This window comes from Bacillus sp. L75 (assembly GCF_003676355.1).
GTDB classification, from domain to species: Bacteria; Bacillota; Bacilli; order Bacillales; family Bacillaceae; genus Bacillus; species Bacillus velezensis.
In genome coordinates, this window is sequence record NZ_ML064918.1 from 1 (window position 1) to 49,936 (window position 49,936).

The window sequence follows — 49,936 nt, forward strand, 5'->3', positions numbered from 1 at the left end:
CTTGCCCCATCATTTGCCGCCAAAAGCGTTCAGATCGCTCCTGCGTGTTTTTATTGGGCTTTTTCTTTTTCTGCTTCATGTCATCCCTCCGCTCAAATAAAAAACGGACACCAATCAGAGCACAGTGATTCTGTGCAATGATCAGTGTCCGCAGGCTTTCCGTCTTGGACATTTATTTTGTTTTCATCTTCTTTTGTTATGCCTGGCTGCTAATCTCCTTCTACAAATTGAATTTCGTAACAATCTGTATCAGCGCCATTTTTGAAATAGTCATTCATGTTTTCGAGAAGACATTTATAACTGCAAAAATCTAAATATCTATAACTGTCTATACTGTCGTTTCCCCACCTGCTATGATATGTCGTGACTTCATAGTAATGTTTTGACCGATCATTTGTAACGATAGTCCTCCCACAAGTATCGCATGTCACTTTTTTCAAGACTTTTTGCGTTTTTGTGACTTCTTTTTCCTCGCACTTCTTCATTTCCTCACCTCTTCCGTCTTGGACTTATTTAGTTGAATAATTCGCCTTCATCCCACTTAACGCGGGTTACTTTCCCTTTACTCGTAAAAATTTTTGTTTCTCCATGCTCAGGAAGCGGCGTCATTTTTGCTTCTCCATTAGAAATAATTACAGCAAAATTTTCATACTGTTTTGTATCTATGACAAGTTTATCTTTCTCTATTATAGAATCTAATTTTATTAGCCTCAAATGGTTGCCCTCCTTTTGAATCATTTATATTCTCGGCAGCGGAGCTGCTCAATTTCTTATGTGACAATATCCGCTCTTTGCTTTTGTTCCTGTAAAAGCTGCTATCACAAAACCCGAATATATAAATCTCATGGGATCCTGAAACGTTCGTTTCTATCGTTTTTTATATTTAATTTTGAAATACCGGTTTCCCATATTGTCTTTCCTGCTCGAAAGCAAGCAAATGAGCGTTCATCCTGTCTTTAAATTTCTCTTGCAAATAAAAATTCAGCGCCTCTTCCGAATCCTGCAGCCGCACCGTTTTTTTCTCATACACCAAAAATTCGATCAGCAGGATAAGTGAGTAATAATTGTGTCGAAGCGCTGCCTCATACCAATCTCTAATCGTCAAAACGCCGCTCCAGGTTGACAAAAAGCCCGTACTCTTTGATGAACGCCAATGAAACAGTTCCGACCGGACCGTTTCGCTGCTTGCCTATAATGATCTCAATAATATTTTTGCTTTCGCTTTCTTTGTCGTAATAATCATCCCGATAAAGAAACCCAATGACATCTGCGTCCTGTTCAATTTGTCCCGATTCTCTTATGTCTGACATCATCGGTCGTTTATCCTGCCGCTGTTCAACACCCCGTGAAAGCTGACTGAGAGCAATAACGCAAATATCCAACTCACGGGCCATGTGTTTTAACATGCGGCTGATCTCGCTTATTTCTTGCGTTCTGTTGCCCCTGTGTTTTGCTGATCCTGAAATAAGCTGCAGATAATCAATAATGATCAAGATATCTTTTCCAGCAAATTCACGTTTCATTTTTCTGACCTTTGACCATATTTCATTAACCGTAACGCCTGGGCGGTCAAAAATCCTAAGATCGGCGGAGCCAAGAACCCCGTTTGCTTGTGAAAGTTTGTTCCAGTCATTCGCCGTTAAATTGCCGGTTCGCATTGCATGAGCGTTAATATTTCCAAGGCTTGACGCCATTCTTTTTAAAAGTTGCTTTCGTGACATTTCAAGGGAGAAAATCCCCACTGCCCCGCCTTTATATTGATTAAGCGGGCTTGACATAAAGTTTTGAGCCACGTTGAGACAAAAAGCGGTTTTCCCTACAGACGGCCGAGCGGCAATAATCACTAATTCTTGTTTTTGAAAACCTGACGTCATGCGATCTAACTCCGTGAAGCCGCTCCGCATGCCCGTAATTTCCCCTTTAGGCTCCGCCAGTTCCTCGTAAATCTCTAACAGGTCACTTTGTATTACCCCGTCTTCTTCGTCGCCTGTGGCGTCTTCTAAGTGCATTAAATCGGATATAGTAGATTGAATGATAGCGGAAGGATCGTCATTTGATGAATTCTGCTTAATTTCTTCCGCTATTTTTCCCATTTCTCGCCTTTGCCAGTGCTCAAAAATGATTTTTTCATAGAATCCGATATTTGCAGTAGTCGGAACAGAGGAAGCCAAGGCCGCCAAATACTGATGACCCCCGACGCTCCCCAGGTTGTCCCGGCCGATATACTCCGTAATTGAAACCAAGTCTATTGGAATCCCTTTTGTGTCCAGCTCTAACATCGCAGATAAAAGGTTTTTATGTTTCCCTTGGGATAAGTGGAGCGGCTTTGTTCTGCAGTCTTTTAATAAATCAGGGTTAAGAAGGAGCGCCCCTAAAAAGGTTTGCTCCGCGTCTGTGTTGTATAGAAAAGCAGTTGCGTTCATGTCAATCACCGATTCCTAAGATTTTTCTAATTTCTGCTTTTGACTTTTCAATTAACGCCCGTTCCTCTTCCGTTTGCTCAACGGGAGCGGAAAGACTTGCAAGATAGTTTTTTGTCTCTTCTATGGACGGGATCGCATTGATCCGATCAACGATGACGTTTTTTTCATTCAGCAAGTCAGCAACTTTGGGCGGAAACTTGCTCCGTTTACAAAAACGAATGAGATTATCACGCACTTGTTCAAAATCAGCATCGTGTAACAACTCATGCCACGAATCAACTTTATCCTGTGTTATCTCGAAATGCTCAAAGTATTGTTTTATGAGCGCCATGATTTCAAAGGTTTGTTTTTTAATCATCTAAATCAAACTCCTCTACGTTTAACTGCGGAGCCTTATTTGCCTTTTTCTGCTCTTTATCACTTTTAATTTTGGTGACAAGTCTATCAAACTGTTTTCTAAGACTGGCCGGGCTAAGTATATTGGTTTTCCAAAAGCTATCTTGTTGTGACCAATTGATTAAATATTTGATCTGCTGATCTGTGCGCTTGTCCCGTTCTCGGATCAACCTAAATTCATTGGCCCATTTTTCAAGATTCGGCTTTTTAGCATCCGGGTTATTGTTTTGGATTTCTTTAAAAAGATATTCCGCGTTCTCCATGTCGCAAATTTCATATTTGAGACGAGAAGGTTTTATATTCTTTTCATTCTTTCCCTTCTTTACATTCTTGTTTGTGGTCATTTGATGGTCTTTTGATGGTCTTTTGATGGTCAGACTGTTGTCGTCGGAAGATTCAACTTCTTGATAAAGCGCCCAATTATCAATACTTACAATGCTGAATTTGTTGGTCTTTTTTATAGTCAAATATCCCATATCTCCAAGCTGTTCTAACCAACGAAAAATTGTCTTTTCCCCTTTAATTCTGTCTTTAGATTTAAGCCCTGCATTATACATATCCATCAAAGCAAAACGACCGGTCACAAATTCGCCGGGCATTAATTTTATTTTTTGCCTGCCTACAATTTGATCATGTTCCGTGTGTGAAGCCTCTGTCAGACAGATAAGCCATAATCTTAATAGCTGGGGATCATTGAAAATTGGGTTACTCCTAATCTTCCTATGTAGCTTTATCCAACCATTCATCTATATCACCTTTACTTGTAAAAATTCATATCGTTGCTGTAAGCCGCTTCCCCCATTAAGTACCGGAAGCCGCCCACAAAACCCGCGCTGAATGCATCTTCTGTATCAAATGAAGCTTTGCAAGAATACGCTTCATCAAACGCTTTGAATAGCTCCAGTTGCTCTCCTGACAGCTTATTTACTAAGGCTTCGAAAAGCTTGTTTACCTGTTCATTAGCAGCCTTTGCTTTTTCCGAAACTTCAATTTTCACCTCGTTTGAATCATGCAACTCCGTGCGTGCGACAAGCTTTAAAATTGAAACCATTCCCGCGTCATAGAAATGTGAACCCAGCTCGACCGCTCCATGCTTAATCCCACATTTATTTCCAACCTCGATCATTTTAGATGGCGTACCCATTAATTTCATAACTTCTTCCCCTTTTCATGGTATATATTTGATATATCGAATTGATTTTTTAAAAGAAGCGTGGTATTTTCTATTCAAGCCAGTCAAGAAAAGTGTTGCAGCACTCTTTCTCGACCAAATGGCATACCTTCTTCTACAGTAATTTTAGGTTGGGCCGCTCCCGCTCAATTGATACAACTCGGCCGTATTCATCTTTTACGGCTTTATACACCGGGATCGGCTCTTTTATAACCTCTTGAAACATTCTTAACGTATCAATCTCCCCGCTTTTAACACGTTCCATAACACCAGCAAAGAAAATATCAAAGTAAACATCATCTTCGGGGGCCTCTATATTTTTATTGACAACCTCAACTAAAAGTTTGTCAGAATCAATTTCGTCCGGCAGATCATCAATTATCTTTCTCATTTCAGCCGCTCTTTCTTTACTGTGATCAACAGATAGAAGAGACAAAAAATCGTTCTTTTTCATTTTCCAGTAGCCTACTGACATGGATAGATATTTTTCTAGTTTCTCTTGGCACGAGATTCTGTAATTTAATGCTGTTTTAATTTCTTGCTTTATTTCGTTGATCTCAGTCCGCCATTTATGCCCTATGGCTTGATAGGTTTCTAATCTCTCAACCTCGTTCAATATGGCCCAAAGACGCTTTTGATACTTTAATGTGAGTTTGTTCCAATCGTTTACTTTGCGTTGCAGCCGCTTAACCCAAACCATAGTGTTATATGGGCTATATTTTGAAACGGCCATAATTTTATCTACGTTAAAAAATTCACTCAGTGATTGAAGAACCTCCTCAGGAATATCCCCCTCTGATGCACCAGCAAACAGATGCGTTAAATTTGATTCTGCTATACGGTCAAGACCATCTTGAAGGGCTTTATTTGCATTCAGGATAAAGGCTTGAAACTCTGTAGAAACATGATTCACTTCCACTTTTAACGCTTTGACTTGACTATAAAACTCAAATGTATTCATTTTCCATTCCTCCTAAAATAGCGGCCGCCATGATTTAATCCAGGCTTTAGCGTCCTCAAAATCAAGTTTTCGTAAATCCCTGTACGACGGGACGGCAAACGCGTCTCTAAAATTACGGTGAATGCCTGCAAACAAACGACGTGTGCCTGTCTCGCTGTTATCGTAATTGTCACGGATTTCATAAACACGTTTACGTATCTGCTTTTGAATTACATTTTGCTGAAAAGAATCAATTTGCCAATTGTTTTCTAGTTGGTTCAATCGCTTATCGTGTTCACTTTGCTTTTGTTCAAGACGTATCATCTGTTGAAGTTGCGGGCTTAACTGTGAGTAATCGTTTTGCAAGTGTCGCTCCATTTGATTGAATTGATCCACGTAAGCAGCGGTAAACAAGATTCCTTTTTCTCCTGTCATTTTGTTGGCGACCATTTCACAGCCTTTTTTAGTGAGTAAAAAGCGAGGGCGGATTTCTCCTTTGCTGTCCTCATATGTAGAAGCAATGAAAAAATCTGACGAACGTAATTTTGCGTCGGTTAAAATTGTGTCGATGTATCCTTTAATAGCTCTGATTAAGTCTGAATGACGTTTGCCCGTCATTTCCGCAACATCCCGGCTATCAGCAAGATATTGTCCGTTTGATTCGACTAAATTTAATTGCATGCTGCTTCCTCCATTCTCTTTAATTCGCGTTGCCTAACTTTTATAATTTCCTGCTCGGAAGCCCGGCACCACTGGATACAATAATCAGTTCCGTCTTGGGTAAATTCCATGAGGACTTTACCGGAAATTGATTTTGCCCTTTCGATGATCTCCACCTTTTCCCCTCTGTTGTCTGTAACATCCTTGGGAAAAATGAAGAGCGGGCCATTTTCATTTAAAAGTGATATGAAATCTCTCGACTTTTCATCCTCCGGCCATATATTTGTGATTTGCGGGGAAACTGAATTAGACATGTTCACTTGTCTGCCCCCTTTGCACAACCGAAACATCTATCCCTTTTAAAGAAAAACGGGACGCGATTTCATGTAGTTGTGTGACTGATGCCGGTTGATGCATCCGATTGATTTCCTTGAACATTTCAGCAGCCGATAGACAAAGATCAATGCATTCCTCAAAATTACAATCCTCGATTTCAGCCGGAAGTAATTCGCTTAATAAAAATTGAGCAGTTGAAAGCTTTCGTAAAACAGATATGCTGTCTGATTTTAAGAAGTGATCTAATTTCATGCCTTTTCCCCTTTCAGGTACTCTTTCCAATGGCGGCCGCGCTGCTCTTCATCGCGGGTTACTGTTTTTCGTTTACACTGAGCTGTCAGGCTCATTTCAAAACCAAATAGGAAAAGCGAAATCCCTAAGATTTTTCGTTTTTTCAAATTAGTAAGCCTCCAATTTTATAAGTGCGTCTGTCCACGCTTTTGTTTTTTTACCATTCGTCCATAATGTCTTTCATTACCTGTTTGGATTCTTCATAGAACCAAAACCGCTTGCCTTTCTCCTTTCGGCGCTCAATCAATTTCATTCTCGGATCACGCAAAAACTCATTTTCTAAAAAGCTTTTGCTCATGCAGGTTCTTTTTGACATGGTTTCAATATCCCACACAAAAAGTGACTCCCTTATGGCTTGGTCTAACTGTTGATTGATATAGTCACGGATTTCGGTTTCATTGACAGCAACGTCAAATTTAACAGTCGGCAAGCCATGACGCCCCTCTTTCATTTACAATTTTTATTATTTTTTCACGAACTTTTTTTCCTTGCCGCTTGCCTAACAAAATATCCGACAAGTAGGCATTTGAGATATTAAGCATTTGTGCTAAATCCTTCTGCTGCATGTCATTAAGAATTAGCCAAGTTTTAACTTGCTTTCCGAAATTCATTTCCATTAAAAGCACCTCTTTGCATTATCTTTTTTGCGAACTATTTAGCTTTTTGTTGACATATTTTATCCATTCGGATAAAATTGAGTCATAGCTGAATAAGCCTACAGCAATAGCCTTGTACGTTGGGGAACGTGGTCACTGGCTTTTAATTTGTAGTGCTCAAAAAGCTTAAATAATAGCTTATGGACTTAGTTTATTATCCAAACAGATAAATGTCAATGGTTTTCTATCCATTTGGATAAAAAAGTCCCTGAGCTTTATTAAGGATGGTTAAATTGACTACATTCGATAGGGTTAAAAAACTTGCTGACGACCGTAAGATATCACTAACTGAATTAGCTAAACGGATAGATATGGGGGTTAATTCATTATATAAATGGAAAACCCAAAAGCCCGCAGTAGATAAACTACAAAAGGTAGCTGATTACTTTAATGTATCCGTGGATTATTTACTTGGCAGAACTGATTTTCCTGTTGAAACAATAGCAGCTCACCATGATGGTGAAGACTGGACGGAAGAAGAACTTGAAGAAATAGAACGATTTAAAGAATTCGTACGCTTAAAAAGAGAGAAAAAATAAGAGGTGTATTTGTATTGCTTTATGATCATCTATTGTTAGAGGCTTCTCGCCACAGAATAGAAGTTATTGAACGATTTATGCCATCAAGATTAAAGGGCCTTTATAATAGCGGCATAGTTTGGATTAACAAAAAACAATCAAGAATTGAAAAAGGTTGCACTCTTGCTGAAGAATTAGGACACCATTTCACCTCTTATGGAGATATTTTGGATCAGAGTAAGATGGGAAACCGAAAACAAGAAAAAAGGGCAAGAAATTGGGCATATAAAAAATTAGTCCCTTTGTCTAAAATTATTGAAGCCCAAAAAGCGGGAATAAAAAGCCGTTATGAATTGGCCGAGTTTTTAAATGTAACTGAGACTTTTTTAGAAGAGGCCTTGAAAAGATATGAAGAAGAATATGGACTTTTTAAACAGGTGAACGGATTGACTATCAGTTTTCAACCTCTCGGCGTTATTGAAATGTTAGAAGAATTTTAAGGAGGTGATCTCAAAATAATCATAGCCCCTTTTATGCGTCTGTCCACGAAGGAAAGGGCTGTTACAAATGAAAATGTATAAAACAGATAAAGACGATGATTTATATTATTACTTCAACGCAAAGAAAGAAAAGCGTTGGTTATATAGGTATCGCTATTATGATGCTTTTGGGAAACGGCGTGAGAAATCCAAACAAGGATTTAAAAGCGAGAACGAAGCATTTAGAGCCTTATTACAAGTAAAAACAGCAATTGTAAACGGCGATATAAAAAAAGTTGAAAATGAAAATTTAACGGTGGGAGAGTGGTTAGACATTTGGTACGAAACAAATAAAAACCAATGGGGAATAACCACACGTGAAAATAGGGCCTTAACTATCGAAACAATCATCAAGCCATTGCTTGGCAAAATAAAATTGCTCAAATTAGATAAAGTGACTTACAAAAGGCTATTTATAAACAAACTTCTCAACGAATATAGTCCGGGCAGCGTCGCTGCTTATCATGCCCAATTTAAAACTGCTATAAATGCTGCAGTAGATACTGAAATCCTTCAAAGAAACAGATTTAATAAAATAACTATACCTCAACCCAAAAAAGAAAGTGAGAACTTTTACACTGCCTTGGAATTAAAGAAATTTCTTGAAGCCTTTGAGCTACATGAAAATATCACTAACTATACAATGGTCTTACTATTAGCGCTCACTGGCATGAGAAAAGGAGAGTGTATGGGACTGAAATGGAATGATATTAACTTTGAGGACATGACAGTATCAGTGAACAGAACCAGAGACACCAAGGGAGTACGTCCTCCAAAAACAAAAAATAGTTACCGCACTATAAAAGTAATTGGAGAACTAATCAATCAGTTAAAAGTATACCGTATATGGTGCAAAGAGTTAATGCTTTCCTTTGGAAAACGCTTATCAGAAGATGATTTTATTTTCATAAATAAATCGTCAGGAAATCCTGTTTCCCATTCTATACTTAAAAGTGCTATAGATCGGGTAACTAAGAAAGAAAATTTGAAAAGAATAACTGTTCATGGTCTAAGACATACTCATGCAACTATTCTTGTTGGTAAGAGAATACCCGTGAAAGTTATCTCTGAGCGTCTCGGGAACACGCCTGAAATGATTTTAACTATCTACGGTCATTCATTCAAAGAACTTGAGGAAGAGTCCGTCGAAGCCTTCGCAGATGCTTTGGGTCTCTAATTTGGGGGAATTTCTGGGGGGGATTTTTAAAAAAAGCCTCAAGAACCCTTTTTAATCAAGGGATTTCTCCATGGCAATACATTCATAGAGGAAATGTATAAAAACACAAACATTCAGCTTGAAGCGCAAAAAGAATTGATTACCGAGCTGAGCTCGCCGGTAATTGTGCTTTTTGACAATGTCGGACTGCTGCCGCTGATCGGGGATATTGACACGGCAAGAGCCAAAATGATTTTGGAGAATACGCTGCACCAGTGTTCAGAGAAGCGCATCACGCAGCTGTACATTGATTTATCGGGCGTAGCCATGATTGATACGATGGTTGCCCAACAGCTTTTCACCTTAATTGAATCACTCGGAATGCTCGGCGTGAAAGCGACATTATCCGGAATCCGTCCTGAAATCGCCCAAACCGCAGTGCAGCTGGGACTGAGTTTTTCAAATTTATCAATAAGGTCTTCGCTTGCAGAAGCGATCGCTTCCGATCTGACACAAAAAAAGGGATAAGGCATTTCAGCCTTATCCCTTTTTTTATCAGTCTTTCCACGGATATGTCCAATACACTTCTTCTTCAAACCATGTCTGAAGAACCGGCTCGTTATTTTTTATTTTTTCTTCCAGCTCTCTCAGCATGCCTTCCGTTTGGGTGCGGTGCGCTTTTAAGGCATTCATTTTAATATCGGCAACCTCTTTAATATCAAGAATAACATCAGGCTTGCCGACGGCTTCCTCCCTGTTGCGGGTGATTGCCATGCAAAGCGTGCGCGGGCGGTCCTCTTTTTTCTTTCTGTAAAGCGCTCTGATAACCGCTTCGCCGCATGCATCATGATCCGGATGGACGCCGTGCTCCGGATAGAATGTGACAATCAGACTCGGTTTTACATCGTCGATAATCTCTTCCATCATATCAGCGAGCCACTCGTCATCTTCAAATTCAAGTGTTTTATCACGAAGCCCGAGCATTCTCAGGTCAGTAACGTCCATTGCTTTGCATGCGTCGATCAGCTCTTGTTTTCTTAACAGCGGCAGTGTTTCACGGTTCGCGAAAAAAGGATCTCCCATGTTCCGGCCCATTTCGCCAAGCGTTGCGCATGCATACGTAACGGGAATATCTTTTTGTCTGTGTAAAGCAATCAGCCCTGCCACTCCGTATGATTCATCATCAGGGTGAGGCAGGATGACGAGTACATGTTCTTTCATGATTTTCACCCTTTTCTTTAAACTGTAAACGGCTTTTCGCTGATTTGAAGCGAAATCGCCAATTTTCCGCCCGGCAGATGCCCTGCCATTAACAAGCGGTTTTCGTCATCTACTGTATATTCAGTCAGACCTTCTGCGTAAATCCAGCCTTCTTCCGTTTTCAAACCGACGCGGTACGGGCCGTTTCCTTTGATTTTCGCCTGATGGTACGTCACTTTTGCATTGCGTATATAGGCTACAACCGTCATGTTTTTCTCATTCAGATGCGCTGAATAAGAACCGGTCGTTGTTTCCAAATGGATATATACAGGACGATCGGCATATCGCTCTAAAGAAGTTTGCACATCTTCTTTTATGATCGCTTTCATAGCTGCTCCCCTCTTTCTTCTTTTAAAAATTGCAAACGCTTCGTATGTAGTTCAACCAATTCATATTTCTCAATCGGCCGCAGCCGGGAATCTACAATTCGCTGCACCGCCAGAGCAAACTTTTCCTCGGGTGACTTCCGGAGCCTCGGATGTGTTCTTTGATCAAGCAGTTCAAGATCAATTGCCTTCTCCGCTTCTTCAAGAGTTGAAGCCGGGAGAGTGCGGTTATTCCACAGTGCCTGATAGGCTTTTGCTATGTCTTTATCAGTGCCCATTGTACAGCTCCTTTACATACTCGTAATGATTATACATAATTTAAGCTATCGCTGGAAAGCGAAAGGCTTAGCGGCTTTTTATCGGCCGCTTCCATTTTATCTGTGAAAAGGTAAACAAAAGCAATGCTGCCCATATACAAATGAAGGTAAACGCTTTTTGCCCGGAAAACGGTTCATGATACACAAATACGCCGAGCATAAGGGTAATGGTCGGCGCTATATATTGCAAAATGCCGACTTGATACAGCGGCAGACGCTTTGCCCCCTCTGCAAACAGCAACAGCGGCAGGGCCGTAAATACGCCTGCGAAAAATAGGAGCGCCCATGTTCCTGCCCCCAAGGACCCGGAAGTGCTCCCGTCAGCTGTATATCCTAAATAAATAAGTGCAGCCGGGGTAATCAAAAGCGTCTCCAGCGTCAGTCCGATCGTGCTGGACATGCGGGTTCTTTTTTTACATAAGCCGTACAGGCCGAAGCTGAATGCAAGCAGCAATGCGATATAAGGAACCGCGCCATATTGAAACGCAGATATGATCACGGCCGCCCCGGCAATAGAAACGGCTGCTGTTTGCATCTTGTTAAGCTTTTCTTTTAAGAATAGGATGCCCAAAAGAACGGAAACGAGCGGATTAATGTAGTACCCGAGACTTGCTTCAAGCAAAAAGCCGTGATTGACGGCCCATATGTACACAAACCAATTAACGGAAATTAAAACGGAAGCGAAAAAAAGCGCCAGCAGGCCCCCTTCCGATTTCAAAAGACGCAATTCACGCCATCCGGTTTTCCACTTCTTAAGCACAGTTAAAAGCACACACATGAAAACAAATGACCATAAAATCCGGTGAGCTAAAATGTCCAATGCGGGTATTTGTTCAAGAAGTTTCCAATAGACCGGAAACAGCCCCCACATGACGAAAGAACAAGCGGTATAAATGATTCCTTTTCTTGCGTTATTCCCTTGCACGGCCTTCCCCTTCCTTTCTGTAAACAGATTATATTATATCACGGGAAGCTTCCGGCGGGCATATACTATGTTGTCCGTTAAGAAAGGGTGAGATGCCGTGTTTGATTGGAACAGATATTTTCCCTTCCAAAATCAGTTCTCTAAAGAAACGTTTAAAAATGCTGATCCGAAAGATGTCGAGACATATGTCAACCGAGTGATGGAAAGCGTATTCGGCGCCGGTTATGCCGGACAGTTCCCTTTTCGCGACCCAATGTCCAAAAAGGCCGATCCGGTCGAAGCGGAACCGCCCAAGCCGGAAATTGACCTTTTTGAAACATCCGATCATGTTTTTGCGAAAATTCCCGCCGAACAAGAGGAACTCGACCGTATCAGGATTAAGCATACGTCACACAGCCTCGTTGTAGAGAACAGCAGTCTGGGAGAAGGAAAAAAAGAAATCGTCCTTCCGAGCCTCGTCAAACGGAAAGGAACAAAAGCAGTCTATAAAGACGGGATGATTGAAGTTATGTTTTCAAAACAGGAAGACTACAATCTATCGGAAGTGGAGATTTTAAGATAAAAAAACGGCCCGCGCGATGCAGGCCGTTTTTTCTTTAATAAAATGGCGGATAACCGCCGGCTCCCGGCCCGAAACCGCCGTATGGGACGCCTCCGTATCCGTAACCGGCGAACCCGTACGGATAGCGGGGTCTTGTAAAGCCTGTGGCAATCACGCCTCCGAGAAGACCGCCTAAAAATCCGCCGAATAAAGGAGCGCCGAACAAAAAAGGACTTCTCGCCGGAAATCCGGCAGGACCGAAATTCCCGCGATACAATGCATGACGAGGGTACATGTTTTTCCTCCTTTATGTCTGCCTATTCTTAAGCGTATTCATAAAATGAGGAAATTGATTGGGCGATTGTAACAACATGTGCCTCTCTGTGATATTGCATTAATGTATAAATATTTTGGTTATAATTTGATTACATTTTGATTAACTGTTATACTTTTTTACAAGTTGCGACATGATAAAAAACCATCAGGGGGAATAAAATATGCCATTACTTCGTTTTGACGTTATTGAAGGCCGGGATGACGCAGCATTAAAAAAATTACTGGATACCGCCCATTACGCCATGGTTAAAGCTTTTGACGTCCCTGTAACGGACCGTTATCAGATCGTTCACCAGCATCGGCCTCATGAGCTTATCATTGAAGATACCGGGCTCGGTTTCAAAAGAAGCAAAGATCTTGTCATCATCAGCATTGTCAGCAAAGCGCGCACCGAACATCAAAAAGAATCGTTATATCAACTGATGGCTGATCAGCTTAAAACAGAATGCGGCATATCACCCGAGGACATCATGATTTCCATTACAGAAAACGGGAACGCCGATTGGAGCTTCGGGCTTGGTGAGGCTCAGTTTTTAACCGGGAAACTGTAAAAGGCCTCCCCGCTTGTTCTGAATGATTGCAAACTGAATAAAAGAGGGATGTATGTTGGTTAGTGAGTTGTACCCTTGTTTGATATGCGGATTTAAAGGATTAGAGACAAGTCCCGTTTATAACGGCGAATATCAAAAAACATTTGATATTTGCCCCTGCTGCGGGTTTGAATTCGGCTACAGCGAGGACCATGAAATAAGCTTAGGGTTTATTGTAACGCCTGATCATTTAATTGAAGCGGCATTTCAGTTATACCGGAAACAGTGGATTGAGGGAGGAATGAAACTATTTTCTCCAAATGATGTCCCGGCGGAATGTAAAAATGATCATTTCCTTACATTCGATGCTTTATTAAAGCAATTAAAAGGCTTGAACCTCAATCTGAACAATTTTGATATTAATGGTTTTTATGAAGAGTAAACATGATCATTAAGAAAAGGCTGCCTTGGGCAGCCTTTGTTATTCATCACATGTGTCGTTGGCAGAACCCCCGGGCTCGCAAAAACTGTCTGCCCATTTTTGCATTTCCTGAAAAACGGCTTGCAGAGCCAAGCCTTTATCAGTCAGTTTATAAATGACTTTGACAGGTGTTTCAGGCAGCACCTGACGCTCGACGATTTCATTTTGTTCCAGCTCTTTGAGCCGCTCCGCGAGCATTTTTTGGCTGATTGTCGGTATCGTTTCGGTCATATCTTTAAATCGTTTCGGCCCGTCCATCAGTACATGGATAATGAGGCCGTTCCAGCGCTTTCCCAAAAGAGAAAAAGCGGATTCCATTTTAGGACACATTGTATATCCCACGTGAGTTCATCCCTTCATCTATGAATTGACAAGTTTTTTGTGATCCATTAAAATTAGTTTTCGAGTTACATTTAGTAAGCTTCTAACTTTTCTATTATGATAACACGTTTATCCGAAGGAGGAAATATGATGACATCCGTATTAGACGTTTTAAAGGAACGCGCATCTGTTAAAGAATACGATAAAGACGCGGTCATTACAAAAGAGGAATTAACAGAACTCCTTGAAATCACAACGCAAGCGCCTTCCGCCTGGAACCTTCAGCATTGGCATTTTCAAATCTTTCACAGTGATGAAGCAAAAGCTGCCCTGCTTCCGGTTGCTTTTAATCAAAAACAGATTATTGATTCATCAGCAGTTATTGCCGTATTAGGCGATTTAAAAGCAAATGAAAATGGTGAAGACGTTTATGCTGAACTGGCTGAGCAAGGCAATATCACAGAAGAGATTAAACAAACGCTTTTAGGCCAGATTAACGGTGCATACCAAAATGATCAGTTTGCCCGTGATTCAGCATTTTTAAACGCTTCTTTAGCAGCGATGCAGCTGATGCTTGCCGCTAAAGCAAAAGGCTACGACACTTGCGCGATCGGCGGATTCAATAAAGAGCAATTCGTTAAGGAATTCGACGTGAGCGAGCGTTTCGTGCCCGTCATGCTGATTTCAATCGGTAAAGCCGTTAAGCCGGCGCATAAAAGCAACCGGCTGCCTGTATCTAAAGTGTCAACTTGGCTGTAAGATGAAAGAAACCCTTAGTCCGCTTAAGCAGACTAAGGGTTTTTTATAGGAATCGCTCACTGTACCAGGTTCTTGCCTGCTCTGCTTCCTGCTGTGTGAGCTGATGACCGCCCTCCTGCCAAACAAGAGAAACGGATGCATGAGCAGCTGTCAGATACTGATAAAGCTCCTCCGATTCTTCTTTTGTACATAGGGGATCGCGTTTTCCTGCACCGATAAACACAGGCATCCCTTCCATATCAGGCAGCTTCACTCCGCGTATCGGCACCATCGGATGATGCAGAACAGCTCCTTTCAGTACATCTTTATAATGAAACAAAAGACTTGCTGCAATATTGGCGCCGTTTGAATAGCCGGCAGCAATCACGTTTTCTCTGCTGAATCCGTACATTTGCGCCGCTTCATCAATAAAATTCTTTAATTCTTCCGTCCGTTCAATTAAATCTTTCTCGTCAAATACGCCTTCTTTCAGCCGCTTAAAAAAACGGGGCATGCCGTTTTCCGACACTGATCCTCTGACCCCGAGCAAACTTGCGTTCGGATCGATAAAACGTCCGAGCGACAGAAGATCATGTTCATTTCCTCCCGTTCCGTGCAAAAGCAGCAGAACATTTTCTGACGTTCCCTGTTCAAACACATGTTTCATCATCATTCTCCTTTCTCCATTTTGGGCAGAACAGCTGTAATCTGGCTGCGATGCTCTTCCAGCCATTCCGGAAGCTTCAGCTCTGTTCCGAGATTTTCAAAGGATTCATCCGTCATAAACCCCGGTTCATCGGTTGCCATTTCAAATAAAATGCCGCCGCTTTCTCTGAAATAGATTGAAGTAAAGTAAGACCTGTCAAGAATGTCAGATGAAGCAAGATGAGAATCAGCAAGAATATCCTTCCATTCCGCCTGCTCTTTTTCGCTAGTGCGGAAAGCGACATGATGAACCGTCCCGTAACCGCCGATACCTGCTTCTTTCGGCGCAAGGTCAACATCAATAATATGTCCGATCCGCGCCTCCGATTGCAGCCTGACAATCTGCTGTTCTTCTCCTGTCTTTGAATAACCGAAGCGTTCTATGAGAAATTGAATGGTTGCTTCAGTACGGTACGAGTACAGAAGAACACCTCTCATGCCTGTGATCGCTTCTTTTTCCGTAATACCCGCAGGAGTCCATTCACTCTGTCCGCTTCTTTCATCTTCCATTATGGCAAGCGGCAGGTCTTCTGTATCATTAAAGAGAAGCACTTGTTCAGACAGCATGATCTGTTCTTTTACAGACAAGCCGTTTTCTTCAAGCCGGCGCTTCCAAAACGCGAGTGCTCCTTTCGGCACGGAGAAATAAATTCTTCCGGCCTGCCCTTTTCCCACGGTTCCCGGGCGGCTTCCCTGAAAAGGAAAAAATGTAATAATCGTGCCCGGCTCTCCGTTTTGGTTGCCGAAATAAAAGTGATAAGTGGCAGGGTCGTCAAAATTAACGGTTTTTTTAACGAGCCGCAAACCCAGCACTTCAGTATAAAACCGAAGATTTTCAGCAGGATCTTTTGCAAATGCGGTAACATGGTGCAATCCTTGTGTATTCAATGTATTCACTCCTAAATATCTTGATTTCGAGATATTAACTATTCTAATTTAATATGAATGAAGATGCAACTAAAGTGTTTCAGTTAAAAAAGTAATAGAATTCTTTTTTTTCTGAAAAATATCTTGTGATCTTATCTGACACCTGCTATGATAAGGAGCATTATCAAGTTTCAGGAGGAAAGTAAATGGTCAGAAAAGCACTAATTTTCGTTCTCATCTTAATCCCTTTCAGCCAGCTGGCCCTGCTGTCAGTCGCTAATCGGGTTCATCCGATCATTATCGGGCTGCCTTTTTTTCATTTCTGGCTGCTTTTATGGATCGCAGTCACTCCATTATGTTCGTTTCTTATTTATAGGCTGCAGAAGAAACAAGGAGGACTGGACTGATGCCCGCGAATATAACAGCATTGATCATTACAGCCGTCATCGTTTTAACCGTTGTCTGTATCGGCTTTATAGCCGGGAGAGACAAATCATCACGCACTTCTGTTGAGGAATGGTCTGTCGGCGGCAGACGGTTCGGGGGGCTCCTCGTCTGGTTTTTAGTCGGCGCGGATCTCTATACGGCTTATACGTTTTTAGGCTTAACAAGCACAGCCTACACAGGGGGAAGCGTTGCTTTTTTTGCAATCCCGTATTCTGTTTTGGCGTATTTTATCGCGTATTTCTTTCTGCCGAAGCTGTGGAAAGTGGCAAAAATACACAAATTAACGACGCTTGCCGATTATGCCCGTGAGCGTTTTGACAGTAAACTTTTGGCCAGTCTTGTCGCCATTGTCGGCGTACTTATGCTCATTCCTTATATTTGTCTCCAGCTGAGCGGAATTCAAGATACGCTTCAGGTGGCCGGAACGGGTGTCATTAATGTCAATATGGTCGTCATCATCTCTTTTATTCTTGTAGCGCTGTATACTTTTTTCAGCGGAATTAAAGGGCCGACGTTTACGGCGATTATTAAAGACATTCTCGTGTGGGTGATTATGCTGTTTATGGTCGTGTCACTCCCGCTGATCCATTTTCACGGCTGGACGCCGATGATTCACACTTTGGCTGAAAAAGCGCCGCAAATGCTGACGATTCCGGACTCGGGGCCGAAAGGAATTCCTTGGTTTATCACAGCTTCCATCGTATCTGCGCTGGCGCTCTTTATGTGGGCGCATGCGGCAACCGGCGTATTTACGGCAAAAAGCGCAGATGCCGTCCGCAAAAACAGCATGTTTCTGCCGCTTTATAATATTGTTTTGATTCTTGTTATTTTTCTCGGCTTTATCGCGTTTCTTGTCCTGCCGGAAGATACCAATCCGCGGCTCGCTTTATTGAAGCTGATTCAAACGTCTTACGGCGGAGTCGCGCAGGGCTTTGCTTACTCCACGATTGCTCTTGCGTCATTGATTCCCTGCTCTATCATGGCAATCGGAGCATCAAACTTATTTGCGAATAACTTATATCGGGATTTGATTCACCCGAATGTGTCACCAAGCAAACTGACGATGATCACCCGTTCAATGGTATTTGTCGTCATCGGGCTCGCGCTTTTATTCGGTATGCTGTTCCCGACTGCGCTCGTTACCCTTCAGCTTCTCGGTGTTTCCGGCATGGTTCAGATCTTTCCGGCTATCGCCGTCAGTCTGTTTTGGAAGAATCAAACGAAAGAAGCGACAATTATCGGTCTTCTCGTCGGTCTTATCGTGACATTCACGGTAAATATCACCCAATCCGCCCACGGTATATATGAAGGGTTTTGGGGTTTGACCGCTAACATGGCAGCCGTTATTATCCTTAACCCGTTTTTTGTAAAAAAAGCGCCTTCAAACGCCGTCAAAGACGGTTTATTCAATAAAGCGCCTTCTGATCAACTGAACCAAAAAGGCGCTTAACAGAAAGAAGCCGGCACGTAAAAGTGCCGGTTTTTTACTTTTTTCGCTTCCATTTGTAGGTAGCCACGGTTTTAGCCGGGATGACGGCTTCAAACTGCCGATTTTCTGAAACGACATGGAATTTTTGTTCTGAAGATGTCTGGTTGATTACGACTGTCACAATGGATTGATCAGGATTAAGGAACGATACATTCGAGACTGTGTTTTTGGAGCCGTAATTACTTTCTATCCGCTTTGCTCCCCGGTCGATAAATTTTGAAAAGTTGCCTGTCATATGAAAGATCGGGATATTCCAATAGCGGTCAGGGTTTTTAGCATCCTGAATAAACAGCGTCGGGTCTGGGGTGCCTATCCAATGATGCGTCTTGATTTGACTGTCGAGCATCGTCACCCACGCATTGTAGCTCGACGCGCCATTGCGGAAATACTGCGCGATCCGGTCCGCCCCTGCCGTCCCCCAGACAGACCGCTCCGTTAAGTGAATAGATTTATCAGGATATCTCTTTCCGATTTCCGACATGACGGAAAGGTCACCGTCATAATCGTGAAAAGCGATGCCGTCTGCCGCCCGGTTTCCTTTTTTATCATCTAAAATCGGCGGAATATAGTTCCACGCCCCGCTCGCATTGTGATCATAAATCCAAATTTTCGTGTCAATTACGTGTTGTTTCATTTCTTTTTTTAAGGCCAGTGCCAGTTTACGCTGCTGAGACGGCGGCATATACATGCTCGGATAGTCGATTTCCAGCAAAGGTTCATTTTGAAGGGTCAGCGCATAAATCGGAATTCCTTGCTTTTCGTACGCCTCAATAAATTTGCGGAAGTAAACGGCCAGTGTGCCGATATATTTATCTTTCAGCTTTCCCCGCTTGAGGTTTTCATTCGTTTTCATCCAAGCCGGCGGGCTCCACGGTGAGGCAATGATTTTTAGTTCCGGATTTATTGCCAGCGCTTCCTTGATGGTTGCTGTAATGTGTAAATCAATATCCTTTTGGATCGAGAAATGACGGAGCTTAGGATCTGTTTGGCCTTCAGGCATATCGTCATACGTATAAAATTCCTGTGCTGTAAAATCAGATGTCCCGATCGTTATGCGCATAACGTCCATTCCGATACCATCTTTGGGATCAACGAGTTTTTTCAGCACTTCTTTTCTTTTTGCGGGTGTCATTTTTGATAAATTATGGATTGTGGATTCTTCCAGGGACGATCCTACGCCTAACACACTTTGATAGCGGCGCGACGGATCAATATACACAGCGGCGGAGTCAGAAGCCTTCTTTTTTGTCAATGTAAGCGGTGTTTGTTCGTCTAAGGCGTATTTCACTTCTAGCGGCCCGTCATACCACGTACGGGAAGCCGGATCTTTTTCAGAACTGAACCACACCCTTACTTTGTTTTTGTCTGAAGCCTTCCGATCAGCTGCATACACTTCGGTTTCCATGCTGCTTGATATGAAAAAGAAAAACATAAGAAAAACCAGCGTTATGTGCAGACCTTTTTTAAAAAACATGAACCACCATCCCTTTCCTTATTTTTATAAGCGATTCTAATTGAATAGCCGGACAGTCACCTCCTTCCCGCTTGAATGAATGCGCTTTCAAAATTACTGATAAAAAGCCGGCTTCACACAACGGTGAAGCCTTCCCTTTTTACACCTTTAAGATACATATGAGCCGTTTGTTTCAATCACTTTTTTATACCATTCAAATGAGTCTTTCTTAAGCCGCCTCATTGAACCGTTGCCTTCATTATCCCGATCAACATAAATCATGCCGTAGCGTTTTTTCATTTCTCCGGTTGTAAATGACACGATATCAATAATTCCCCATGGTGTATAGCCCATTACATCCACACCATCATATGTGATTGCTCTTTTCAAAGCTTTTATATGTGACGATAAATATTCAATTCTTGGAGTGTCATGAATTGAACCGTCCTCTTCTAATGTGTCGATGGCGCCGAATCCGTTTTCCACGATAAATAATGGAATCTGGTAGCGGTCGTATAAGCGGTTTAATGTGTACCGTAAACCGGTCGGGTCAATCGCCCAGCCCCAATCACTCGCTGTAATATAAGGATTTTCCACGCCGTTTGGCAATCCTCCGTTTACGACATCTCCGGTATTATCGTTTGATACATCACTTTTTACGGTTGTAGACATGTAATAGCTGAATCCGAGGTAGTCCACTCGGCCGTTTTTCAAAATCTCTTCATCACCGTCTTCAAAGTGTATCTGATAGCCTTCTCTTTCAAACTCTTTTAACGCATAGCTTGGATAATATCCGCGAACCTGCACGTCCGGGAAGAAAAAACGCTGTCTCATCGTTTCTTCAGCCAGCATCACATCGTCGGGGTGAGATGAGTACGGGTAAATCGGAACATGTGATACCATCGCGCCGATCCTGAACTCAGGATTGATTTCTCTTCCCTTCGAAACAGCCAATGCGCTTGCCAGCAGTTCGTGATGGCCGGCCTGATACATGACTTCTTTTGCGTTTTCGTTTTCTTTGACGGCGACGCCTGAGTTCGTCCATAAAAAGATCGGATTATTCACATCCATCTTATTATTGATTTCGTTAAACGTCATCCAATACTTCACCTTATGTTTATAGCGTTCAAAACACACTTCAGCGAATTTTACAAAAAATCCGACTGTTTTTCTGTTTCTGAAACCGCCGTATTCTCTCGCCAAATGCAGCGGCATCTCAAAATGTGACAACGTGATTACCGGTTCAATCCCATGTTTCAGCAATTCATCAAACACCCGGTCGTAAAAAGCCAATCCTTCCTCATTGGGCTCGGCTTCATCACCTTTAGGAAAAATTCTGCTCCAGCCGATGGACGTTCTTAAACATTTCAGACCCAGCTCGCTGAATAATGCGATGTCCTCTTTATAACGATGATAAAAATCGATCGCTTCATGATTCGGATAAAATTCCCGCTCTTCAATTGTATCTGTTATTTTCCGGGGCACACCATGCGCGCCTGCCGTCATGACGTCCACTACACTCGGCCCCTTGCCGCCTTTATTCCATCCCCCTTCAAATTGGTGGGCGGCCAGAGCGCCTCCCCATAAAAAATCTTTTGGCAATGTCCCCATCGTTTATATCCTCCTTTATTTGACTGCCGCTTGCATGCCGAATAAATGCACTGCAGCCGCTTCAAGCATCCGCTTCGCAAGTGCAGAAGAATGCCTGCCTTTATTTTCATATTATACGTTTACATTATAATTGTACCGGTATAATTTATCAATACATAAACAATTATAGTTAATTTACGAAATGGCTTTTAAAAACGATTATGCTATAATTCTGAAAGAAGCGGGACAATAAATGAATGAGGAATGTATATGTTAAAATACCAGCAAATCGCGATAGATATTGAAAAATACATAGAAGAACATCAGCTGCAGCAAGGGGATAAACTGCCTGTGCTGCAAACCTTAATGAGCCGGTTTAACGTGAGCAAAAGCACGATCACCAAGTCCTTAGATTTATTAGAAAAAAAGGGGATTGTGTTTCAAGTGAGGGGAAGCGGCATTTTTGTCAGACGGAATAAAAGAAAAGGGTATATCAGTCTGCTTTCTACTCAGGGATTTAAAGAATCACTTGAAGATTTTAATGTCACTTCCAAATTATTAGCGCTGGAAGTGAGAAAACCCACGCCTGAGGCTGCCCAAAATCTGAATATGCCGCCTGACGGCGACGTGTATTATGTCAAGCGAATCCGATATATTGACGGGCTGACATTGTGTATCGAAGAGTCATTTTACAACAAATCGATTATTACGTATTTGAATAAAGAGATCGTGGCAGAATCAATATTTGATTATATTCGAGAAGGTCTCGGGTTAAAGCGCGGTTTTTCAGATTTATATCTGTACGCGGGGATGTTAAATGAGGAAGAAGCGGAGTACTTAGGTCTATTTACAGGAGCGCCTAAGCTATGCGTTGAAACGATTTTTCATTTAACCAACGGCCAGCCGTTTGACTTCTCAAAAGTCACCTATCACTATGAGCAATCACAGTTTTTCATTCAGGCGAACAGCCACCTTTTTGAACAGGAAACGACATAAGACGGGCTTTTCGCAAACAGAAAACACCCAATGCGCGAGCGGCGCATCGGGTGTTTTTTACTATTTCATATTCTTATTTAATGTTTCAACGGCTTTTTTCATTTGTGTATCGTTGTCCGCAAGCTGTTTTTGCAGATCCGTCATCAATTTTGCCGTTGTGTCTCCCGTTATAATGCCTGTTTGTTTCAGTTTCTCTTTTGCTTGGAATTGTTTAACGGCTTGTTCAAATGCTTTATCATACGTGCCGTTTACTTTCACGCTGTACCCCAGCGCTTTCAGCATTTTTTGCGCATTGGTGACGGCGGTTCCGGAATCCCCGTATTTGTATGTTTTTTTCGCATCTAAATACGGCAGGTTCGCATATTCAGGAAGCTTAACCTGATATTGCGGTTTGATGCCTTTTTTATGAATCCACTCTCCGTCCGCTGTCAGCCATTTAGCGATTGTCAGTTTAACGGTAGAACCGTCGCTGTAATCTTTTGCCGTCTGCACGGTTCCTTTTCCGAACGTTTTCTCGCCGATCAGCGGAATGCCCGATGATTCATGCAGCGCAGCCGACATGATTTCCGCGGCGCTCGCGGTGCCGTCATTGACGAGGACGACTGTCGGTTTTGTCACTTTTCGCTCTTTCGTCGCTTTCATGACCTCTTTCGTGCCGTCTTTGTATTCGACCTGCATGATATTTTTCCCTTTATCGATAAACATGTTGCTCATTTTGATGGCTTCATCCATCAGTCCGCCCGGGTTGCCCCTTAAATCGAGAATGTATCCTTTCGCTCCTTGTTTTTCGAGGCTGTCAATGGCTGAATTCAGCTCTTTTGCCGTCGATTCGGAGAAGGATGTGATTTGGATTTCGCCGATGTCTCCTTTTTTCATTTCAGAGTACACCGTTTCAACCGGAATGGTGTCACGTTTGATCGACAGGTTCAGATCGCCGACACCCGCTCTGTGCAGCACGAGCTTGACGTTTGTTCCCTTTTTGCCGCGGATTAATGCGACGGCTTCGTTTACATTAAGGCCTTTAACGCTTTTGCCGTTGACCTTCAAGATCTGGTCATTCGGTTTAACCCCCGCTTTTTCCGCGGGTGACCCTTTAATCGGCGATACGATCAGGATACTGCCGTCCTTTTCTTCCACTTGTGCGCCGATGCCTTCAAACGAAGCGGAAATTGTTTCTTCAAAAGACTTTCCTTCCTGCGGGTCCATATAAGAAGAATATGGATCATCCAGGGAACTGATCATGCCTTTTATCGCTCCGTCTACTAATTTGCTGTCATCTGTTTTTTGATAGTAATCACTTTTAATCTGCTCGTAGGCTTTATTGAATTTCTCAAATTTGCTGTTCGTCAAAGCAGCCGAGCCTTGTCCGAAAATGGTCGTATTGCCCGTGATAAACAGCGTAAGCGCCGAGGCTGCGACCGCAGTGATCAATATAATAAAAAACAGTTTAAATTGCCGCTTCAAGAAAACACCACCTTTTTATTCTTACATTATTATCATAGACGAACGCTCATTCGTCAACTTCAAACGTGAGGCGCCCTTCTTTCCCGTTTACCCAAACCTATGCTTTTCTCTCAACATATGCTGAGGAAAAAAGGAGGATTCGGCCTTTGAGCAAATATTTAGAAATGCTGTCCTTATTCGGAGTCGGAGGGGCTCACCCCGGCGGGCTCGCTTTTTCCAAAGCCGTTCTCACAAAAGCGGCTCCTCCTCCTGGCGAACCGATTCTTGACGCCGGCTGCGGAACGGGACAGACGGCCGCTTATCTCGGCCACCTGCTGTACCCCGTCACCTGTGTTGATAAGGATCCCCTTATGCTTGAAAAAGCAGCAAAACGATTTGCCGCTGAAGGCTTAACCATTCCGGGCTATTTGGCGGAGCTTGAGCGGCTTCCGTTTGCTGAAAATCAATTTTCCGCCGTTCTTTCCGAATCAGTTCTCACCTTTTCAAATCTTGATTCATCGCTGTCTGAAATCCTGCGGGTCCTTAAACCCGGGGGTATGCTGATCGGCATTGAAGCTGCTTTACAAAAGCCCATGCCGGAAAACGCCATCACGCAGATAAAAGACTTCTACGGTTTTACCGTATTGCAGGATGAAACGGCATGGAAACAGAGATTGCTTCAGCAAGGCTTTCAGAACGCGGATTTCATTCCCGCTGTCTATGAAAACAATGCGCAGGAGCCGACTACAGAAATGGATTTATCGCCCGTTATTCAGCCGGTTCACTACGATACGCTGACGGCTCATTACGAGCTTATGCAGACGTACCGTGAATATATGGGACACTGCGCTTTTGTCGCTTACAAGTAAAACGGCGATTGTCCTCCTGTTTTCGTCCAACCTTTTTACCGCACTCTATCATAAGCTGACATAGAAAGATAGGTTGGATAGGAGGAGAAAAGATGCAAAACTATTATCATCTTTGCCGGCAGCACCAGGGAAAAGTAGCAAGAATTACAGAACGAAACGGCAGAGTCCACGTCGGAAGAATCGTACGGGTGACTAACAGCAAAGTGTATATCGCCCCTGTCGGCGGCCGTCACAGAGGATACGGGTTCGGCTATTGGGGAGGCTGGGGAGGCTGGGGAGCAGCCTACGGTATCGGCCTTGGTTTCATTACCGGATTTGCGCTTGGAGGTTTACTCTTCTGGTAATAAAGAAAGCCCGCTTTCTATTTTTCAAGCGGGCTTCTTCTTATTACACTTTCTTTACTTCATTAAAATATTCTTCAAGCGTTAATTGATGGTCATGGATGGCTTTTGCCGCTTTTTTGCCTACATAGCGTAAATGCCATGGTTCATACTCATACTTTGTGACATTTTCTTTGCCTTTAGGATAGCGGATGATAAAGCCGTATTCATACGCATGGTCTTTCACCCATTTGCCGTCCGCCGTGTTTCCGAACGCTTCATTCAGCTCATATCCGTTGCTTTTGCTGGAAATGTCCATGGCAAGCCCCGTCTGGTGTTCGCTTTGCCCTGGATATGCGACGGCTTCTTTCGCCTTTTTTTCACCTTTCAGACTGACTTCATTATCGAAAATAACTTTCTGTCTGTCATAAGAGCGGTATCCTGAAACGGCAACCAGGTCATAACCTTCTTTTTTCCCGGCGCTGAATAGTTCCGCCAAAGCATCGGCGGCAGGTTTGCGGATATATCGTTTCTCGATTTTCTCAGTAAAAGAAAATTCAACTTTCGGGATCACGAGATCATTCGGTTTATAATCTCCCGGCAGCGTGTATGTCTTATTCACGAGCGCAAGTGTATTTGTCGGGTTTTGAATGGTCTCAAGCCCGTTCACTTCTTTAATATCATTAAAATATTTGCTCTCCAATACAAAATCGCTGTTTTCTGCCTTCGTTGTTTTTTTGCTTGATGTGTCATCTGATTGTTTTGTTTCAGCTGCTGTTTTTGTGTCCTTGTGGCTGTCGCCGCCTGAAATGCTGCAGCCGGTTCCCACGATTGCGGTTACGCTGAGAGCGGCAGCGAGCGAGAACCATTTAGTGGATTTCTTCATTTTACACTTACCTTTCTTTTTTTGAATCAGGGCGATGCATAAAGAAGAGGGCTGCTTTAATCAGCATAACCCTCATCTCAAGTTTACGATACAGTATGCAGCGCCAGTTTAATCATATCATGAAAAGTCGTTTGACGCTCTTCTGCCGTTGTTTCTTCTCCCGTTAATACGTGATCGCTTACAGTCAGGATAGACAGCGCTTTTTTGCCGTATTTAGCGGCAAGCGTATATAAAGCAGTCGTTTCCATCTCTACGCCGAGAACGCCGTATCTGGCAAGCTTTTCGATTTGGGAGTCTTCATTGTAAAACTGATCGGCGGTGAATACGCTTCCGACCGCTACGGGAAGATTGTTTTTTTGCGCTTCCTGGTACGCTTTATGAAGCAGTTCGAAGTCTGCGCAAGGAGCATAATCTACACTGCCGAAGGCGACACGGTTCATCTGTGAATCAGTTGAAGACGTCATAGCCAAAATCACGTCACGCACCTTCACGTCATTACGGATGGCTCCGCATGAGCCGACTCTGATTAAGTTTTGAACATCATAGCTTTGAATCAGTTCATTCACATAAATAGAGATAGACGGAACACCCATGCCGGTGCCTTGGACTGATACTTTTTTGCCGTTATATGTACCCGTAAATCCGTACATTCCTCTGACTTCATTATAGCATTCCACATTTTCAAGATAAGTTTCCGCAATAAATTTCGCTCGGAGCGGATCTCCCGGCAAAAGCACTGTATCCGCAATTTGGCCTTTTTCAGCGTTTATATGTACACTCATTTCCTTTTCCTCCTGCCTATTCAAACTCCCACCCATTGTACACTGAATAACGGTAAGAGACAATCATCAGCATGATCAGGGCGATCTTGGGCAGAATATGCGGGATGACAAGCCTAAAGAAAAAGGAGTGAACATAATGGGCAAAAAACAGCGCAACCGGGTGACCGGCCAGAAAAAGAACAATCACGTGCCCGTTTCAGACGTCATTGCAGCTGATGAAGCGCATGGAAAAGAGCATTCCGCCGCTAAACGGAAGCCTTAACACAGTCTTTCCCAGACAATACGGAAGCCGGCTGAAGATTCAGCCGGCCCCGTCTTACCTCGGCTGGACGAGCAGCCGGTTAATTTTGCTCCATCCCGCAGGGTTAAGCCTGTAATACGTCTTTCCTTTTCTTCCTTCGTCTATGAGTATGACATCTCCGGTCGCTATGAATCTGGCTTGATAGTCGTTTGGGACCGTATCAGGCACATTAAAAACAGAAAATGCCCTTTCCAGTGCGTCTTGATGATTGTCAGCGGCCAGCTCTGTCCGATAGACGACCCTGTATCCCTTTTTCTCGCCGTAGCGGGGTGTTTGAAAAATCGTCACATCATAGGCGCAAGTCTTTTTTTTAAACACGGGCAGCGATAACAGCATCAAGATCCCTCCCTCTTATTTCTTAATAGTATTAGCGTTTTTTCTCATTTTTCCTGTCTCTATTTTTGTCGAAACGGGTGATACTTTTCGTCAAGAAGCGCAAAAAGCGAAACGAGGCAAAGTCCGAGACTGAATCCGGCAAGCACATCCGTCGGAAAATGCGCGCCCAAATAAATTCTGCTGAATCCGATCAGAATGACGAGAACCCCGGTAAAGACGGTGACGGCCCGTTTTCTTTTCGTGAAAAACGGAACATGCTTGATCAAAAAGTAAGCGATGACGGGGTACATCACTGCCGAATTCATGGAGTGGCCGCTCGGAAAACTGTATGAGGTTTCATGGACGAGCGGTTCAAAAGCGGGTCTGGCTCTTTCAATCAATTCTTTTATTTTTATGTTTACAATCCGTTCAATGAGAAAGAGAAGCGGCAAAAAAACAACATCCGGCGTTTTTTTGTACATATACAGAGCCGCGCCTGTCAAAAGAAGAAGCGGCAAAAGCACCGCGGTCGTGCCGAGCTCCGTTATCCATAACATCAATTCATTCAGCCAGGCAGCCCTGATCCTGACAGCCGCTTCTATGACACGCTCATCAAAAACCCGGACGGCTTCTATCCGGATCGCTGCTGCGAGCAGAATAAACAATGCGAAAAGACTTGCTGGCTTGTACAACGTTTTCCCCCCATGTTTCATTCTCCCGAGCTGATTGAAAAAACCGAAGCTTTTTCACTTCGGTTCCGCAGTTTCAGTCTTCATCAAGCTCTTCGTCTATCATACATTTTTCTAATAAATAATCAAAGGTGATGTCGGCTATTTCGAAGATTTCCTCTTCACTCGGTATGTACCCGCGCATAGCAAGCTGACTGTAAAAATAATCAGCTATTTCTTCTGTGTCAATCACAAGATCTATTTCTTTCATGCAAACACCGCCTCCTTTTTTATGTTTTATGAAAAAACCGTTCAAATTATACCCGAAAGTTCTAAACGTTTTGTCCGCTCATATACTTTTAAAAAACAAGCCCCGGAGGGAGAAAAGATGATGACGAAAATGATGGCTTTATTGGACGGAGATGGATTTGATGTCGTATTGGAAAAAGTGCTGAAAGGAATGTCGTTTGTAATCTTTGCCGGCTGTCTGCCCTGGTTTTTATATGTCACCGTCCGTTTTTTTGCCGGCTAGCTGAAATGCTCCCGCAGGCTTTCCAGCACAAAATTCATCATATCTTTATATTCTTCGTCACCGAACAAATGATAAAGAATCTTATAATCGTTATAAATATCAAGCAGCTCATCTACAATCGATACCGCCAGCACATGCAGGGTATCGGGATCATCAGCATCGCCTTCAAACTGAAGAAGAGCAGACGCGACGGTATCCTCGCCGATCTCATGAGATGCTTCCCCAACATAGTGGACAAACAGCAGCTGATGCACAAACTGATCCATTTCATATTTTCTCAGAACCAGCGTGAGATCCTCTTCCTCCGTTTCAAGCCACTCTCCGTCTTTCAGCCGAGTCAGCTCATAAATAATATCCTCCCAGCCATCCTCTAAATATCTCCATATTTCAGTTCTGTGGCCGATGACACGGAATAATTCCTTTCCGTAGTCCTTTACATATACTACGTCGCCGATCAGAAATTCATATTCAATATCCAATTTTTCCATATCGACGATCACGCCCTCATAATCTTTATAAAGCTGGATGGACGATTCAAAATAAAGCACTTCATTATGATTGACTTCGTAAAGATAATGTTTATCAATTTGATGAACCTTCGTAATGGTGCCGACGGTTCCGTACATCACGACGACCACGATGTCTCCCACTTGAAATTTCGGTTTATCTGGCTTCATGCTGTCTCCCCCTTGCCGCGGACTGTCATACGCTATCGTATGCCGGCCGCCATCATTTCGCATGGGCATGAAAACCACAGGAAATATCTATTTCTGCACCTGTTCAAAATGGCAAAAACCGCAACATGCTTGTGCGTTTTTTCACTTACCGTAACAGAAGCGTCCGATGACATTTCGCTCTCGATCGACTGCAGTAACAGTGCTGAGACAAAACGCGCCTATTTTGAATGAGTTTTTGTTTTTTCTCTATGACGCAAAGGTAAACACCCGGCCCGAAGGCATATTGACAATATCACCGCCGTGATGTTCAAGATTTGCCGTGAAACACATCATCGAAGGTGTAGGGAGATCCAATTCCGGCTGCATATTTGCAAGGCACAACTTCAATCCGCTTCAACCTTGTCACATAAAATCCCCTATTCCGTCCAAACGTCAGTGCCTCATCAGTCTTACCTAATGGATCATTTGATTCCCCTCACTTCATTTAAATGTTTGATTATTTCTCCGTGAAAAGAGGCTCCTTACCCGGGACCCCGCCGTCAGCAGGCCTGATCCGGTGAACTCTGCAGCTATACATTCTACTGCCTTATGATACGTGCCTTCAGGAAGATGTGTTTACGAGCTGATCAAACGGACGGCGTTGCGGGATTTGATCATACGGCACCTCATAAGCGAGTGATTTCAACAGAAAAAAACCGCACAATGTGCGGTTTTTCGTCAGGCGTGATGCACCTCGGTCTCATATTTTTCCCAAGCTTCATCAAATGTCGCCATCGTTTCTAAATAGTCGGCGCTCAGTTCTAAATAAGAACTGAGCTCGTGATAATCGCTTGACGTTTTCGGAAAGCCGTGATCTTCGTATGCCTGATTCGCAAACTGGCTGATTGCGTCCTGCGGCTTGGGATGCCTGTATTTCATCAAATAGTGATAAAAGGATTTCATGGGTTTCCCCTCCTGATGACTGTCTTTTGTTGTACTATTATACAATTCAAGTGTGAAATTACAACAAAAGAAGACTAGGAGAAGTCAAAATAATTCCGTTTCAAGATCCGTTCTGTCTCCATCAGCTCTTGATATGTGAGTGTTTCCGGTAATTTTTTTGCATTGACTAAAAAAAGCTGATTTTCGATTTCCGCTATGACCGCTTCCTCCTGATAAGTCATGCTGCAGGAGGAACAGGCGAATGCGGGTGTTTCTGTAATTTCTATGGCCCTCGTACCGTCAGGAAGCTCCCAGTACACAGCCGCCTGACAAGCTGACGCCTTCTGATTGCCGCACCACTCGCATGGCTTCACGGCGATTCACCTCCGACTTCCGATCCTGCTTTTTGCTCTTTCTTTTGCTGTGCAATAAATTTCTTTTCTTTCAATTCATCTCTCTTTTCCCTGCGGTCTTTCAGCGTTTCATGATCAGGGTTTGATGTGAACGTTTTCCTCCTGTCGATCCTCGATACATTTTCCGGTGTGAACGAAACCTCTTTGTCCGCGAAAATGGCGCTCAGTCCGACCGGCTCGCGTTTGGCCATCGTTCCAGGAAAAACAGATTCAAAATAGTCGTCGGCTTGATTCGGGATATAGTTTTCCGGCTCGGGATAAGATGTAATCACCCCTTCGAAGTTTCTGATCACAACTTTCTCCGGACTTTGGGAGAGCAAGTAGTTCGGCTGCAGGGCGATTTTACCGCCTCCGCCCGGGGCGTCGACGACAAAGGTCGGCACGGCAAAGCCCGTTGTGTGGCCCCTCAGTCCTTCAATGATTTCCAGCCCTTTTGACACAGGCGCTCTGAAATGGCCGATTCCCTCTGACAAATCACATTGATAAATATAATACGGACGCACGCGGATTTTCACTAAATCATGCATGAGTTTTTTCATAATCGGCACCGAATCGTTAATGCCTGCTAAAATAACGGCCTGGTTACCGACCGGAACACCTGCGTTAACGAGCTTTTCACACGCCGCAACCGATTCTTCCGTCAGTTCGATGCTCGTATTAAAATGAGTGTTCAGCCAGACCGGATGATATTTTTTCAAAATCTCACAAAGGTTATCCGTTATCCGCTGCGGAAATACAACGGGCGCTCTCGTTCCGATCCGGATAATTTCAAGATGGGGAATGTCACGCAGGTTTTTCAAAATATATTCCAGAATCTGATCGTTGATTAAAAGCCCGTCTCCGCCGGAAATCAGGCAGTCACGGATTTCCGGCGTTTCCCGGATGTAAGCGATTGCCGCATCGAGCTGTTTTTTCGGCACCCCCATTCCGATCTGTCCGGAAAAACGCCTTCTGGTGCAATATCGGCAATACATCGAGCATTGATTTGTCACCAGAAAAAGAACGCGGTCGGGATAGCGGTGCGTAAGACCGGGAACCGGTGAATCTTCATCTTCAAACAGCGGATCTTCAAGGTCATATTTCGTTTTGTGCATTTCTTCTGACAGCGGCACGGACTGCATGCGGATCGGACATCTCGGGTTATCGGGATCCATTAAAGAAGCATAATAAGGCGTAATGTTCAGGGGAATGGTTTTTACAGACATCCTGACGCCTTCTTCTTCCTCTTCGGTCAAATGAATGACTTTTTTCAGGTCATCGACGGTTCTTACAGTATGGGTGAGCTGCCACAGCCAATCATTCCACTTGTCTTCCGGCACATCTTTCCACAATTCAATCTCCTTCCAATGACGCTTCGGCTGAAACCATTTGTTTGTCAAACGAATTCCTCCTTATGAATGGCCAAACGTAAAGTCTTGCACCATATATTCATATTTTCGAGCCCTTCTGAAATGCGGCAGTTGTTCACAAGCCTGCCTCTGTAGCCGTATCCCGCATGGTACAAAACGGCATTCATCCCGTAAGACGCTGCACGGGCCAAGGAAAAAAGATGGATGATTCCCCGGCCCGCGAGTTCCTGCTCCAACGCTTTAAACAAGTGTGCCGTTACGGAGTTCCCCCTGTAATCTGACAGAACCGCGCAATCGGTCATTTCAGCGTGCCCCAATACCGGATTGATATCTGCGCTTGCCGCCCCAATGAGACGATCCTGATCGAATGCGGCATAATAGATGGTGTTTTCTCTCATTGTTTTTTTAATATAAAGGGGATTAAAGACAGGAGTCGGATAGGTAAGAAAAACATGTTTATATAAGTGCGATAAGCGGTCTGCATCATCTTCATCCGCTTTTCTGAACATCAGCGCGCTTTCTGCCTGAGTCAGTCCCCGCCGCGGTGTCTCATATAAACGGTCAACAGTCGAATCTTCTGATACATATGAATCTGACCGTCTCCGTTCCTCTGCTAAATAGCGCACCATCACAACAGCCTCATGCCCGTTGTAATACCCGTCTATGACACCCTCAACAATAAAAAGATGCTTGACAAATTCCGGCTCATCGCCGCGCTTGGCAAAGAAAATTACCTTTTGGGCTCCTTCTTGCTTTGCTTCTGCCAAAACGGCCGGAATAAGCGCCGTGATCTGTCCGTCATAACGAATGACTCTGAGCCGCTCATTGAAACGGTCTGCATCAATCTCGGCCGCTCCCTTTTCAGCCCTCAGTTCCTTTATCAGCTCCGTCACCCCCATCTGCCACCCCGCACCATTCCATGATAAAAAGAGAAATGATTTTGACGGCATCGATTAACGCCCGGATTTCAATGTATTCATTCGCCTGATGCGCCGCTTTGACTTCTCCCGGCCCGAAGACGATGACCGGCGTCTGTCCCGCGTGCTGCAAAAGCCCTCCGTCCGTTCCCCACGGGGACGCTTCACGAACCGGTTTTGCCCCTTTCATTTTCTCAAAAGAAGATTCCAGAGCGGAAATCAGCGGATGCTCATCCGGGAGATCATTCGGAAGCCACTGAGCCCCAAACCATTCTATTTCCGCCGGGTGGTGTTTAAACCACTCATCCCGGTACTCCAAATCTTTCAGCCAGCTTGCGAGCTCTTCTTTTACTGCTTCGGGCGTTTCATCCGGAGCTATTCCGCACCTGCCTTCTATCACCACACGGTCAGCTACCGATGATGGCCACGTTCCCCCTTGGACGGTGCCGATATTAATGGGAACCGGGATCGGAACGTCCCGATAAAGCGGGTCTGTGATACGGGCGTTGCGGACGTGTTCAAGCTCTTTAAGGGCTGTGATGACATGCAGGCTTTTTTCAATGGCGCTCACCCCTTCATAGCGGGTGCCGCCGTGTGCGGACAATCCCCTTACCGTAATGCGGAACCACATAGACCCTTGCTGCTTAACAAACAGCTTTAAATTAGTCGGTTCGGGAATAAGCGCCCCGTCAGCCTTGTAGCCCCTCATAACAGCCGCCAGTGTTCCCGCGCCGCCGCACTCTTCATCTATGACACTTTGAAACAGAACATCTCCTTTTAATGTAATCCCGCAGGCTTCAAGCGCTTCTAACGCAAACAAGAGAGCTGTATTGCCGCCTTTCATATCCGTTGACCCGCGGCCGTAAACTTTGCCGTCCTTTTCAACAGCGGTAAACGGTTCATACGTCCATGCGGCGGGATTTCCTTCCGGGACAACATCAATATGTCCGTTCAGTATCAGTGATCTTCCGCCCCCGGCCCCTTTCTTTACAGCTGTGATATTCGGGCTTTCATGGAAGTCTTCGCGTTCCGATACGAAATAAGGATGCTCTTTCAAATGTTTGACACTCGGCTCCCATACATCAATATCCATGTCAAACTGTCTCAGTTTTTCTAAAACGACTGCCTGCGCGTTAAATTCATGGCCGAACGTGCTTTTTTCCCCGATCAGCCGTTTCAGCAAGCTTACCGCTTTTGCTGTGTTTTCTTCCGCCCACTCAGTGACTTTCTTTTCTAATTGATCCATGGACAGGCCCCCTTTTAAGAAAACATTCTCCCAATCTGATCTCGGCATCCGTTGTTTGAATGACATCGTCTATGGTCGTGCCATTCAGCAGTTCCTCAAGAACAAAAGCCCCATCATCTATGCTGATGACGGCTTTCTCTGTAATGATGAGATCTGCACAGCCCGCTGCTGTAAGCGGCAATGAACAGCTTTCGACCAGCTTCGGCCGTCCTTTCTGATCGGTGTGGCTCATGACGACAACTACTTTTTTCGCGCCTTGGGCAAGCTCCATCGCCCCGCCCATTCCGGGCACTTTTTTTCCCGGCACGAGCCAATTGGCGAGATCACCTGTCCTGCTGACTTGGAGCGCGCCTAAAATGGTAATATCTATCAGCCCTTTTCTGATCATGGCAAAAGACAGAGCTGAATCAAAATAGGAAGCACCCTTAACTGTACTGACAGGAAACCCGGCCGCATTGCATAAAAGCTCATCCTCCTCTCCGCGCTCCGGACTGCCGCCGATCCCGAGGACGCCGTTTTCCGCCTGCAGCATTACCTCCATGCCGGCGGGCAGAAAGTTCGGCACTAAAGAAGGAATGCCGATCCCCAGGTTGACAATCATACCTGAGGTAACTTCACTGGCGGCCCGCCTCGCGATACTCTCTCTTTCCGCTATTCCCAAGCCCATTTCCACTTCACTCCTTCACTTTGCACGACACCCTCCACGAAAACGCCCGGCGTTACAATATGCTCGCTGTCAAGTTCGCCGGCAGGCACAATCTCTGCCGCCTCAGCAAATGTTCTTTCGGCCGCCGCAGCCATCAGAGGGTTCATGTTGCGCGCCGTTTTGTCAAACGTCAGATTCCCGAATTCATCAGCAGTATGTGCGGACACAAAAGCGAAATCAGCCGTCAGCGCTTTTTCAACTAAATAGGACTTTCCGTCAATCGTTACGGTTTCTTTGTTTTCACAAACGGTTGCGTTATTAATGCCGATATCAGTTAAAATACCGCCTAGCCCCGCTCCGCCTGCACGAATCCGTTCAGCAAGCGTCCCTTGCGGCGAAAATTCCACCTCAAGCGCTCCGTCAGTCATTTGTCTGCCCGCGACAGGATTTGAGCCGATATGGGAAGCGATCAGCCTTTTTACCCGCTTATGAACGATAAGCGGGCCGATGCCAATTTCCGGAAATCCGGCATCATTGCAGATGACGGTCAGCTCTTTAACGCCGCTTTCCAAAATCGCTTCGATTAATGACGGAGGTGAACCCACTCCCCCAAAACCGCCGAACATGATGACAGATTCGTCCTTGACATCGGCAATTGCTTCATGAATATCGATTTTTTTATGAAAAATAGACATATCAGCTCAATCCTTCTTCATCATTTTTTCAACTTCTTCTGCGGCCTGTGAAAATAGATCTGACAGCTCATCCAGCTCGGCATATGAAATCGTGAACGGCGGGGCGATGATGACGGCGTCTCCTTCTCCGCTGTCAATACCGGGCTTTGCAGGGTAAATAAGCAGGCCCCGTTTTTTTGCCGCTTTAATGATTTTTTCGGTGAAGGCCTGTTTTTTCGAAAAAACGTCCTTCGTCGTTTTATCCTTAACGAATTCAACCCCGATCAGGAGGCCTTTACCGCGGACATCCCCAATCACCCCGCTGCGCTCTTTGATTTCTTCTAATTTCCGCTTCAGCATTACGCCTTTCTCCTCTGACTGCCGAAGCAGATCGTGTTTCTTAACATAGCGAAGCACTTCAAGCGCCGCTCTAGCACAGTATGGGTTGGCACTGTACGTATGTCCGCTCATAATGACCCCGGAGCCCCGCTTGATCGTTTCAATGATGTCATCAGACGCAACGGCTGCCGCTATCGGAGCGTAACCGGCGCCTAACCCTTTTCCGAGCACCGCGATATCAGGTGCGATCCCCCAATGCTCAGAAGCAAGCATCCGTCCTGTTCTCCCGAGCCCCGTCATGACTTCATCCGCGATAAACAAAATACCGTGCCGGCGGCAGACATCCTCAAGCGCTTCATAATAACCTGCCGGCGGAGTGATGGCCGCCCCGGCTGCTCCGACAATCGGTTCTGCGACAAATCCCGCGATAAATGAGGAACCGATCCGCTGAACAGCCGTTTCCAGTTCAGCCGCCGCAGCTTTCACAAATTCCTCTCCCTGCAGCTCTGAACGATACATATTAGGCGCTGAAACGGCAGGAAACCGTTCGAGCAACTGGGTGAAGCGGTATCTCCGTTCGTAGAACCCCGATAATGAAAGCGCTCCCAAAGTAATGCCGTGGTAACTGCCCCATCTTGATAGAAAGACGGATTTTTGGTATTGCCCTTTTTCCTGCCAATATTGAACGGCCATTTTCATCGCTGTTTCGACTGCCTCTGAGCCGCTGTTTACAAAAAATGACCAATTCAGCCCGCCCGGCAGATGATCCGCCAGAAATAAAGCCAGTTCTTCTGCCGGAGTACTGGTGAATTGCGAGCGATACACAAACGAAACAGAGTCAAGCTGCTCTTTTAAAGCTTGTATAATATCCTCCGTGCCGTGGCCGATATTGCAAGTGACCGCCCCCGATGCTCCGTCAAGATACTTGTTCCCCTCCTGATCATACACATATGATCCCTTTCCATGACTGACTGACGGATAATTCCCGTCAAGCTCCGGTTTGATTAAATAGCTCCCCATATCTTTCCACCTCGAAAACCCATTTGCTTCATTGTATGAACAGATGAATAACCGCATTCTTATCCTTCAGAAAGTTTTTTGCAGAAAATACCTTTCTGTAAAACAGGCTGCCGGAGATGTCCCGACAGCCTGAAAAGCGTTCTGGAAATTCTATTCCTATTGTTGATTTTATTCTTTGCTCAGCTCATTATCACATCATTTTTGATCTGAATCAGTATAAGCAGATGGCGGAAAATTCCCGTCTTCTTTACTGTATGGGAATCAATATTTCACACAAATGATGATTCACCTTTTGGAAAGTATACCTTTCGATAATGGGCTGCTCTCTGATTGATAAATTATTTTTTTCGATCTCAGAAAAAATAGTGTTCCAAAATCCACTGACTGCCTCTTTTGTATGATCAAGCAAGAAAACAGCGTACTTCCCTCCGGAAAATGTACCGATCCGGGCTGGTTCAGGCACATGGTCTTGATTGATAACAAGACAAACATCATAGCGGCATTTCTCTTTAGGAGTACGATTCGGATGATCTTGCGGAATTCCTAAAATGACAGAATGATCAAGCAGACCATTCAATTGCGCCCAGTTTTTAAATGACTCCATCAGTTCATTGTTTTGCTTTCCGCCATACTCTCCGATGTTTCGGAAATAAGCAATTCTGGATTCAGGTAATTCTTCAATCGTTATGTTCACATTTTCGCCCCCTTCTCCAGAAAGGTAGTATGTATTAAAATGTTTTTCAAGCTGATTTTTCAGCATGGAAATAACAAAAAGCCTGCAGAAAGTGATGTTCTCTGCAGGCTGATTTTCATTATAGGATTTTTTTCAGTCTAACAAATAAAAGCCGCACCGACGATGATTAATAAAATAAACAATACCACGATCAGCACAAAAGTGCTGGTTCCGCCTCCGCAGCCGCCGTGCCCGTAACCATAGCCAAAACTGCCGCAACCGTAGCCATATCCGTATCCGTACATACGCAAATCATCCTTTCTTCTTACGATATACGGCATTGTATGCGGGCCAACTCCCAATTGGTTTATGCGAATGCCCAACTATGTAAGAAAATAATGAAAAATTGTATGCACGCGCCGAAATCTTTTGAAGCCGAGTTTTTCATAAAAGCGGTTTACACCGTCCATCCCGGACGTCACAAGGTATACGGTTTCCATGCCGTTCAGCTTTGCCGCCGCCATCAGCTCATTCATCAATATCGATCCGTAGCCTTTTCGTTGGAATTGATCCAGAATTGCGACTTCTTCTATTTTTGCGGTTTTATCTGCTTTGTTGATGAAAAGCTCTCCGCAGCCGATCGGAATCGTTTGCGAGGCGTCGCTGTAGCACACGACAAGCATAACCGTTCCGTCCTTATACAAAGGATATTTCCGCTCAAGCTTTTGTTCGGCCGCCGCCTCGCCAATGTAAAGGGCATCATAGATGTTCATAATAGACGACCCGTCGGCGAGGCTTTTTTCCGTCCCCCAAGCAGTGAGCGGGTGTCCGGCCTGCAGGTCCCTATTTTCCAGTTTCCTTGCAAAAAACAGCTCATCTTCCACTACGCAGCCCTGCTTTACGAGATTTTGTTTCAGAAGAAGCGGAAACGCGTGCTCCGGAGCCGCTTTCACATGAATATAATTGGCTTGAAGCAAGCCCGGAACGGACGAAAAAAACGGCAGCAGTTTGTCTAACGGAAATGTACGGTGCAGCTGAACAAAGTTATGCGAAAAAATCTGCGGCAAAAAAGGGTCCGTATATACACTGAAATGCTCGAACCTCTGAATGCCGGAAGTAAGCTCTATATACTGCTTCTCGGTTTTATCAAATTGATCGGTCATAAAAGCTCTCCTTTTCCTTACACATCCAACTGCATCTCTCAACCTTTTGTTATATTGAGATTTCTCATAATTTCATCGTACACCGGATAGAACGGCATTCCAATTGGTAATTGTTTAATTTGCTGAAAGGAAATGGGTATCGCCTTCTGATTCGCAAAAAAGCGTTTCGCTACGTCATGACTGATCGGATGGAGAACCCCTCTCAAATAAACATAAAATTCCCGTTCAATGCGAAACAGCATTCTCCCGGGCAGATGTTGAATACAGCCCGATGTCCCCCGGCTGATCGGCGGACCGTCCGGAAGCGATTGTATTTCGCCCCGCTCTAAAGCCGGGATGTCATGCCGTTTAAATCGGTAAAAGCGAAATGCGCTATGATCAACCATTCTTTTCTCCCCGTCTTCTATAAAATAAACATGAAACTGATCCCTGACGAGCTGAAAATTCGGAATACTGACGGAGTTCTCTTCCTCATATTGAAATAAAAACGGATCCGGAATGACGACGGTTCGGCCTTCATATAACGTATGCCAGCGCTCGTTTACAGGCTTCCTTTTATTTCGGTCAAGCTGATATACTTTCTGATCCGTCCCCTTTACAAAGGATCCGTCGATCAGGACAGACGGAAGCGATTGATACGTGTTCTGAAATGAGTGGGGTGTTTTATAGGTCGTATCCAACACTTCTTTTATCGGCAGAAATGATGTAAATGTGTTGAGCCTGCTCCAAAAAACAGAGTCTCCGTGATTCCAATGCATAACATCTTCGTCCCAAAAGCTGCCGAACTTCTCTTTCACACGCTCAAGCAATGATCTCCGGTGCATCACTGAACAGTGATCAACGAGAAAAGCGGCCTGATCTAGCACCTCTTCAGCATAACGATAGAAGTGGAATTGTTCTGTTCCGCGCCCGTTTACATGTATCACCTTCTGGCTGGAATAGACGGCATCAAACTCGCTGTATTGATTAAGCGCTTCCGCCATGCGGCTGAGCCTATCCGGATGAAATACGGTGTCGTCTGTCAAATAAGTGATGTATTCACCTTTAGCCCGTGAAAGCGCATCATTAATCAAAACGGCATACCGGGTGGACTTCAGCCGTTCGGCAGGATTGATAAAACTGTTGTCATAATATATGCGAGGATCTTTTATATACGTACTGATGGCAGCCGAGGTTTCTTCATTTGAATGATCATCCATTACAAACAGCTCCCAATTGCTGTAGGTCTGATGCAAAACACTTTCAATCGCCTGTTTCACAAGATCCGGTTTGTTGTAACTCGTTAAGATAATTGAGATCTTCTTTTCCATCCCATCACCCCTTCTGTAAAAACATAAAAAACGGCTCCGAAAGAGACAGAGCCTGATATCCGTTATTAAAAAGCACCCCAGCTGACGATGCTTGAAATCGCGACGTTTGATCTCGTATGATTGAGCGGATTTTGAAAAACGGCCAAATCTGACAGCACTTCTTTGACAATTACGTTTTGCAGTGTGCTGCCGTTAATCAGATTGACGCGTGATACAGGAACCCCAAGCTCTTTTGCCATTACAAGCTGACGCCGCAAATCTGAATGATCTCCGGACGGCTGACGGGATAACAAAAGAAGAAGAAGCAGTACGAGCTGAAATTCCTCCTCAAAACCCCCGTGTTTTACAGTTTCTTCCGAATCCAAAATATTCCTCTCCTTCATTTTTTAATCTATACAACGTATGTCATACTCTTACAAACCGCATAGGCAAACAAAGCCTGATTCGAAAATTCAGCTGTTTGATTAAATATTGAAAAAAACACAAGCAAAACGGCATTCGACTTATACCAATCTCTTCAATCAGGAATATGAATAAACGTGAGGTTGAAATTGTTAAAGGAGGTGTATGTCCGCATGAGCGAGGATCGTTTGGAGCTTAAAAAGGAGTTATTGAAAACTCTTTTAGCCCCTGTATTTGACAACAGCGCTTTATCTGGCGGTACAGATGGAGGAGATAATGTGGAAAACAAAGTAAAAGAATTATTGGAATCGGCAATTGATGCAAAAGTAGATGAAGCAGCGGCGAAAGACAGTCTCAGCGCACAATCTGTATTGGGAAGCGGTATTTCATTAGCTGCGAGATGGATTTTTGCAAGAATTCAGCCCGGCACTGTCATCAGCATTGTGATGGATTCAGGAGACATGATCGGCCCGGTTCAATTTGTTGCCTTTGACGAAATTCACGGAATCGTTTTTGTTACGCAGGAAAATTCCGTTACACCGGCAGGCTCTGCTACAACATTGCTTGACGTCGACAAAGTTGAAAGTGTCACGTTCACTTCGTAACAGCATATGAACGTTTTATATATCCGTTCAGGATATAAAGGCATATACACGTATTTTGACCGCTGGATTGAGGAAGGCTTTTTACAGTCTTCCGTCCGCTTTTTTTCTGTTTCTGAGTTTGAGGAAGATACCATCCGCAGTATACGGGCATTCAAACCAGACATCAGTCTGATGATGACGGGAGACCGTATTCCGTCTGAATGGCTTCAATGGCTGAAGACAGAACAGATTCCCGTTTATCTATGGATGACGGAGGATCCTTTTTATTTCGATGTGAGCATGACAATCGCCCCGCTTGCCGATGCCGTTTTAACGATAGAACAAAACGCGCTTGATGCTTACCGGCAAATGGGCTTACAGCACGTATATTATGTCCCGATCCCCGTTAATCAGCGGCTTTTTAAGAAACAACCTGCTGAAGCTTCTCTTCACACAAATCTGCTTCTGATCGGATACCCGTACCCGAACCGCGTTGAACTGGTGAAAGCAGCGGCGAAGCTTCCGTATACGCTTCGTATCATCGGGAAGGGATGGCGCAGACATCTGCCTAAAAAAATCGCCAGGCAGCAAAATGTGCTCGTAATGGATGAATGGATTGCACCCGAACGTGCCGCATTATATTACAACAGCGCAGACGTGGTCTTAAACCCTCACCGTTCTTATCGGTTTGCGCTCAATCAGAACGGACGCGGCATCGGAAATATCAGTTTAAATACGAGAAGCTTAGACATTGCGGCTTGTCAGGCCTTTCAGCTGACAGACCTTTCTCCCGCGCCCCCGTTTTCATCCTTTGTTTCTTACAGCGGACTTGCGGATTTTGCGGATAAGATCCATTTTTATATGACAAACCCGGGTGAACGTAAACAAATCGCGGCGCTTAATTACCGAGAGACAGTACCGGCGTACACGTATGACCAGCTTCCGGCTGTGCTTGCGGCTATCCGTTCCAAGACTTTCTCATGAAACGCTCTTCACATCAAAAAGCAGCTTGGATAAGCTGCTTTTTTCATGTTTATTTTCCGCTTCTGTCAGTCAGTTTTCTCGGGTCAACCTGTTTATTGACCTGCGGGTGAAAGCCGATTTTATCAGCGATTCTTTCCCAGGGCACCATTTTAAAATTTTGATTGGCCTTTTGGCCGTGATCTATATTTTCTCCGTCCTGTGCGACAAAAAGGCCGAACGGATATTCAGGTCCCAGCCCGAAACCCAGAACGTCAATTCCGTCTGTATCGCTTGTGCCGTCTGTTTCAGGCCCGTCTGTTATCTGAAAGTCCGCAACATATTTGTTCTGTCCCTGTCTTTCATAAATCGCGTAGCTGCTGTTACCCTGGCTTGAGGCAAGCAGATAACCTTTCCCGTCAGCAGCGTAGTAAATCGTCAGTCCTTCAATATCAGGAGTTAAATGCCTGCCGTCGGCACGATCGATCACCGTTCCGTTACTGCCGCCGTCCGGCTCAGCGCTGAACTTCCAGATGGCCTCATCTTCTTCTGCGAAATAAAGACTGCCGTATTCGTCATCTGCTGCCATCCCTTCTGTCTGAGAATTCATTTTAAACGCCCTTACCTTTTTGCCGGATATGTATCCATTTTTATCCGCATTTAATTCGTATTGTTCAAATTCGCCTTCTTTCCCTGTCACCATCGCGTAATATTTTCCTGTTTTTTGACTGTGGTACAAGCTGAAACCGTATACTTCATCAATTGCTGATGCAATCGGGCGGTCTGGGTTCGTAATGCTTTGTAATGTGCCGTTTTTCCCGTCAATGGCGTAAATCTCAATGGTATTCTTTCCTTCAGACCGATTGGATGCCGCCGCAATATCGACTTTTTTTCCGTTCAACGGAAAATCATAGCGGATATCAACATTGTTCAGCTTCCCGGTAGGATAGGAATGAAGCATCTTTCCCTCTAGGCTGTACACGACTAAGCCTGATTTTTTATTGGTTGTGATCAATTTGCTGTTCTGAGGATTCTTGGGGTCCAGCCAAATCGCAGGATCATCAGCTGCATCACCTGCTGTATCAACCGGTTCCGTTTCCGCCGCCGCATTCACGGTAAAATGATAAGGATCAGACAGCTTATGCTTGGCCTGGGAAGAAACCGCACCGCATGTGAGCATCAATCCGGCTGCCGCGGTTAACAAAAGTGTTTTTGAATGATTCATTTTCCTTCCTCCTTTTATGAAAGTGTACTTTAATTGTAAAATACATACAGGAAGTTCAGTGTTAAGTTTTTGTGAAGATTGTCCGCATGTGAGAATTTATGAAGAGAAAGAATTGACATGAGCAAATATTTAAAATGAACATTTAGTACAATGTTTTATTTGTGATTTCTATTCTATTAACCAGGTAAAGCGATATAAAAGCGCATCAGATTAATGTTTTTCTCTAATTTTTGATTTATTGGTTTCTTTCATTAACTCGCTGAAATTGTTCAACATATGATGCATGGTAGAGAAACGAGAGTTGGAGGATAAGCCATGCCTAAACAGCAAGCAGTAGAGCTACAACCGTTTTTTCACGATAAAACTGTTCTCGTCACAGGCGGGACAGGATCAATCGGAAGCCAAATAGTAAAACGCCTTTTGCTCTTAACCCCTAAAGAAGTCATTGTGTTCAGCAAAGATGACAGCAAACAATATGTGATGAAACAAAAATACGCGGATGAACAAAGACTGTCGTTTGTGCTCGGCGATGTTCGTGACTACAGAAGAGTCAACCAAGTGATGAAAGGTGTTGATATTGTCTTTCACACAGCTGCGCTGAAGCAGGTTCCGACATGTGAGGATAATCCCTTTGAAGCCATTCAAACCAACCTTATCGGCGGACAAAATGTCGCCGAAGCCGCTTTGCTGCAAGAGGTGACGCATGTGATTAATATCAGTACCGATAAAGCCGTTTATTAAGATACTTACTACAAACAAATCAAAAAAAGAAGCTTACTCTGCACTCCTTTCCAAAGCAGCCTCCAATAAATGCTGAGCAAATTGTTTATAAAATTCATCTAAGTCATTACTCGCTTCATCCTGATCTATATAGCGGATACTGTAATTATCTTTATGGACAACCTTTATTGTTTTCTTCTTTAATTCCTCATAACGTTGGTAAGGTTCCAAAACTACACCCCCGCTTTCACAGGAGTATTATATGTATGTAATGGTTCGTCTCTTGACTGTTCTTTCTTTATCAAAGCCTGGCAAGCTTGTTCAAATGTATGGTTAACTTATCCAGCGTTCAGACCGATCTCTTCGCATATGAATACGGGAATGCTGGTTTTATTCAAGGTGCCCAGTAATTCAAAAATGTGTTCTTGGCATGTGCCTTCTCTGCACCTGAGTCAACAATCGTCAAATAAATCTTGGGGCAGGATTAAGCCACCGCGAATGAGGTAAGGTTTGAAGACATTATTTCTGTTCAATATGCCGCTTCAGTTTTTTCAGCGGTATTCCTAGGAATTACAGAATATGTACTAAATACTTTCAAACTTTGAGATGTTTGTTTTTGGAGGTGAAGATTCATTTAATTTTTTATACCAAATACGAATTTTTTGTCCTTTGCTCAAGTCATCTTTATTGTTAAGTTGACTAAGTCCCAGTAATACTATATCCGATCTATACTTTTCAATAATCTCTTTTTCACTAAGATTTTCATAGTCTTTAACATCAGCTTTTTCATTAGGTATGAGAATTGCTTGATTCTCTCTTTTTAAAATGACATAGCCGACCATAGTTTGCTCAGCCTCCATAAAATGTTTGTTATGTTGATTTTGACACCCTAATGTTATACATAACAAAATTAACAGCATTATAAACACTCTATACAAGTTCAAACCGCCCTTCTTGCATATTTGTAACAAGAATAAAACACTGTTTTAGGAAATGACAGACTAAAACGCCTCATGTTTATGAATTTAAACAAATTCCCCCCCTAGACAAATGGAACACGGCGAGGTCTTCACCATTATAGAACCGCACAATTGCATCATGAAATATTCAATTGGCTGATCAACCACATCACCTTCTTTAAGCGATCTAATGTTTATATAAGGTCCTATAAGTCTATACAGCCTTTCCGCTTAATCATTTTGCTTATCTATAAGCAGTTTACATTAACTAAGGATATGTACAGTTTTTCAGACATGTTCAGCTTGTCTTGAAATGCCGGATTGCTTTATCTTGTTCTTTACTTAAAATGTTTATCATTTAATCATGCTGACTTAATATAATGTTTAAGTGTTTTTATATGGGGGGAATATGTGTAAGGAGGCGGTTTATTTGAAAAACGATCAGAAAATAACGCTAAACTCTTCTTTTGCGTTATCCACTCTTATTGTCTTACTTATTGCATTGTACCCGTCCTATTCTTCTTGGTTTGTCACAATATTCTTTTTAGGATTTGCACTAATATACACATTTGAAAAAAAGAGCAAATCTTCAAAACTAATTGCTATTATCTCTTATCCATTATTTATTGTTGCGTTTGTTTACAGCATAATAAACAGCATGTCATGATCCACTCTAAATTTGTTCTTAAAATTACGATTTTAAGTTAAGTTTAAACTGCATTATGTTGAGAATATCACCTTTAATTGGTAAGCTGACATCTAAGGTCATACTTATACAAAGCAGGTGATATATTGAACAAAATAATCGGAATGACCGGATTAATTATCTCCTTACTTGTGCAAGGGTTCTCAGCAAGTGATTCATTGACTCATAAGATCGCCATGGCTTGTCTATTTTTGTTCTTATTGGTTTATAATTTCAACCATACTAAGGAGTTCTCTAAAAAGTCTCTGGCGATTATAGGCACTTCCTTTATTGTGCTAATGCTTGGAATTTATCAATTGCTCTTTTTTACCGATGATTACTTTGAAAGTCGCGGTTTAAATTTTGGATTTATCCTCTTACTTGAAATTGTTTTAGTTATTGGATTAGTGACTGCTGCGCTGAATTTAATTAAGCATATTGCAGACCGCTTAAGGAAAACACCTGATGGTAAAGAGCGTTGACTCTTTGCCTTTTTTTAGCTAACCATTTCTTTTTATGCCGTCTTTCTATGTACAAAATCAAACGCAATATCGATTTTTGCCGGCTCTCTTCTATCAAATGATGAATTGACTCCAGACATTCCATCTTAATGGACTCTTCTTCATTTTTCACCAGAATTTCTCGATCAATTACCTTTTTGACAATTTACAAAAGATCCAGTCGCATTGCTCTCTTTGATAAGAACTCTACATTTCTAATAGCAAGATTGAATATTGTTTGTTAATACACTTGGCCCCAACTTTTGCGTCTTAGAATTTGAAAGGCGCACTTGCACTTTAACATTTGTCATTTCAGCTGATATGGAATCAACCCTTCCAGCCCAATTAGGGCTCTCTTCCTCGGGAGTCGGATATAGTTTAAATCGCCAACTGACCTCTCCTGTTTTGGAGGCAAATCCTTCATAACCGTCGTAGCTTCCATAAGAAGATGGTTGAGGAAGATGGACAGCAAGAATACTCATATTCGTTCTCGCAGCACTTGGCGGGTATAACTGCACTTTATAGATTAGTGCCGCACCCTTCGCATTTTTCAGTTTTTGATTTACCGGTTCGAGTACTGCACTACAAGGCATTGGACTTGCTTTCATTTGAGTTGGAGAGGCAATAACAGCAACCAATAACGGTATAACCAAGATAAATCGTTTCATCTACATTCCCTCACATTTTTTTGTTAATTTCCCTTACTCCCGCCTTGAATATTCATCACTTTTGAATGGTTAGCTTCATTAAAAGGTGAAAAAGGCAGTACTGGAGCTAAAGGAGCTATTGGTGCCGCCGGTAAAGATGGAAAATCAGCATATGAATTAGCGTTCAACAAGGTTTCTCAGGAACATTAGATGAATGGCTTGCCTCACTAAAAGCAACAGCAAACTAAACACGTACCCTTCTCTAACGAGGAGGGTATTTTTTTCGTTTTTTCAAATTGGAAAATCCCTAAATCTCTACATCCTTTTACAATTTTTTCAATGACTATGTTATGATTATTCCCGAGGGATTTTTGAAATTTTCAGAAAGAGGGGTTTGGATGAGCAAGATCGCTTCAGAAGTTGTTGCTACTACACTGAATGATTGGTACATTGCTATAAAGAAACAAAAGGTACATGAGTCAATAAAATATTACTCAGAGATTAAAAGCCTGTTCGATGATATGGAAGAGGATCAAGAAGTTCTTGCATATTACAGTTTATTAGAAGAAAGACACAAAATGTTGCTACACTCTTCACGCGGAGAGCCTTTACAAAAGCACACTTGTTTCACTGAAGAGAATGAAAATTTCATAAAAAGAACGAACGATAAATTGGAATATAACTTTTATTTATTCGAAGCAATGTACGAGGCATACAACAAAAATTATGATCGAGCAATTAACTTATATGGATTAGCGGAGAAAAAGCTTGCAGAAATTCCGGATGAAATTGAAGCAGCTGAATTCTACTCCAAGGTCTCCTACTTATACACTCTTGTTAAACAAAGCATTGTGGCACAACACTATATCAAGAATGCAATTGCAATATATAAGCGACACCCTGACTATAAATGCAAACTGGCAACTTCAACAATGATTGCGGCTGCAAACTATTCCGATATGAAACGGTTTGAAGAGTCAGAAACATATTATTTAGAAGCAATAGACATTGCACAAGAAACACAGGATGAATATTTGGAAGCTCAGTTATATCACAACCTTAGTATCGTGTATTCTGATTGGGACAAACCTGATAAGTGCATTAAATCTCTCGAAAAAGCTATTGAAAATGAATCTTGGATGAATTCAAATTATTATATAAATTCTTTATTCATGATGATTAAGGAACTATTTAAAATTGACGAAAAAATGAAAGCCATTAATTTTTACAATAAAGCACAGGAAAGACTCATATTAATGGAGAATAAGATATACGAAGCCAAAATTAGCATCCTATTCAACCTATATTGCGGTGAATTAAAAAACAACTTCAATAATTGCATCCGTTATATTGAGTTTTTAAAACAACAAAATGACCTTGAAAGTGTAGATGAATTGTCCTACATAGCTGCAAAAAGGTTTGAATCAATAGGTGCTTTTGAAGAAGCAACAAGCTTTTTCAATGAAAAAATTTGGGCTGAACAGAAAATGAATCAGGTGGAGGGAATCTTATGAAAAAAATTGTGCTTTGCGTATCTATTTTAACTGTAATTTTAAGTGGGGTAGCTTTAACGCAATTGAGTACAGATTCACCATCTAACATCCAGATAGCTGAAAGGCCAGTCGGAGGTTAAAAAATTAATTAATTTAGCCCTACTCATATGAGTGGGCTTTTTATTTTATGATTTGTGACCACCTGTCAAACTCATATCCTAGTTGTTTAGCATAATCAATCAAATAATCAACAATAATGCCACCTATCCCACGATTTCGATATCCTTCTTTAACAATCATACGAGATAGATAAATGCGTTTATCCGGAATGGTATAATCCGGGTCATTGTTTTGAAAAACTAACAATCCTTCTCCTATAAACTCGTCATTCACTGAGTAAATAAAAGTAATTCTGTTGCCGCTTACTAATTCGTCATAAAACACCTTAGCCATTTTCTTTTCCATGTCCCAAATATTATTACACTTATTGTATTCTTCGGGTTTTAATTTCTTTATTTGGTACGAATCCATAACCTCTCTCCCTTTTTATAATTAGTTTCTATCGAAAATAAAAAAGCTCTCTTTCTGAGAGCTTAACTTTGCAATACTTTTCCTAAAAATAAAAGCTAATTGTCCTTACCAAAGAGCAATTTTCCAAAGTCATTGTCTAAAATCTCAATTTCCACATCACTGTCACTATCATCCGTTTCAATTGGTTCGTCTACTAAACTTAGGATAAACTCCTCAAACGAATTGGCAATTAGGAAAAAGTCTTTATCAGGCTGACTTAATTCGTGATCCCAAAACAAAACTTTTTCATTGTCGATGTCCATACATATTTCATTACCACCTGCCGAGCTTGCTATAGGAATAATATTCCTAGGAAAGCGATCAGAATAAGTATTGATTGCTTCTTGGAGACTGTTATGATCGTTAGCTAAACCATAGAAGCTCTCTAGTAATTGTGTATCATCTTCCTTACCCATCCAAGGATCTTTCTCTATAGGTTTATAGCAAACGTCGTACTCAACTTCATCTGTTGTTTTTTTACTTTCTAAATAACAGCCTCCATATCCCTTCAAAAAATCCTTATAGTCGGAAGGCAATTGATTACCTATATTTCTTTCAATTTCTTTGAGCTGCTCGTTTGTATTAATGTTGGATTCTGTTTCAGTATCTATCGTAAATTCTTTTAACTTTTGTTCAATTTTATTGAAACTCATTCTAATACCCTCCCCTTAAATCAGAAGCTCCTCCAATATGAGGTATTTTGTTATTAATCACACTAGGCACTAGTTGTATTGTGACACTATCCAAATGGTGTGGGGTAAGTCCCTGTTGTGACAGCCATTTTTTCGCCTGCGCTTGAGATTTAAAACCCTTGATCTCTTTAATTTTTTTATAAACAAGCCTAAAATCTTTTTTCGTTCCATTTAATTCACCAGACTTAAACTTAATGTTTGCAACAGTCCATGGAGTAAAATCAGGACGTCCATTTTTAAAAGTAATCGGTTCTCCCTTAGTCGCTGCTTTTACTTCAGGTATGTCGGAATACCATTTTCCGTCACCAGGTGCGCCTTCCCATCGACCTTTATTCCTTGGTAATACCGTTCTAGGATTTGCTGATTCAATTAATCTAAGTAACCGATCCTTTAAATTTTCACTGTTAACTACATTATAAGGAACTCCTCCAGCCGGAACAACATCGTAACGGGGATTATAAGGCAATAAATCAGCAATTGAGACATCTTTCAGTTTTTGGCCTGCTTTATTGACTTTAGAGGTGACTTTTCCTGCTACGTCAGCTTTTGTAAGAGAACCGGCTCCCTTTGTGCCTACCACAGAGGTAACTACTGTACCTATCGCATATGTCACCCATCTTGATCTGG

The 49,936-nt window shown here is 43.1% G+C and carries 71 protein-coding genes and 1 pseudogene; 22 read left to right on the forward strand and 50 right to left on the reverse strand.

Annotation, left to right across the window (positions count from 1 at the left end; genetic code table 11):
• Positions 1 to 513: 513 nt before the first annotated feature.
• From D5S11_RS18025 to D5S11_RS18080, 13 genes are all read right to left on the reverse strand, one after another.
• Positions 514 to 714, reverse strand: a complete 201-nt coding sequence (locus D5S11_RS18025) for an XtrA/YqaO family protein (protein WP_025852409.1) — start codon at positions 712 to 714, stop codon at positions 514 to 516.
• A 169-nt stretch (positions 715 to 883) separates the two neighbouring features.
• The gene (locus tag D5S11_RS18030; protein WP_108724896.1) at positions 884 to 1,105 is read right to left on the reverse strand and encodes a hypothetical protein; all 222 of its coding nucleotides are present in this window, start codon (positions 1,103 to 1,105) and stop codon (positions 884 to 886) included.
• Entirely contained in the window at positions 1,095 to 2,423 is a 1,329-nt protein-coding gene (gene dnaB / locus D5S11_RS18035) for a replicative DNA helicase (RefSeq protein ID WP_108724895.1), read from the reverse strand. Before dnaB ends, D5S11_RS18030 begins: the two co-directional genes overlap by 11 nt.
• Before the next feature lies 1 nt (position 2,424).
• Entirely contained in the window at positions 2,425 to 2,781 is a 357-nt protein-coding gene (locus D5S11_RS18040; protein ID WP_108724894.1) for a replicative helicase loader/inhibitor, read from the reverse strand.
• Positions 2,774 to 3,565: a hypothetical protein gene (locus D5S11_RS18045; RefSeq protein ID WP_032867711.1), complete on the reverse strand. Its 792-nt coding sequence runs from the start codon at positions 3,563 to 3,565 to the stop codon at positions 2,774 to 2,776. Before D5S11_RS18045 ends, D5S11_RS18040 begins: the two co-directional genes overlap by 8 nt.
• Positions 3,566 to 3,576: 11 nt before the next feature.
• On the reverse strand, positions 3,577 to 3,972 hold the full coding sequence (locus D5S11_RS18050) for a DUF6809 family protein (RefSeq protein WP_045510153.1): 396 nt from the start codon (positions 3,970 to 3,972) through the stop codon (positions 3,577 to 3,579).
• A 133-nt stretch (positions 3,973 to 4,105) separates the two neighbouring features.
• Entirely contained in the window at positions 4,106 to 4,951 is an 846-nt protein-coding gene (locus tag D5S11_RS18055) for a hypothetical protein (protein WP_108724893.1), read from the reverse strand.
• A gap of 12 nt (positions 4,952 to 4,963) precedes the next feature.
• Positions 4,964 to 5,611, reverse strand: coding sequence for a Rha family transcriptional regulator (locus tag D5S11_RS18060; protein ID WP_108724892.1), 648 nt, complete (start codon positions 5,609 to 5,611; stop codon positions 4,964 to 4,966).
• Complete coding sequence (locus D5S11_RS18065; RefSeq protein WP_104679009.1) at positions 5,602 to 5,910, reverse strand: hypothetical protein; 309 nt, start codon at positions 5,908 to 5,910, stop codon at positions 5,602 to 5,604. Before D5S11_RS18065 ends, D5S11_RS18060 begins: the two co-directional genes overlap by 10 nt.
• Positions 5,897 to 6,178, reverse strand: coding sequence for a YqaH family protein (locus D5S11_RS18070; RefSeq protein ID WP_108724891.1), 282 nt, complete (start codon positions 6,176 to 6,178; stop codon positions 5,897 to 5,899). Before D5S11_RS18070 ends, D5S11_RS18065 begins: the two co-directional genes overlap by 14 nt.
• Positions 6,175 to 6,324 (reverse strand): hypothetical protein, encoded by a 150-nt coding sequence (locus D5S11_RS19940; protein WP_156174868.1) that lies wholly within the window; start codon positions 6,322 to 6,324, stop codon positions 6,175 to 6,177. The genes D5S11_RS18070 and D5S11_RS19940 overlap by 4 nt, the downstream gene beginning before the upstream one ends.
• A gap of 50 nt (positions 6,325 to 6,374) precedes the next feature.
• On the reverse strand, positions 6,375 to 6,647 hold the full coding sequence (locus tag D5S11_RS18075; protein ID WP_014471597.1) for a hypothetical protein: 273 nt from the start codon (positions 6,645 to 6,647) through the stop codon (positions 6,375 to 6,377).
• Positions 6,634 to 6,834 (reverse strand): helix-turn-helix domain-containing protein, encoded by a 201-nt coding sequence (locus D5S11_RS18080; RefSeq protein ID WP_048367389.1) that lies wholly within the window; start codon positions 6,832 to 6,834, stop codon positions 6,634 to 6,636. Before D5S11_RS18080 ends, D5S11_RS18075 begins: the two co-directional genes overlap by 14 nt.
• 272 nt (positions 6,835 to 7,106) lie before the next feature.
• Here D5S11_RS18080 and D5S11_RS18085 point away from each other — a divergent pair, with 272 nt between their 5' ends.
• The 4 genes and pseudogenes from D5S11_RS18085 to D5S11_RS18100 form a co-directional block, all read left to right on the forward strand.
• A complete protein-coding gene (locus tag D5S11_RS18085) occupies positions 7,107 to 7,412 on the forward strand; it encodes a helix-turn-helix domain-containing protein (protein WP_108724890.1) in 306 nt (101 codons plus the stop codon).
• Between the two features lie 14 nt (positions 7,413 to 7,426).
• On the forward strand, positions 7,427 to 7,891 hold the full coding sequence (locus D5S11_RS18090; protein ID WP_108724889.1) for an ImmA/IrrE family metallo-endopeptidase: 465 nt from the start codon (positions 7,427 to 7,429) through the stop codon (positions 7,889 to 7,891).
• A 67-nt stretch (positions 7,892 to 7,958) separates the two neighbouring features.
• The gene (locus D5S11_RS18095) at positions 7,959 to 9,107 is read left to right on the forward strand and encodes a site-specific integrase (RefSeq protein ID WP_108724888.1); all 1,149 of its coding nucleotides are present in this window, start codon (positions 7,959 to 7,961) and stop codon (positions 9,105 to 9,107) included.
• 51 nt (positions 9,108 to 9,158) lie between these two features.
• Positions 9,159 to 9,614, forward strand: a pseudogene (locus D5S11_RS18100) (STAS domain-containing protein); the annotation flags it as partial.
• Between the two features lie 27 nt (positions 9,615 to 9,641).
• Here D5S11_RS18100 and bshB2 read toward each other — a convergent pair.
• The 4 genes from bshB2 to rarD form a co-directional block, all read right to left on the reverse strand.
• Complete coding sequence (gene bshB2, locus D5S11_RS18105) at positions 9,642 to 10,307, reverse strand: bacillithiol biosynthesis deacetylase BshB2 (RefSeq protein WP_007407961.1); 666 nt, start codon at positions 10,305 to 10,307, stop codon at positions 9,642 to 9,644.
• 17 nt (positions 10,308 to 10,324) lie between these two features.
• Positions 10,325 to 10,675 (reverse strand): YojF family protein, encoded by a 351-nt coding sequence (locus D5S11_RS18110; protein WP_007407960.1) that lies wholly within the window; start codon positions 10,673 to 10,675, stop codon positions 10,325 to 10,327.
• A complete protein-coding gene (locus tag D5S11_RS18115; RefSeq protein WP_003153742.1) occupies positions 10,672 to 10,950 on the reverse strand; it encodes a hypothetical protein in 279 nt (92 codons plus the stop codon). Before D5S11_RS18115 ends, D5S11_RS18110 begins: the two co-directional genes overlap by 4 nt.
• A gap of 67 nt (positions 10,951 to 11,017) precedes the next feature.
• Positions 11,018 to 11,914, reverse strand: coding sequence for an EamA family transporter RarD (gene rarD, locus D5S11_RS18120; protein ID WP_007407959.1), 897 nt, complete (start codon positions 11,912 to 11,914; stop codon positions 11,018 to 11,020).
• Positions 11,915 to 12,011: 97 nt separating this feature from the next.
• Here rarD and D5S11_RS18125 point away from each other — a divergent pair, with 97 nt between their 5' ends.
• Positions 12,012 to 12,476, forward strand: coding sequence for a hypothetical protein (locus tag D5S11_RS18125; RefSeq protein ID WP_003153738.1), 465 nt, complete (start codon positions 12,012 to 12,014; stop codon positions 12,474 to 12,476).
• Between the two features lie 34 nt (positions 12,477 to 12,510).
• Here D5S11_RS18125 and D5S11_RS18130 read toward each other — a convergent pair whose 3' ends face one another.
• Positions 12,511 to 12,750 carry a hypothetical protein gene (locus D5S11_RS18130; protein WP_003153736.1) on the reverse strand — a complete coding sequence of 80 codons (240 nt, stop codon included), beginning with the start codon at positions 12,748 to 12,750 and terminating at the stop codon, positions 12,511 to 12,513.
• A gap of 202 nt (positions 12,751 to 12,952) precedes the next feature.
• On the opposite strand from D5S11_RS18130, the gene D5S11_RS18135 reads away from it, so the two are divergent.
• Together D5S11_RS18135 and D5S11_RS18140 are read left to right on the forward strand one after the other, a co-directional pair.
• Positions 12,953 to 13,342 carry a tautomerase family protein gene (locus D5S11_RS18135; RefSeq protein WP_007407958.1) on the forward strand — a complete coding sequence of 130 codons (390 nt, stop codon included), beginning with the start codon at positions 12,953 to 12,955 and terminating at the stop codon, positions 13,340 to 13,342.
• A 52-nt stretch (positions 13,343 to 13,394) separates the two neighbouring features.
• Entirely contained in the window at positions 13,395 to 13,763 is a 369-nt protein-coding gene (locus tag D5S11_RS18140; protein ID WP_020954038.1) for a hypothetical protein, read from the forward strand.
• A gap of 39 nt (positions 13,764 to 13,802) precedes the next feature.
• Here the strand turns inward: D5S11_RS18140 and yodB are convergent, their stop codons facing one another.
• Positions 13,803 to 14,144, reverse strand: coding sequence for a transcriptional regulator YodB (gene yodB / locus D5S11_RS18145; protein WP_012117759.1), 342 nt, complete (start codon positions 14,142 to 14,144; stop codon positions 13,803 to 13,805).
• Positions 14,145 to 14,273: 129 nt separating this feature from the next.
• Between yodB and D5S11_RS18150 the strand changes: the two genes are divergently transcribed.
• The gene (locus D5S11_RS18150) at positions 14,274 to 14,882 is read left to right on the forward strand and encodes a nitroreductase family protein (RefSeq protein ID WP_020955942.1); all 609 of its coding nucleotides are present in this window, start codon (positions 14,274 to 14,276) and stop codon (positions 14,880 to 14,882) included.
• Positions 14,883 to 14,925: 43 nt separating this feature from the next.
• On the opposite strand, the gene D5S11_RS18155 is transcribed toward D5S11_RS18150, so the two are convergent.
• Both D5S11_RS18155 and D5S11_RS18160 read right to left on the reverse strand, forming a co-directional pair.
• Entirely contained in the window at positions 14,926 to 15,528 is a 603-nt protein-coding gene (locus tag D5S11_RS18155) for an alpha/beta hydrolase (protein ID WP_108724887.1), read from the reverse strand.
• Positions 15,529 to 15,530: 2 nt separating this feature from the next.
• The gene (locus tag D5S11_RS18160) at positions 15,531 to 16,454 is read right to left on the reverse strand and encodes a ring-cleaving dioxygenase (protein WP_108724886.1); all 924 of its coding nucleotides are present in this window, start codon (positions 16,452 to 16,454) and stop codon (positions 15,531 to 15,533) included.
• Positions 16,455 to 16,639: 185 nt separating this feature from the next.
• Here D5S11_RS18160 and D5S11_RS18165 point away from each other — a divergent pair, with 185 nt between their 5' ends.
• Together D5S11_RS18165 and D5S11_RS18170 are read left to right on the forward strand one after the other, a co-directional pair.
• A complete protein-coding gene (locus D5S11_RS18165) occupies positions 16,640 to 16,840 on the forward strand; it encodes a DUF3311 domain-containing protein (RefSeq protein ID WP_003153716.1) in 201 nt (66 codons plus the stop codon).
• Positions 16,840 to 18,330, forward strand: coding sequence for a sodium:solute symporter family protein (locus D5S11_RS18170; protein ID WP_053104016.1), 1,491 nt, complete (start codon positions 16,840 to 16,842; stop codon positions 18,328 to 18,330). Before D5S11_RS18165 ends, D5S11_RS18170 begins: the two co-directional genes overlap by 1 nt.
• A gap of 34 nt (positions 18,331 to 18,364) precedes the next feature.
• Here D5S11_RS18170 and D5S11_RS18175 read toward each other — a convergent pair whose 3' ends face one another.
• Together D5S11_RS18175 and bglA are read right to left on the reverse strand one after the other, a co-directional pair.
• Positions 18,365 to 19,843, reverse strand: a complete 1,479-nt coding sequence (locus tag D5S11_RS18175; RefSeq protein ID WP_032869976.1) for a glycoside hydrolase family 30 protein — start codon at positions 19,841 to 19,843, stop codon at positions 18,365 to 18,367.
• 147 nt (positions 19,844 to 19,990) lie between these two features.
• Positions 19,991 to 21,433 carry a 6-phospho-beta-glucosidase BglA gene (gene bglA, locus D5S11_RS18180; protein ID WP_020955945.1) on the reverse strand — a complete coding sequence of 481 codons (1,443 nt, stop codon included), beginning with the start codon at positions 21,431 to 21,433 and terminating at the stop codon, positions 19,991 to 19,993.
• A gap of 249 nt (positions 21,434 to 21,682) precedes the next feature.
• Here bglA and D5S11_RS18185 point away from each other — a divergent pair, with 249 nt between their 5' ends.
• On the forward strand, positions 21,683 to 22,408 hold the full coding sequence (locus tag D5S11_RS18185; protein ID WP_108724885.1) for a GntR family transcriptional regulator: 726 nt from the start codon (positions 21,683 to 21,685) through the stop codon (positions 22,406 to 22,408).
• A gap of 60 nt (positions 22,409 to 22,468) precedes the next feature.
• Here D5S11_RS18185 and ctpA read toward each other — a convergent pair whose 3' ends face one another.
• The gene (gene ctpA / locus D5S11_RS18190) at positions 22,469 to 23,872 is read right to left on the reverse strand and encodes a carboxy-terminal processing protease CtpA (protein WP_094032093.1); all 1,404 of its coding nucleotides are present in this window, start codon (positions 23,870 to 23,872) and stop codon (positions 22,469 to 22,471) included.
• Positions 23,873 to 24,018: 146 nt separating this feature from the next.
• On the opposite strand from ctpA, the gene D5S11_RS18195 reads away from it, so the two are divergent.
• Positions 24,019 to 24,720, forward strand: coding sequence for a class I SAM-dependent methyltransferase (locus D5S11_RS18195; RefSeq protein ID WP_032866256.1), 702 nt, complete (start codon positions 24,019 to 24,021; stop codon positions 24,718 to 24,720).
• 92 nt (positions 24,721 to 24,812) lie between these two features.
• Positions 24,813 to 25,064, forward strand: coding sequence for a hypothetical protein (locus D5S11_RS18200; protein WP_007407946.1), 252 nt, complete (start codon positions 24,813 to 24,815; stop codon positions 25,062 to 25,064).
• 43 nt (positions 25,065 to 25,107) lie between these two features.
• On the opposite strand, the gene D5S11_RS18205 is transcribed toward D5S11_RS18200, so the two are convergent.
• Positions 25,108 to 25,926: a M15 family metallopeptidase gene (locus D5S11_RS18205; RefSeq protein WP_007407945.1), complete on the reverse strand. Its 819-nt coding sequence runs from the start codon at positions 25,924 to 25,926 to the stop codon at positions 25,108 to 25,110.
• An 83-nt stretch (positions 25,927 to 26,009) separates the two neighbouring features.
• Entirely contained in the window at positions 26,010 to 26,708 is a 699-nt protein-coding gene (deoD, locus tag D5S11_RS18210; RefSeq protein ID WP_003153702.1) for a purine-nucleoside phosphorylase, read from the reverse strand.
• Between the two features lie 136 nt (positions 26,709 to 26,844).
• Between deoD and D5S11_RS18215 the strand changes: the two genes are divergently transcribed.
• Positions 26,845 to 26,970 carry a hypothetical protein gene (locus D5S11_RS18215; protein ID WP_003153701.1) on the forward strand — a complete coding sequence of 42 codons (126 nt, stop codon included), beginning with the start codon at positions 26,845 to 26,847 and terminating at the stop codon, positions 26,968 to 26,970.
• A 54-nt stretch (positions 26,971 to 27,024) separates the two neighbouring features.
• Here D5S11_RS18215 and D5S11_RS18220 read toward each other — a convergent pair whose 3' ends face one another.
• The 3 genes from D5S11_RS18220 to D5S11_RS18230 all read right to left on the reverse strand — a co-directional run bounded on the left by D5S11_RS18220 (position 27,025) and on the right by D5S11_RS18230 (position 28,263).
• Complete coding sequence (locus tag D5S11_RS18220; protein WP_003153700.1) at positions 27,025 to 27,345, reverse strand: YodL domain-containing protein; 321 nt, start codon at positions 27,343 to 27,345, stop codon at positions 27,025 to 27,027.
• Positions 27,346 to 27,404: 59 nt separating this feature from the next.
• Positions 27,405 to 28,016 carry a phosphatase PAP2 family protein gene (locus D5S11_RS18225; RefSeq protein ID WP_032866257.1) on the reverse strand — a complete coding sequence of 204 codons (612 nt, stop codon included), beginning with the start codon at positions 28,014 to 28,016 and terminating at the stop codon, positions 27,405 to 27,407.
• A gap of 73 nt (positions 28,017 to 28,089) precedes the next feature.
• The gene (locus tag D5S11_RS18230) at positions 28,090 to 28,263 is read right to left on the reverse strand and encodes a YozD family protein (RefSeq protein ID WP_003153696.1); all 174 of its coding nucleotides are present in this window, start codon (positions 28,261 to 28,263) and stop codon (positions 28,090 to 28,092) included.
• 117 nt (positions 28,264 to 28,380) lie between these two features.
• On the opposite strand from D5S11_RS18230, the gene D5S11_RS19945 reads away from it, so the two are divergent.
• Positions 28,381 to 28,524: a hypothetical protein gene (locus tag D5S11_RS19945; protein ID WP_032866258.1), complete on the forward strand. Its 144-nt coding sequence runs from the start codon at positions 28,381 to 28,383 to the stop codon at positions 28,522 to 28,524.
• Here the strand turns inward: D5S11_RS19945 and D5S11_RS18235 are convergent.
• From D5S11_RS18235 to cgeC, 14 genes are all read right to left on the reverse strand, one after another.
• A complete protein-coding gene (locus D5S11_RS18235; protein ID WP_014418138.1) occupies positions 28,521 to 29,201 on the reverse strand; it encodes a hypothetical protein in 681 nt (226 codons plus the stop codon). The genes D5S11_RS19945 and D5S11_RS18235 overlap by 4 nt on opposite strands.
• 717 nt (positions 29,202 to 29,918) lie before the next feature.
• Positions 29,919 to 30,143, reverse strand: coding sequence for a YozE family protein (locus D5S11_RS18245; protein ID WP_007407941.1), 225 nt, complete (start codon positions 30,141 to 30,143; stop codon positions 29,919 to 29,921).
• A 74-nt stretch (positions 30,144 to 30,217) separates the two neighbouring features.
• Positions 30,218 to 30,496 (reverse strand): YokU family protein, encoded by a 279-nt coding sequence (locus D5S11_RS18250; protein ID WP_032866259.1) that lies wholly within the window; start codon positions 30,494 to 30,496, stop codon positions 30,218 to 30,220.
• Positions 30,493 to 31,914: a lysine 2,3-aminomutase gene (gene kamA, locus D5S11_RS18255; RefSeq protein WP_007407939.1), complete on the reverse strand. Its 1,422-nt coding sequence runs from the start codon at positions 31,912 to 31,914 to the stop codon at positions 30,493 to 30,495. The genes D5S11_RS18250 and kamA overlap by 4 nt, the downstream gene beginning before the upstream one ends.
• Positions 31,911 to 32,783, reverse strand: coding sequence for a putative beta-lysine N-acetyltransferase (gene ablB, locus D5S11_RS18260; protein WP_108724884.1), 873 nt, complete (start codon positions 32,781 to 32,783; stop codon positions 31,911 to 31,913). Before ablB ends, kamA begins: the two co-directional genes overlap by 4 nt.
• Positions 32,746 to 34,047, reverse strand: coding sequence for a peptidase (locus D5S11_RS18265; RefSeq protein WP_020955950.1), 1,302 nt, complete (start codon positions 34,045 to 34,047; stop codon positions 32,746 to 32,748). Before D5S11_RS18265 ends, ablB begins: the two co-directional genes overlap by 38 nt.
• A complete protein-coding gene (locus D5S11_RS18270; RefSeq protein WP_015240034.1) occupies positions 34,019 to 34,714 on the reverse strand; it encodes a 3-oxoacid CoA-transferase subunit B in 696 nt (231 codons plus the stop codon). The genes D5S11_RS18265 and D5S11_RS18270 overlap by 29 nt, the downstream gene beginning before the upstream one ends.
• Entirely contained in the window at positions 34,699 to 35,388 is a 690-nt protein-coding gene (locus D5S11_RS18275; RefSeq protein WP_108724883.1) for a CoA transferase subunit A, read from the reverse strand. The genes D5S11_RS18270 and D5S11_RS18275 overlap by 16 nt, the downstream gene beginning before the upstream one ends.
• A gap of 6 nt (positions 35,389 to 35,394) precedes the next feature.
• Positions 35,395 to 36,726 carry an aspartate aminotransferase family protein gene (locus D5S11_RS18280; RefSeq protein WP_108724882.1) on the reverse strand — a complete coding sequence of 444 codons (1,332 nt, stop codon included), beginning with the start codon at positions 36,724 to 36,726 and terminating at the stop codon, positions 35,395 to 35,397.
• A 247-nt stretch (positions 36,727 to 36,973) separates the two neighbouring features.
• Complete coding sequence (locus D5S11_RS18285; protein ID WP_108724881.1) at positions 36,974 to 37,420, reverse strand: AraC family transcriptional regulator; 447 nt, start codon at positions 37,418 to 37,420, stop codon at positions 36,974 to 36,976.
• A 137-nt stretch (positions 37,421 to 37,557) separates the two neighbouring features.
• On the reverse strand, positions 37,558 to 37,704 hold the full coding sequence (locus D5S11_RS18290) for a YjcZ family sporulation protein (protein ID WP_014418145.1): 147 nt from the start codon (positions 37,702 to 37,704) through the stop codon (positions 37,558 to 37,560).
• A 78-nt stretch (positions 37,705 to 37,782) separates the two neighbouring features.
• The gene (locus D5S11_RS18295; protein ID WP_007407931.1) at positions 37,783 to 38,562 is read right to left on the reverse strand and encodes a GNAT family N-acetyltransferase; all 780 of its coding nucleotides are present in this window, start codon (positions 38,560 to 38,562) and stop codon (positions 37,783 to 37,785) included.
• 38 nt (positions 38,563 to 38,600) lie between these two features.
• Positions 38,601 to 39,872: a glycosyltransferase family 2 protein gene (locus D5S11_RS18300; protein WP_108724880.1), complete on the reverse strand. Its 1,272-nt coding sequence runs from the start codon at positions 39,870 to 39,872 to the stop codon at positions 38,601 to 38,603.
• A gap of 65 nt (positions 39,873 to 39,937) precedes the next feature.
• Positions 39,938 to 40,237 (reverse strand): spore maturation protein CgeC, encoded by a 300-nt coding sequence (gene cgeC / locus D5S11_RS18305; RefSeq protein WP_012117782.1) that lies wholly within the window; start codon positions 40,235 to 40,237, stop codon positions 39,938 to 39,940.
• A gap of 210 nt (positions 40,238 to 40,447) precedes the next feature.
• On the opposite strand from cgeC, the gene D5S11_RS18310 reads away from it, so the two are divergent.
• Together D5S11_RS18310 and D5S11_RS18315 are read left to right on the forward strand one after the other, a co-directional pair.
• Positions 40,448 to 40,879: a hypothetical protein gene (locus D5S11_RS18310; protein WP_007407928.1), complete on the forward strand. Its 432-nt coding sequence runs from the start codon at positions 40,448 to 40,450 to the stop codon at positions 40,877 to 40,879.
• Positions 40,880 to 40,885: 6 nt separating this feature from the next.
• The gene (locus D5S11_RS18315; RefSeq protein WP_042635282.1) at positions 40,886 to 41,842 is read left to right on the forward strand and encodes a CgeB family protein; all 957 of its coding nucleotides are present in this window, start codon (positions 40,886 to 40,888) and stop codon (positions 41,840 to 41,842) included.
• 49 nt (positions 41,843 to 41,891) lie between these two features.
• On the opposite strand, the gene phyC is transcribed toward D5S11_RS18315, so the two are convergent.
• Positions 41,892 to 43,043, reverse strand: coding sequence for a 3-phytase (phyC, locus tag D5S11_RS18320; RefSeq protein ID WP_032866264.1), 1,152 nt, complete (start codon positions 43,041 to 43,043; stop codon positions 41,892 to 41,894).
• Positions 43,044 to 43,358: 315 nt separating this feature from the next.
• On the opposite strand from phyC, the gene D5S11_RS18325 reads away from it, so the two are divergent.
• Entirely contained in the window at positions 43,359 to 43,784 is a 426-nt protein-coding gene (locus D5S11_RS18325; protein ID WP_003153663.1) for an SDR family NAD(P)-dependent oxidoreductase, read from the forward strand.
• A 33-nt stretch (positions 43,785 to 43,817) separates the two neighbouring features.
• Here the strand turns inward: D5S11_RS18325 and sprB are convergent, their stop codons facing one another.
• Positions 43,818 to 43,994, reverse strand: a complete 177-nt coding sequence (gene sprB, locus D5S11_RS18330; protein WP_007612049.1) for a recombination directionality factor SprB — start codon at positions 43,992 to 43,994, stop codon at positions 43,818 to 43,820.
• Positions 43,995 to 44,347: 353 nt separating this feature from the next.
• Complete coding sequence (locus D5S11_RS18340; protein WP_237436502.1) at positions 44,348 to 44,605, reverse strand: DUF3221 domain-containing protein; 258 nt, start codon at positions 44,603 to 44,605, stop codon at positions 44,348 to 44,350.
• 547 nt (positions 44,606 to 45,152) lie between these two features.
• Between D5S11_RS18340 and D5S11_RS20275 the strand changes: the two genes are divergently transcribed.
• Together D5S11_RS20275 and D5S11_RS18350 are read left to right on the forward strand one after the other, a co-directional pair.
• Positions 45,153 to 45,389 (forward strand): hypothetical protein, encoded by a 237-nt coding sequence (locus tag D5S11_RS20275; RefSeq protein ID WP_032866265.1) that lies wholly within the window; start codon positions 45,153 to 45,155, stop codon positions 45,387 to 45,389.
• A 125-nt stretch (positions 45,390 to 45,514) separates the two neighbouring features.
• Positions 45,515 to 45,889, forward strand: a complete 375-nt coding sequence (locus tag D5S11_RS18350) for a YoqO family protein (RefSeq protein ID WP_032866266.1) — start codon at positions 45,515 to 45,517, stop codon at positions 45,887 to 45,889.
• Positions 45,890 to 46,122: 233 nt separating this feature from the next.
• Here D5S11_RS18350 and D5S11_RS18355 read toward each other — a convergent pair whose 3' ends face one another.
• Positions 46,123 to 46,575 (reverse strand): YoqH family protein, encoded by a 453-nt coding sequence (locus D5S11_RS18355; RefSeq protein WP_108724879.1) that lies wholly within the window; start codon positions 46,573 to 46,575, stop codon positions 46,123 to 46,125.
• A gap of 377 nt (positions 46,576 to 46,952) precedes the next feature.
• On the opposite strand from D5S11_RS18355, the gene D5S11_RS18360 reads away from it, so the two are divergent.
• Positions 46,953 to 48,068: a Rap family tetratricopeptide repeat protein gene (locus D5S11_RS18360; RefSeq protein WP_032866267.1), complete on the forward strand. Its 1,116-nt coding sequence runs from the start codon at positions 46,953 to 46,955 to the stop codon at positions 48,066 to 48,068.
• Positions 48,065 to 48,187, forward strand: coding sequence for a PhrK family phosphatase-inhibitory pheromone (locus tag D5S11_RS18365; RefSeq protein ID WP_021493942.1), 123 nt, complete (start codon positions 48,065 to 48,067; stop codon positions 48,185 to 48,187). Before D5S11_RS18360 ends, D5S11_RS18365 begins: the two co-directional genes overlap by 4 nt.
• A gap of 40 nt (positions 48,188 to 48,227) precedes the next feature.
• On the opposite strand, the gene D5S11_RS18370 is transcribed toward D5S11_RS18365, so the two are convergent.
• The 3 genes from D5S11_RS18370 to D5S11_RS18380 form a co-directional block, all read right to left on the reverse strand.
• Positions 48,228 to 48,578: a GNAT family N-acetyltransferase gene (locus D5S11_RS18370; protein WP_007407918.1), complete on the reverse strand. Its 351-nt coding sequence runs from the start codon at positions 48,576 to 48,578 to the stop codon at positions 48,228 to 48,230.
• A 95-nt stretch (positions 48,579 to 48,673) separates the two neighbouring features.
• The gene (locus tag D5S11_RS18375) at positions 48,674 to 49,270 is read right to left on the reverse strand and encodes an SMI1/KNR4 family protein (protein WP_007407917.1); all 597 of its coding nucleotides are present in this window, start codon (positions 49,268 to 49,270) and stop codon (positions 48,674 to 48,676) included.
• 1 nt (position 49,271) lies between these two features.
• A partial coding sequence (locus tag D5S11_RS18380; protein ID WP_206504689.1) for an HNH endonuclease family protein occupies positions 49,272 to 49,936 on the reverse strand: 665 nt, incomplete at its 5' end.

Coding starts and splice junctions, on each gene's coding strand:
- dnaB (WP_108724895.1), bottom strand. CDS start 2,423: ATGAACGCAACTGCTTTTCTATACAACACAGACGCGGAGCAAACCTTT.
- D5S11_RS18040 (WP_108724894.1), bottom strand. CDS start 2,781: ATGATTAAAAAACAAACCTTTGAAATCATGGCGCTCATAAAACAATAC.
- D5S11_RS18045 (WP_032867711.1), bottom strand. CDS start 3,565: ATGAATGGTTGGATAAAGCTACATAGGAAGATTAGGAGTAACCCAATT.
- D5S11_RS18050 (WP_045510153.1), bottom strand. CDS start 3,972: ATGAAATTAATGGGTACGCCATCTAAAATGATCGAGGTTGGAAATAAA.
- D5S11_RS18055 (WP_108724893.1), bottom strand. CDS start 4,951: ATGAATACATTTGAGTTTTATAGTCAAGTCAAAGCGTTAAAAGTGGAA.
- D5S11_RS18060 (WP_108724892.1), bottom strand. CDS start 5,611: ATGCAATTAAATTTAGTCGAATCAAACGGACAATATCTTGCTGATAGC.
- D5S11_RS18070 (WP_108724891.1), bottom strand. CDS start 6,178: ATGAAATTAGATCACTTCTTAAAATCAGACAGCATATCTGTTTTACGA.
- D5S11_RS18080 (WP_048367389.1), bottom strand. CDS start 6,834: ATGGAAATGAATTTCGGAAAGCAAGTTAAAACTTGGCTAATTCTTAAT.
- D5S11_RS18095 (WP_108724888.1), top strand. CDS start 7,959: ATGAAAATGTATAAAACAGATAAAGACGATGATTTATATTATTACTTC.
- bshB2 (WP_007407961.1), bottom strand. CDS start 10,307: ATGAAAGAACATGTACTCGTCATCCTGCCTCACCCTGATGATGAATCA.
- D5S11_RS18110 (WP_007407960.1), bottom strand. CDS start 10,675: ATGAAAGCGATCATAAAAGAAGATGTGCAAACTTCTTTAGAGCGATAT.
- D5S11_RS18115 (WP_003153742.1), bottom strand. CDS start 10,950: ATGGGCACTGATAAAGACATAGCAAAAGCCTATCAGGCACTGTGGAAT.
- D5S11_RS18130 (WP_003153736.1), bottom strand. CDS start 12,750: ATGTACCCTCGTCATGCATTGTATCGCGGGAATTTCGGTCCTGCCGGA.
- D5S11_RS18135 (WP_007407958.1), top strand. CDS start 12,953: ATGCCATTACTTCGTTTTGACGTTATTGAAGGCCGGGATGACGCAGCA.
- D5S11_RS18140 (WP_020954038.1), top strand. CDS start 13,395: ATGTTGGTTAGTGAGTTGTACCCTTGTTTGATATGCGGATTTAAAGGA.
- D5S11_RS18150 (WP_020955942.1), top strand. CDS start 14,274: ATGACATCCGTATTAGACGTTTTAAAGGAACGCGCATCTGTTAAAGAA.
- D5S11_RS18155 (WP_108724887.1), bottom strand. CDS start 15,528: ATGAAACATGTGTTTGAACAGGGAACGTCAGAAAATGTTCTGCTGCTT.
- D5S11_RS18165 (WP_003153716.1), top strand. CDS start 16,640: ATGGTCAGAAAAGCACTAATTTTCGTTCTCATCTTAATCCCTTTCAGC.
- D5S11_RS18170 (WP_053104016.1), top strand. CDS start 16,840: ATGCCCGCGAATATAACAGCATTGATCATTACAGCCGTCATCGTTTTA.
- D5S11_RS18175 (WP_032869976.1), bottom strand. CDS start 19,843: ATGTTTTTTAAAAAAGGTCTGCACATAACGCTGGTTTTTCTTATGTTT.
- bglA (WP_020955945.1), bottom strand. CDS start 21,433: ATGGGGACATTGCCAAAAGATTTTTTATGGGGAGGCGCTCTGGCCGCC.
- D5S11_RS18185 (WP_108724885.1), top strand. CDS start 21,683: ATGTTAAAATACCAGCAAATCGCGATAGATATTGAAAAATACATAGAA.
- D5S11_RS18200 (WP_007407946.1), top strand. CDS start 24,813: ATGCAAAACTATTATCATCTTTGCCGGCAGCACCAGGGAAAAGTAGCA.
- D5S11_RS18205 (WP_007407945.1), bottom strand. CDS start 25,926: ATGAAGAAATCCACTAAATGGTTCTCGCTCGCTGCCGCTCTCAGCGTA.
- deoD (WP_003153702.1), bottom strand. CDS start 26,708: ATGAGTGTACATATAAACGCTGAAAAAGGCCAAATTGCGGATACAGTG.
- D5S11_RS18215 (WP_003153701.1), top strand. CDS start 26,845: ATGGGCAAAAAACAGCGCAACCGGGTGACCGGCCAGAAAAAGAACAAT.
- D5S11_RS18220 (WP_003153700.1), bottom strand. CDS start 27,345: ATGCTGTTATCGCTGCCCGTGTTTAAAAAAAAGACTTGCGCCTATGAT.
- D5S11_RS18230 (WP_003153696.1), bottom strand. CDS start 28,263: ATGAAAGAAATAGATCTTGTGATTGACACAGAAGAAATAGCTGATTAT.
- D5S11_RS19945 (WP_032866258.1), top strand. CDS start 28,381: ATGATGACGAAAATGATGGCTTTATTGGACGGAGATGGATTTGATGTC.
- D5S11_RS18235 (WP_014418138.1), bottom strand. CDS start 29,201: ATGAAGCCAGATAAACCGAAATTTCAAGTGGGAGACATCGTGGTCGTC.
- D5S11_RS18245 (WP_007407941.1), bottom strand. CDS start 30,143: ATGAAATCCTTTTATCACTATTTGATGAAATACAGGCATCCCAAGCCG.
- ablB (WP_108724884.1), bottom strand. CDS start 32,783: ATGGGGGTGACGGAGCTGATAAAGGAACTGAGGGCTGAAAAGGGAGCG.
- D5S11_RS18265 (WP_020955950.1), bottom strand. CDS start 34,047: ATGGATCAATTAGAAAAGAAAGTCACTGAGTGGGCGGAAGAAAACACA.
- D5S11_RS18270 (WP_015240034.1), bottom strand. CDS start 34,714: ATGGGCTTGGGAATAGCGGAAAGAGAGAGTATCGCGAGGCGGGCCGCC.
- D5S11_RS18275 (WP_108724883.1), bottom strand. CDS start 35,388: ATGTCTATTTTTCATAAAAAAATCGATATTCATGAAGCAATTGCCGAT.
- D5S11_RS18280 (WP_108724882.1), bottom strand. CDS start 36,726: ATGGGGAGCTATTTAATCAAACCGGAGCTTGACGGGAATTATCCGTCA.
- D5S11_RS18290 (WP_014418145.1), bottom strand. CDS start 37,704: ATGTACGGATACGGATATGGCTACGGTTGCGGCAGTTTTGGCTATGGT.
- D5S11_RS18295 (WP_007407931.1), bottom strand. CDS start 38,562: ATGACCGATCAATTTGATAAAACCGAGAAGCAGTATATAGAGCTTACT.
- D5S11_RS18300 (WP_108724880.1), bottom strand. CDS start 39,872: ATGGAAAAGAAGATCTCAATTATCTTAACGAGTTACAACAAACCGGAT.
- D5S11_RS18310 (WP_007407928.1), top strand. CDS start 40,448: ATGAGCGAGGATCGTTTGGAGCTTAAAAAGGAGTTATTGAAAACTCTT.
- D5S11_RS18315 (WP_042635282.1), top strand. CDS start 40,886: ATGAACGTTTTATATATCCGTTCAGGATATAAAGGCATATACACGTAT.
- phyC (WP_032866264.1), bottom strand. CDS start 43,043: ATGAATCATTCAAAAACACTTTTGTTAACCGCGGCAGCCGGATTGATG.
- D5S11_RS18325 (WP_003153663.1), top strand. CDS start 43,359: ATGCCTAAACAGCAAGCAGTAGAGCTACAACCGTTTTTTCACGATAAA.
- D5S11_RS18340 (WP_237436502.1), bottom strand. CDS start 44,605: ATGGTCGGCTATGTCATTTTAAAAAGAGAGAATCAAGCAATTCTCATA.
- D5S11_RS18355 (WP_108724879.1), bottom strand. CDS start 46,575: ATGAAACGATTTATCTTGGTTATACCGTTATTGGTTGCTGTTATTGCC.
- D5S11_RS18360 (WP_032866267.1), top strand. CDS start 46,953: ATGAGCAAGATCGCTTCAGAAGTTGTTGCTACTACACTGAATGATTGG.
- D5S11_RS18365 (WP_021493942.1), top strand. CDS start 48,065: ATGAAAAAAATTGTGCTTTGCGTATCTATTTTAACTGTAATTTTAAGT.
- D5S11_RS18370 (WP_007407918.1), bottom strand. CDS start 48,578: ATGGATTCGTACCAAATAAAGAAATTAAAACCCGAAGAATACAATAAG.
- D5S11_RS18375 (WP_007407917.1), bottom strand. CDS start 49,270: ATGAGTTTCAATAAAATTGAACAAAAGTTAAAAGAATTTACGATAGAT.